Here is a 57,671-nt window from a genome sequence, read left to right on the forward strand (position 1 = left end):
GAATTAGAGAGGTATCTAAACAACTGATATTCTGAATCTATCGATAAATATTCCGCAGAAATATTTATTGCAATGAGCTCTAAATCAGATAATTTTGGTTTAATTGGTTTGAAATAAAAATTTTCTTTGATGGTTAATTTTCTTAATTCCTTTAAAATAAAATCGTAAATTGCATCTAGGTTATTCATAACGTATTAGATTGATAGTCAATACAATATACGAAATTTTCGTATTATGAGTAACCTTTTTTATAATGCACTACGGGTTAAAAATATAAATTCTAATATCTAAAGTCTAGCTTCTATCCTACATATAAGCCTCTATTGGCTCGCAGGTACAGATTAGGTTTCTGTCGCCGTACGCTTCATCTATTCTCGCCACGGTTGCAAAGAATTTGTGCGTTCTTACCCACTCCAGTGGATACGCTGCTTTTTCTCTACCGTATGGTTTGTCCCAGGAATCTGAGATAACCAATTGCTCTGTGTGAGGCGCGTTTTTCAGAACATTATTATCTCTGTCTGCATCGCCGTTTGCAATCTCGTCAATTTCTTTTTTGATGCTGATCAGCGCTTCAGCAAATCTGTCGATCTCGTCCTTATTTTCGGACTCGGTTGGTTCTATCATCAGTGTTCCAGCGACAGGGAAACTCACTGTAGGTGCGTGGAAACCATAATCCATCAATCGTTTTGCAATATCAGCTACCTCTATTCCCAAAATTTTGAACTGACGGAAGTCTACGATACATTCGTGCGCTACTCTGCCTTTCTCATTCGCATAAAGGATTGGAAAATGCTCAGCCAAGATCTCTTTCAGATAATTAGCATTCAGTATGGCGTGTTCTGTCGCTTTCTTAAGACCAGAAGTTCCCAGCATTTTGATATAAGCGTAAGAGATGTTCAGGATCAAACCAGAACCGTACGGTGCTGCAGAAATCCCTTCGATCGCTTCTTTACCTCCAATCTGGATGTTTGCATTGGTTGGCAAGAATGGAACCAAATGTTCTGCCACACAGATCGGGCCAACACCAGGACCACCACCACCGTGAGGGATCGCAAAGGTCTTGTGAAGATTCAGGTGACAGACGTCTGCCCCGATATTCCCAGGACTTGTGAAACCAACCTGCGCATTCATATTGGCGCCGTCCATATAAACCTGACCGCCGTGATCGTGTGTTAGTTTTGTAATTTCTTTGATATTCGCATCGAAGAATCCGTAAGTAGATGGATACGTGATCATCACCGCTGACAAATTCTGAGAATGCGCCTCTGTTTTCGCTTTGAAATCTTCAAAATCAATTTCGCCGCTTTCCAGATTCTTCACCACTACGATTTTCATTCCGGCCATCGCAGCAGATGCAGGATTGGTTCCGTGTGCAGACTGAGGGATCAGAACAATGTCTCTGTGGCCTTGGCCGCGGTTTTTGTGGTATTCTCTGATGACCATTAGTCCTGCATATTCGCCTTGTGCACCAGAGTTTGGCTGTAGAGACGTTCCGGCAAAACCTGTGATCTCAGCAAGGTCTTTCTCCAATTCTTTGATCATTTCCTGATAACCGCCAGCTTGTTCTGTTGGTACAAATGGGTGAACACTTCCCCATTCTCCCCAAGATAAAGGGATCATCTGAGTGGCAGCGTTCAATTTCATTGTACAAGATCCAAGCGAAATCATAGAATGTGTCAATGATAGATCTTTTCTTTCCAGACGCTTGATGTATCTCATCAATTCTGTCTCCGTATGGTATTTATTGAATACTTCTTCTTTTAAGATCTGATCTTCTCTCAGCAATTCAGTTGGAATTGAATATTCTTCTTTCAAAGTCACTTTGTAGCCTTGTTTCCCTTTGAACTGAGCGAATGCTTCGATCAATTGGTTCAGTTTGTCAACAGTCGTTGTTTCGTTGATGGAAATACTCACGATGCCTTGAGAGAAATAATTAAGATTAATCTTCTGATCTCTCATTTTCATTCTTAAAGAAGATTTTTCCTCCTCGTGCAATCTGAATTTCACGGTGTCAAAAACTGGCTCGTCTACAATATCATAACCTAAAACTTTCAGCGCATCGCCCAAAGCATTTGTTTTGAAATGGATTTGATCCGCGATAAACTCCAGCCCTTTAGGACCGTGATAAACAGCATACATACCTGCCATTACCGCAAGAAGCACTTGAGCTGTACAGATGTTAGACGTTGCTCTTTCTCTTTTGATGTGTTGCTCTCTGGTTTGTAGCGCCATTCTTAGTGCACGCTTACCGTACATATCCTGAGACACCCCGATAATTCTACCAGGAATATCTCTTTTATAGCCTTCCTTACAAGTGAAGAATGCGGCGTGAGGACCACCGTAACCCATTGGGATCCCAAATCGTTGTGAAGTTCCAACAGCGCAGTCTGCGCCCATATCAGCTGGAGATTTCAGCTTTACCAAAGCCATCGGGTCACAAGCTACAACTACCTGAAGATTGAATTCTTTGTAATAAGTAATGTTTTCCGTATAGTCCAGAACGATTCCGTTTTTCCCTGGATATTGCAATAAAACCCCGAAGTATGAATCATTGAATTGGTGATTCACATGATTACCTACAATCACATCAATACCAAGACCTTCCGCTTTAGTTTTGAGAACAGAAACGGTCTGTGGCAATACGAGATCTGAGATGAAAAACTTGGTTGAATTAGCTTTCTTCTGATCCTTGGTTCTGTTGTTAAAGAACATATGCATTGCTTCTGCTGCAGCGGTCGATTCATCCAGAAGAGAGGCATTGGCCAAAGGAAAACCTGTCAGGTCAGACATTACAGTCTGGTAATTGAGCAAAGCTTCCAATCTCCCTTGTGCAATCTCAGCCTGGTAAGGCGTGTAAGCCGTGTACCAGCTTGGGTTTTCCAGAATGTTTCTCTGGATCGGAGAAGGCAAAATAGTGTTGTGGTATCCAAAACCGATGTAGTTATCGAAATTCAGATTCTTGGATGCCAGTTCCTTGGAATGCAATAGCATCTCATACTCCGAAAGTGGCTCCGAAATATCCAGATCCTTCTCCAGCCTGATGGCATCCGGAATGGTTTGTGAGATGAGTTCTTCAATACTCGCTGCTCCTACTTTCTTCAGCATTTCCGCTTTATCAGACTCATTAAGGCTGATGTGACGATTTACGAATTGTTGTGTATTCATTTATAAAACTTCAAATTAGATTCTTATTATAAGGCTTGTAAATTTAATCAATTTTCGAAATATTGCTAGGCCTAAAATTTGATAAAAACTATCGTTCCAATATCATTTTTTATAGCAGATTGATATGGTCATGTTATTTGTTATAAATCAAATTGATTTTGTCCGCATATTTTTCGAGAACGATATTCCGTTTAATTTTTAAAGTTGGTGTGATCTCGCCGCTTTGGATCTCAAAATCCGCTGGCATCAAGATAAATTTCTTAATCTTCTCAAAGCCAGAAAGATTCACCTGAATGTCATCAATCAGCTGATGATAGAATGCGTGGATCTTTTCGTTATCCACGATCTCTTTCCAGTTGGTAAAGGGAATATTCATTGTTTTTAATTTTTCCTCCAGCGTTTCAAAATTAGGAACAATCAGGGCAGAAACAAATGGTTTATCATCCGCTATCAGCAAAATATGATTGATATAACTGTTGTTGGAAAACATATTTTCAATTGGCTGAGGCGCAATATACTTGCCGTTGGAGGTTTTCATCAGATCTTTGATTCTGTCTGTAATCGTCAGGTGTCCTTCTGCATCAATCACGCCTGCATCGCCGGTTTTCATCCAGCCATCTTCTGTAAAGATCTTGGCCGTTTCTTGCGGATTTTTATAATAGCCTTTCATCACGCCGCTACCTTTCACGAGGATCTCATCATTCTCTCCGATCTTGATCTCAGAATCACCCAAGAGTTTTCCTGCCGTTCCGTATTTGTATTTTGTAAAAGGAAAAGCCGTAACTGTTGCAGTGGTTTCTGTCATCCCGTACCCTACTGTGATATGGATTCCCATGGCATCAAAAAACGCCGTCACTTCTGATGAGATAGATGCACCGCCACAAGGCATAAACCAAAGTCTTTCGCCTAATTTGGCTTTGATTTTATTAAAAACCAACGCATTTGCGACCTTGTATTTTTGATTTAGCAGAAAAGGGACAGTCTGTTGATTTCGTTTTCTTTCCGAAACCTGAGTTCCTGTTTCAATAGCCCAGGCAAAGATCTTTTTTTTGGTTGGAGAGGCAGTAGCCAGCATTTCATTGATGCCTGCATATATCTTTTGATAGAATCTGGGAACAGAACACATCGTCGTAGGCTTCACTTCCTGTAAGGCGCTCGCAATGAGTTTTGGATTTTCCAGAAAGCTGACTTTGGCGCCCAAAGAAAAACAGAACAAGGTCCAACATCTTTCGAAAACGTGACTTAATGGTAAAAAGGCCAAGGACTGCTCTTTCTCAAAATCTTTGAAATCAAAAAAGTCAACGTGGGCATCAAATACTTTTTGGAAGTTCCCGTGGGTCAACATCACACCTTTTGGGATTCCGGAGGTTCCCGAGGTGTAAATAATGGTCGCCAAATCTTCATCAGACCTTTCAACAATCTGAAATTTGTCAGAAGCTTGCTCAATAAAATCCGCTAAAAAGAAAGACCGATCCTTTAAAGTAAAATTTTTCTTCGCCGCTATAACAACCTCTATACCAGATGTTTGATCCAACAGACTGTGGCAGATTTCATACTGTTCTTGATCACCCGTGAGTATGATTTTCGGCTCCGCGTGATTGATGATGTACTCTACCTGATCTGTACCATTCGTAGAATAGATAGGAACCGTCACAGCGCCAATGGCAAGCGTTGCAACATCCATAATGATCCATTCCGGAGAATTGTCTGCATAGATGGCTACTCTGTCATTTTCTTTGACACCAGCGTCTACCAATGCATTAGCAGTCCGGAAAACCATCTGCTTGAATCGCATCCAAGTCAGCTCCTTCCATTCATTATCTTTTTTGAATCCTACAGCAGCTTTCTGTGGAAATCGTTTGGTGTTCTTATTCAGAAATTCCGAAATGTTCATTAATTAGATTTTATAATGCTCTTAGCATAATTTTTTAGGTGAAAATCTACACTTTTATCGATTGGAATGAAAGTATAATTCAGAGTTTCACGGATTTTTTTATTGGTAATTTTTGAGTCAGATTTGATCGTTTCTACATTGGTTCTATTTCCAAGCTTCAGGATCGGGATGCACCAGCCCAAGATGGCAGAGAAAAACGGAAGCAGATCCAATACTGAATTCGGTATCAGTTTCGCAGGTTTTTTATTAAAAGTCTGGCGAACTTTATCCGCCAACTGTTTGTATTTTACATTCTCAGAGCTTAGGATAAAGCGCTGTCCAAAGATGGATTTTTCCATTAATTCGATAGCGATTTGGGCAACATCTCTTACATCTACATAAGCTGTAGAACCAGGAAAAGTAAAGCCATTGGACATTTCCTTGAAAAGTTTGCCGCTGCTGTGTTGCCAGTTTCCGGAACCTATGATCAAACCAGGATTGATGATCACGGTATTAAGGCCTTCATATTGAGAACGCCAGACTTCCATCTCGGAAAGATATTTGGAAATGGCATAGTTCGAATGATCCAGTTTTTCATTAAAATCAGAATTCTCATCCATTTCACCAGCTTCATTCAATCCATCCAAGACGGCGATGGAACTGACGAAAAGAAACTTTTTAACCTGTAAGGGATCGATGGCGAAGAGCAATTTCTCTGTGGCTTCGGAATTATTTTTGTACAATTCTTTTTCCGCTTTTGGATTGAAACTGACTTTTGCAGCGCAATGATAAACTTCATCCACACCTTGCAAAGCGGTTTCTATAGAGGTCAAATCTTCAAAATCGATATCTACCCACTGTATTTGATCAAAATAACAGTCAGCTTCATCCGTGTAAAACTGGTAAGATTCTTTAACTTCCTGAAGATTGCTGGACTGTCGTTTTGTGGCCCGGACTTTTTTTCCTTTCTTAAGGAGTTCCAGTGCGATCACGCGTCCTAAAATACCTGTAGCTCCTGTAATCAATATCATTCTGCGGCAGATATTTGGGGTTGAATCTCAGAATTATTTTTAAAAATCTGGATTAATAAAATAGAATTAACTGTAGAATATGCGGAAATAATAGCCACAAAAAACCAGAAGCTTTTGCCTTCTAAAACATAATCTCCTTCTCCGGAAAAAGAGTCTCTAAGCACAAGAAACAAGAGTCCTATCAAAAAAAGATTGATAAGCGCTGAAAAATACAAAATGAACTTGTATATAGTCTCCTGATATTTTTTCATTGAAGATTTTTACAAAGATAATTTAATTCGGTAAAAAATCCCGCATTCAGGCATTGAAATCTATCAGGAAATTAAGGCGTGTTTTGTTGCATCAATTCCAAATTTTTATCTAATCTATGGCTTTTCCCAATCACAAGACAACAGAAAATGGTGTCCTGAGATGAGAATAGCGCCCCACTAAAAATCAGAAGAACTAATATGATCCTTTTCACAAAATAAAATCCTTCACAGCCGCATTGAAATCGACCGGATTATTGGCCTGAACCCAATGTTCTGCATTGGCAATCTTGATCACTTTTGAGTCCGGAAATTGTTGTCTGATAAGTAATTCGTCCTGTGGTAATATGTAATTGGAATTGGCGCCGGCAATAAACAAAGTAGGTCCTTTGAACACCCCAAATCTGATGGCATTGGACACAAACTCCGTGTATTTCTCTGCTAAAGTATTGAGATTGAATCTCCACGCTAGCTTCTTATCATCTGTCCAATATAGATTTTTCATCAGGAATTGGATCACAAATATCTCATGAATATATTCGCCCAAAACTTTCTCAACATCTTGCCTTGAAGTGACAGTTTCAAAATCGACAGTCTGAAGCGCCTTGATAATCCCCTGATGATGTGGCGGATAGGCTTTTGGCGAAATATCTACAACGATCAGTTTATTCAGTTTTTCCGGGAAATTGATGGCGAACTGCATCACGGCTTTTCCGCCAAGCGAATGGCCGAGCAGATTGGCCTTTTCTATGTTATGGTAGGTCATATAATTCAGAATATCATGAGCCAGGTCATCGTGAGACATCGACTCTGAATGAAAACTTCGCCCGTGATTCCTGAGGTCTATCAGGTGCGTTGGCATCAGTTCTCCAAATTCTTTCCCGAAACTGCCCCAATTGTCCAGCATCCCGAACAAGCCGTGGAATACCAGCAGTGGCGTTTCTGTTCTTTCTTCTCCGTATATTTTTGAGTGTAGGATTTCCATTAATTTTAATTTATTTTTACCATTTCGCCAATCTCTTCAAATAAGCCTGCACCGTATTTTCCAGACCAAGATAAAGCGCTTCTGAGATCAAAGCATGACCGATGGAAACTTCCAAAAGATTCGGGATATTGTCCGAGAAATATTTTAGATTATCCAAGCTTAGATCGTGCCCAGCATTGATCCCTAAACCAAATTTTTCGGCTTCAACAGCTGTTTCTACGTAAGATTTGATCGCCTGTTCTTTATCTTTTCGATAATTGGTAGCGTAAGCTTCTGTATAAAGTTCGATCCTGTCTGTTCCCGTTTCGGCAGCAAATTTTACCATTTCAGGATTTGGATCCAGGAAAATAGACGTTCTGATTCCTGCATTTTTGAATTCGGAAATCACAGCTTTCAGGAAGTCCAGATGCTTTTCGCAATCCCAGCCAGCGTTGGATGTGATGGCATCGTCGGCGTCCGGAACCAAAGTCACCTGCTCAGGCTTCACTTCCAAAACCATATCTATGAAAGGTCTGTGTGGATTACCTTCAATATTGAATTCGGTTTTTACCAACGGTTTCAGGTCGTAAACATCTTTTCTTGTGATATGTCTCTCGTCCGGCCTTGGATGGATCGTGATGCCCTGCGCTCCAAATCTTTCCAGATCTACCGCCACCTGAGTGACACTTGGCACATCGCCTCCTCTGGCATTTCTAATGGTCGCGATCTTATTAATATTGACACTTAGTTTTGTCATAACTTTTTATAATTGGTAATTGATGTATAAGGCTATTTTTGTCTGTAACGCTTAAATTGTCTTAGGCTTTCTGAACAATATCAAGTTCAAACTCTTTAGCAGCCGACAACAGATGATCAAAGATATCGGACTGTATATTTTCATATTTTTCTGTATCGGCTTCGGTGGCGAAACAGTAGATTTCCAGCGGCAAACCTTCCGGCATACTTTGAAGCTGTCTTACAAGGATGATTTCGTTTTGGTCGATCTGGTTATTATGATTAAGATAATTCTGAACATATTTCCGGAAAACCCCGATATTGGTCAATTGGGTTCCATTGATAATTTCATCGGGATTTTCTAATGAGTTTTTCTCTTCACTGATCTCTTTTTCTTTAAGATTAAGATACGTTTTTATGAGATTGATCTTCTTCAAACGCTCCATGAGATCGTCATCGACAAACTTCAAGGATTTCATATTGAACATAATCGATTTCTTGATTCTTCGGGTGTTCTCGTCAGAAATGACTTGGTAATTTTTAATTTCAGTTGTGAGCAAATCATAGGTCGGAATCGTGGAAATGGTTTTGTCAAAGTTTTTAATTTTTGTGGTCAAAAGGTCTATGCCTTCTATGTTTCCTTCTATGTTATATTTGGGGATCGCCACCCAGTCGCCTGGTTTCAAATTCTTGGACGTTGCCACGTGGATCCCGGTTACAAAACCTAAAATTGTATCGCGGAAAATCAAAACAATGACTGCTGTAATAGCTCCCAAACTACCTAAAACAGTGCTACTTGCGATCCCAAATACCACACAAATCGCGATGACCGCAAAAATGAATGTCCCAAAAATCTTGATGGTCTGGGAAATGGAATTGATGGCAAGAATTTTATAATAATCTTTCTTGATCTCATAATACGTCTGCAAAACCCGGATAAACTTAAAGGCCATATTCGCGATCGTCAAAACAATCAGAAAATCCACCAGCCTTTCCAGAAAAACGAAACTTTTTGGATGTCTGTAAAATATGGAAAACAAAGCATAATTTCCAAAAGCCAAAGCCAGGATGTTCGCGACGGAACTGGTAACCCGGGCTTTATAAATGGACTTCATCACAGGAAATTTCTCCTTGTCAAAAAAGAATCGGAAAACAAAATTGATCAGATTTTTTAAAAGAAAAGCCAGAAGGAGGATGAGTCCTATAAAAAAAAAGAATTTCGAAAAGATCTGACCAAAAAGAACCAGATCATCGGGCAGAAAATCTCTGCAAAAGAAATGGATCTCATCACTTATCTGCTGTAGAAAATCTTTGTAATCTATAAGTTCATCTTTCATTTGAAGTTATTATTTTGTTTTACGGGTCAAATATAATCGTCGGATCAAAAGATTTTAAAATTTGATCGGCGTCAATTTTGTATTCTGGAATAACAATCAACAAATTTAAGGATAATAAATTTTTGCTTTACTTTGAAAATTGTATTTTTAATAAAATTATAAACTTGGATCCAACCTTAATCAACATTATTGCCTTAGCACTCCTTTTCATAGGACTTTTAGGAACATTTTTACCTGTTTTGCCAGGATTATTACTCAGCATCTGTGGCGTTCTGATCTTCAAATTCGGGACGGAAAATGATATGCCGATGATCTATGTGTGGATTTTTGTCCTGCTTACGATTGTTTCTACCGTCATTAATTATGTCATACCAGCCAAAACCAACAAGAAATACGGCGGCACGCGCTACGGAAGTATCGGCTCTTTTGTAGGAACATTACTCGGCTTATTTTTCATTCCAATTCCATTCGGATTTCTGATTGGAATGCTTTTGGGTGTTTTCGTGGGTGAATTACTTCACGATGTAAGCGACACAAAAAAAGCCTTGAACTCTATGAAAGGTGCTTTCATTGGCTTCATTTACGGAACCGGTTTCAACCTGATGGTTGGATTGGCTATGTTTTTGGTAGTTGGTTACTATATTTTCTTTTAAAAAATCCAGATCATGAACATCAAACTAATTTTTTGCTTTCCTCTATTATTACTAATGACCAATTGCAAAACCCAGACCTCTCAATCAGAAACATCGGCTGTCGCTGGTCATATCGCTACAGTCGGTTTGGAAAAACAGGTAAAAATACCGAATTCCAAAGTAAACCTTCTGTTCAAAGAAGTTTTAGAGGACAGCCGTTGTCCTGTGGGCGTGACCTGCGTTTGGGAAGGTATTGCTATCATTAAGATAGAAGGTATTTCCGGAAACGAGAAAACCAGTTTCCAAGTTGCAACGCGAGATTTTACAGCGAAGAATGTGAAAAAATCTTTCAATTTTTCTGGTTATAGATTTACCTTAGTTGAACTGAAACCACAACCTGGCGGAAATGAACAACCAACTACAGTTAGTTTTAAATACGAAAAAGAAAATTAAATCTATCCTAAAACGCGCCGAAAACGCAAGCCAATCAGCCCCAAACAAGAGGATCTGTACCTGTCTTCAACAGATACTTATTGATCTTCGAAAAAGGCTTGCTTCCGTAAAAGCCTCTGTACACAGAGAACGGAGAAGGATGCGCAGAACGGATGATCATGTGCCTGGTCTCATCTATCAGTGAGGCCTTTTTTTGTGCAAATGCACCCCACAATACAAATACGACATTCTCTTTCTCTTCAGAGATCTGTTTGATGATGTAATCTGTAAAAACTTCCCAGCCTAGCTTCTTATGAGAATTTGGTTCGTGTGCGCGCACCGTCAAAGTAGCATTCACTAGGAGAACACCTTGTTTTGCCCAATCCTCTAAGTCCTTGTTATTTCTATCAATGCCTACATCATCATTTAGTTCTGTAAAGATATTTTTCAGAGAAGGCGGCGTTTTTACGTCTTCTGACACAGAAAAGCAAAGACCATTGGCTTGTCCCTCATTATGGTAAGGATCCTGGCCAATAATCACGACTTTGACATCATCAAATTCCGTGAGTTCCAATGCCCGGAAAATCTCGTCTTTTGGCGGAAAACATTTGGTAGAATCGTATTCTACTTGTACCTTTTCCCAAAGGTCTTTAAAATAATCACTTTCTTTAATCGGTTTCAAAACTTGGTTCCAGGTCATTGCATGATTTTTGACAAAATTAAATTTACAGATCCATTAAAACAAATTTGAAGACTTTTCGAGTGAAATAAAGTTAATTTATCACAAATATCGTTTGGCTTAATTTTATATATGATAAATTCGCACAAAATATACACTTTCCCATTAATTTTTAGAATGAAGATCTGGAGCGCATTTATCTTTTCAATACTTTTTATGACCCACTCATCAGCACAAAACACCATCATCGTAGGAACTTATACCAATAGTGATAAGTGCAAAAGCGGTGGTATTCATATTTTTGATTTTGATGAAAATACTTACAAATACAATCTCAAATTCCACACAGACAATATTGTCAATCCCAGTTTTATAAGCCTTAGTCCAGACAAGAATTTTCTTTTTTCTGTGAATGAAAACGGAGAAAACAGTACGGTAACTTCTTTTTCTATGGACGAGGCAGACGGAAGACTGATCAAAAAAGATGAGAGAAAAACACAGGGCGAAGATCCTTGTTTTCTGATCTCTGACGACCAAAACGTCATCACAGCCAATTACTCTGGCGGCAGCATCAATGTGTTCAAACGTTATGCAGACGGCAAATTGTCTGATGTTTTTCAGAATATCAAGTTTGAAGGTGTTGGCGTGAATCCCAAACGTCAGGAAAAGTCACACATCCATCAGGTTCAGTTTTCTCCGGACCATCAATATGTTTTGGCGACTGATCTTGGTTTAGATCAAATATATGTTTTTAAATACCACAAAACAGGCGATTTGGTTCTGGAGAAAATCGGAGCATATGCTGCGAAAAAAGGTTCTGGTCCTAGACATATTGAATTTGATAAAACTGGAAAACTGATCTATCTCGTTCAGGAACTCAGCGGTGATTTGTCAGTTTTAGGTTTTAACGAAGGTCACATTGAACTGATCCAGGAAGAAACATTACTCTCCAGAAAAGTAAGATTTAATTTCCGTGCCGCAGACATTCATCTTTCTAATAACGAACGGTTTGTTTACGTGACGAATCGAGACGATGCAGATGATATCACAGTTTTCAAAAGAAAAAAAAATGGAACAGTAAAGAAAATCCAACAGACCAAAACCATTGGCAGAAATCCACGAAATTTCACAATAAGTCCCAACAACAAATTGGTTTTGATTGCCAATCAGGATACGAACCGGATCAATATTTTCACCCGTGATCTCAAGAACGGATTCCTCACAACAACAGGAAAATCAATCCCGGTCTGCAGTCCAGTGAATGTCCTGTTTTATGAGAAAGGTAAATAATGTTACACCACCACAATATTTAAAATTAAACACAGTTATTAATAGTTAATGCTAGATGAAATCAATGCTTGATAAAAAATTTATTCTCTCTTTTTTCCTCATTTTCGTGACCAGTTTGGTCTTCTCACAGACAGAAAAAGAAAACGAAATTGAAAACGTCGTGATACAAGGCGTAAAAAAATACAAAAACAAAAAAGAAAATCCAGCTTACGCCATTATGCGTGAGGTTTGGAAAAAGAAAAAATCCAACGGATTGCTTCTGCACAAAGATTACAAATACAAAACCTACGAGAAAATAGATTTCCGTCTGGACAATATAGACAGTTCTTTTACCAAAAAGAAGGCTTTCCGAGGGATGGACTCTATTCTTTTTAAGTATAATGATTCTTCCGAAATCGCGGGGAAAGCTGTTTTGCCAGTCTTTATTACAGAAAGTATTTTTGAAACCTACGGAAAAAATAACCCTAAAAAAGAACGTAAAGATCTCTTGGCGACCAGACTTTCTGGACTCAAGAATAATCAAATCGTAACCAAAACGGTACAGAACATGTACAGTGATATCAATATTTATGATAATACCATCAATTATCTTAATATAGGCTTCGTAAGCCCAGTTTCTACCGAGGGTTTTGGCGTTTTTGACTATAACATTACCGATACGATAGAGATCAACACTGTAAAAAGTTACGAAATCAGATTTACACCCAAAAATCCGGAAGCATTGGCTCTCAAAGGCAGACTTTATATTTCCATGGAAAAATATAATGTCATGAAGGTGGAGATGGAAACCAACAAAAAGATCAACATCAATTTTGTAAAGAAAATTGCTACAGATCTGGAGTTTGATAATCCGGACGACTCCACATTCATCCCAACGCGAAATGAAACGACGATCAATCTTGTCACCAATGACAAAGAGAAAGCCAAATCTATCATAGCAAGACGTACAGCCAATTATTCTGACTACGAATTTGACAAAGGCATCACCGATGAGTTTCTAAACAAGATCGTCATCGCAGAAGATGAAATGGTGGCAAAAGACGAAAATTATTGGCAAGCCAACAGAACCGAAATCCTCACAGAAAGCGACCGAAATATCTATAAAATGTACGACGAATTACAAGACAATCCGAAGTACAAGAAGATCGTCAAAATCGTGGAAATAGGTAACTCTGGTTATTTCCATCTTGGAAAAGGCATCGATATTGGAAATATATTCCAGTCATTTGGTTACAATGATATCGAAGGCGTCAGACTAAGAGGCGGCTTCAGAACCTATCGTGGCAAAAATGATATGTGGCGAATCCAGGCTTATACAGCGTATGGTTTCCGTGATCAGCAGTGGAAATATGGTGGCGAGGCAAAGTATATGTTCAACAAAGAAAACCGGTTTATGATAGGTGCCGGTTATAGAAAAGATGTGCTTCAGCTTGGTGTTCAACTAACAACCGATGAAGGTATTATGACCAGATCATTTGCATCCTCTTCTGTTCTGAATAGTGGCTCTACAACATCAATGAGTTCTGTAAACCAAACCAATATCTTCACCAGTATAGAACCTTGGAAAAACTTCCAGATAAGATTAGACGCTACGACTCAGAATATCAAATCTGCAGATTCTAACTTGTTCAATATCAATTACTACAGACAGGGTGTTTTAAGAAACGATCTCAATGACACCAGATTCACCGCAACCATTATTGCAAGACCCGGAATCAAATTCTCGACTTACGGTGTAGACCGCTACGAGATGACCGCGTTAGCAACCAATCCTTCTTTTATTCTGAAATATACCAAAGGTGTAGGCGGTGTTTTCAATTCAGATTATAATTACAACAAATTGCAGTTTTATTACTATCAGCCCGTTCTTTTAGGAAATTGGGGAAGACTTTTCGCCAATGTAGAGGTTGGGAAAAACTTTGATGCGCTCCCACTCGCTTTGCAGAATGTAATGCCTGCCAACCAATCTTACGGTCTGGTAAGAGGTGTATTTTCTTTGATGAATTACTATGAATTTGTGGCAGATTCTTATGCCGTTATGTTTTTGGAACACCACTTTAATGGTAAGATCTTGTCTCAGATTCCATTAATCAAAAAACTAAAATTGCGTGAAGTTGCCTTTTTCCGTTCAGGTGTGGGAAGTCTGAGAGCCGAATCTGTCAGCATGAATGCGGGTAATATACCTTTAACAGCTCCGGGAAAACCTTATTACGAGTACGGTTTCGGAATCGAGAATATTGGTTGGGGAAATTTCAGATTGTTACGGTTGGACTTCAACTGGAGAGGTAATTACCTCAATCACACGACGCCTAATTCTGATGTAAGAAAATTTGGCGTTCAGTTTGGTTTCCAGGCCAATTTTTAGGACATCTGTTGACAATCAGCTACTAAAAGAGATAATACGTGTCAAGTGATCTAAAATCCTTTTCAATGCGCATTCAGAAAATTACGCTGTTCCTCAGTTTATTAGTTGCTACAACGCTGTATTCGCAAAGAGAATTTGTATTTTTCGGTTCTTACAATTGGGAAAAAGGCTCCGAGGCTGTTTATGTTTATGAACTGAATACAGAAACAGGAAAACTTACCCAATTTGCATCCTCCAGAGAGGTGATCAATCCCGGTTACATCACAATTTCCGATGACGGAAAATACGTGTACGCATCGTCTGACGCCAAAACGCCCAATGATGGCAGTGTAAGTGCTTTCGCTTTTGATATCGGTAAAAAATCTTTGACTTTTCTGAATCAGCAAAAAACCGGTGGCGAAAATCCGGTGTATGTGAGCGTAGATAAAAGTGGAAAATGGCTCATCAATGCAACATACAATATTCCAACTATTTCTGTTTTCCCCATCTCAGAAGATGGAAAAATAAATCCAATGGTTCAGCATTTTGAATTCACCGAAGGCAGTGGCATAAACCCAAAAAGACAGGAGAAAGCGCACACACATTCTGTGGTTTTCTCGCCGGATTTCAAATCCTTGCTTTCCGCAGATTTGGGTGCAGATATCATCAGACAATATGCTTTTGATGAAAATCTGAATCAACCATTAATAGAAACTAAAAACCCAGTCCGTACAAAACCAGGAAGCGGGCCAAGACATATCACTTTCAGCGCCGATGGAAAGTTAGCTTACTGCATTGAGGAGTTAGCGGGAATGGTTTCTGTCTATAATTTTTCTGAAAATCTGTTGAAGCAAATCCAGAGAATCGCAACGCATCCGGAGCGAATCAAGGAAGGTTTTGAAAGTTCCGATGTTCATATTTCGCCGGACGGAAAATTCCTGTATGCTAGTAACAGAGGGAAAGAAAACAATATTGCCATTTTCAAAATCAATGCAGATGGAACTTTGGAATCTAAAGGTTACCAATCCGTCAAAGGAAAACATCCAAGAACTTTCGCGATAGACGAAACTGGGAAATTCATTATTGTGACGAATGTCAATTCTGAAAATGTAACCGTCTTCAAAAGGAATGCGCAAACAGGAATGTTAAAAAAAGTTGGAAAACCAGTTCACCTTAAAAATGTAACTTGTGTGAAAACGAAGATGTATTAATGAGCTTTTGGCGATTGGCTTTTTGCAATTGGCTTTGATAAAATATAAAAGTCGCAAAGGAAAATTTTGCGACTTCTTTTTTCGCCGTTATGAACTAATCTTGCGCCTTTGCGTTAAATATAATTCTATCTTTGCAAAATGGACGTTAGAGCAAAAAAACACCTCGGTCAGCATTTTCTTACAGACCAGAATATCGCACGTGACATTGTAGATTCGCTTTCGTTGGAAGGCTACAAAAAAGTTTTGGAAGTAGGTCCAGGAATGGGCGTTCTTACAAAATTCCTTCTGGAAAAAAACGTTGAAACCTACGTTGCAGAGATTGATCACGAATCCATCGATTATCTCAAAAAACACTATCCAAAATTAGAAGAACAACACTTCACAGGTGATTTTCTCAAGACTGATATTCCTACGGTTTTTGCTGAAGAGCAACTGGCTGTGATTGGCAATTTCCCTTACAATATCTCATCTCAGATTTTATTTAAAATCATTGATAATTTTCAATATGTTCCGGAAATGAGCGGAATGTTCCAGAAGGAAGTGGCCGAAAGGACCTCCGGCGTTCCACGAACGAAGGAATATGGCATCTTGTCGGTTTTGGTTCAGGCTTATTATGATGTGGAATATCTTTTCACGGTTCACGAAAATGTGTTCAATCCGCCACCGAAAGTGAAATCAGGCGTCATCCGAATGACCCGAAATCTGAAACCTGGATTGGAAGGAAATGAATTGCTCTTCAAGCAAATCGTAAAAGCTGGATTTGGACAAAGACGCAAAAAAATGAGCAATTCTTTGAAAGTTCTTGGTATTCCTGAAGCTATGAGTGCGCATCGTTTCCTTGATATCCGTGCGGAGGAATTGTCTGTGGCAGATTTTATTGATTTTACGAAGGAATGGAAGAATAGTTTGTAGGTTTTTAAATCTCTTCAGTTTAATTGATTCACCAGATTATTTCTAAATTTTAAGACTATCCGCTACTTCTCATCTTGTTCAAATTAACGCAAGGTCAAACCAAATAATTTTACTGACAAACGTTTTGAGATAAGCAAAGGCGTGAACAAAACCAAGAAATATAAAGTTTATCCTCTGGATGACAGATTACGGACAAGCACCTATAATTGAGTAGATTAACATTTTAAATAAAGTTTGTCATTCCCTCGGAATCTCGACCATTAAGTTTCGACTCGTACAGAATGACAAATCGGATGTTTCAGACAAAATTTCAATTGATTTACAAGTCCCATAGCCCCGATTGCAACGGCATCCTTTTTCTTTTCCGTTGGCTGAGCGTAGCCGAAGCCAACGGAAAAGAAAAAGATATAGTGGAAAGCGGGAAACAGCTCCTAATTAAATTATAAAAAACACGCTTCGAAGTTGTCATTTTGCTCCCTAAATTTATTTTAAAATCCTTATTTTTGTGGTATGGAAAAAGTGGTATTGGTAAATCCAAACGATGAAGTTTTGGGGCAAATGGACAAAATGCAGGCACACGAGAATGGGCTTTTGCACCGTGCATTTTCTGTCTTTCTGTTCAATGACCAAGGCGAAATGCTTTTGCAGAAAAGGGCCAGCGAAAAATACCACTCGCCCAACCAATGGACCAACGCGTGCTGCTCGCATCCACGCCTGAATGAATCCTATCTGGAAGGTGCTATAAGACGCACGAAAGAGGAATTGGGAATCGATTGTGAGCTGACGGAGAAATTCCGTTTTATCTATAAAGCGGACGTTGGAAATGGCCTTTGGGAACACGAGTTGGATTATGTTTTCGTTGGAAATTTCTCAGGAGAATTTGATTTGAATTTGGATGAAGTTTCCGAAATCCGCTATGTCTCCATCGCTGATCTGCAAAAGGAAATCACGGCCAATCCTGAGCATTTTACCGCTTGGTTTAAGATCATTTGGGCAGAATATCGCAGTCAGCTGAATTAATCCCGAAAATATTGCGTAACTTTATTATCAAATCTCAAAATTATGAAGGCTTTGGTAATTGGTGCAACTGGCGCAACGGGGAAAGATCTTGTAGATCAGCTTTCTCAAGATCCTGAATTTGAGCAAATTGATATTTTCGTGAGACGCCGTTCTGATTTTCACAATGATAAGATCACGGCACACATCGTCGATTTTGAACGACCGGAAGAATGGAAGCATCTGGTGACAGGTGACGTGGCGTTTGCGTGCCTGGGAACAACACTGAAAACAGCAGGAAGCAAGGACAACCAGTGGAAAATAGATTACGATTATCAATATAATTTTGCGAAAGCAGCGAAAGAAAATCAGGTGGATGATTTCATTTTGGTGTCTGCGTATGGCGCCAATCCTGATTCTAAAATCTTCTATTCCCGGATGAAAGGCGAACTGGAGCAGGCAATCAAAAATCTGAAATTCGAAAAAACAACCTTCTTCCAACCAGGAATGCTGGAAAGGAAAAACTCAGACAGGAGCAGCGAGATTTTTGGGCTCAAAGCCATCAAATTTGTTAACAAGCTCGGTCTTTTTAAAAGCCAGCAGCCTTTGCCGACAGCCGTGTTAGCAAAAGCAATGATCAACGCTTCGAAGATCAAATCCAAAAGTTTTTCTGAGGTTAAACTACACAGTATTTTCAGTTTTGCGGAGAAATTCAAATAAAAAAAACCAATCGGGTTTGATTGGTTCTGATTCTATTAATTTACTCTTTCTTTAAGATATTTTTGCCATTCCCAAGTGGTTCTGAGTGATTCTTCCAGGGAGGTTTCGGATTTCCAACCGAGTTCTTTTTCAGCTTTGTCAGCGTTGGCGTAAGCAACAGTGATATCACCTTCTCTTCTTGGGCAGATCTGATAAGGAACAGCCACGTTATTCGCTAATTCAAAAGCTTTTACGACTTCTAAAACAGATGAGCCTTTTCCTGTTCCCAGATTATAAATATCCAGAACCGTTTCTTCCTCGGAATTCAGCAACTTTTTAAGCGCTGCCACGTGTGCTTTTGCAAGATCTACCACGTAGATATAATCACGTACAGCTGTTCCGTCTACCGTTGGATAATCACCGCCCCAGATACTCAGTTTCTCTCTTATTCCGGCAGCAGTTTGAGTGACATAAGGCACCAAGTTATTGGGAATCCCGGAAGGTAACTCTCCCAATAAAGCTGATGGATGCGCACCAATGGGATTGAAATATCTCAGTAACGACACTCTTTTCTGGTAAGCTCTTGAGAAATCTTTTAAAATATCCTCACCCATTTGCTTGGTTTTTCCGTAAGAAGATTCTGCCTCTTTCAGCGGTGCATTCTCGTCAATTGGCATTTCACCCGCCTGACCATAAACTGTGCAGGACGAACTGAAAATGACATTGGAAAGATTCCTCTTTCTCAGCTCCTGAAGAACATTGATCAAAGAGAACAAATTGTTCTCATAATAGTCCAAAGGTTCTACCATACTCTCTCCTACGGCCTTGGAAGCTGCAAAATTGATACAACCTGTGATATCGTGAGCCTCAAAAACCTGCGCTAATAATTCTTTTCTTCTAAGATCGAATGGATAAAAAATCGGACGCTTGCCCGTAATTTCCTCAATATTATTAAGAATGAATTTTTCTGAGTTTGAAAGATCATCCACAATGATGACTTCAAAATTATTATGAATGAGTTCCACAACTGTATGTGAACCGATGTAGCCTAGGCCTCCTGTTACGAGTATTGACATTTATTTAAGTTCGTATTTTCTACTTAGTGAAAAACTCCAAAACAGAATCTGTAATATACTTCAGTTGCTCTTCATCCAATTCTGTGTGCATTGGCAAGGAAATTACCTGATCCAATAATTGATCAGTATTCACAAAATCTGCAGGATCACTTTCCTGAAAATAGGCTTTTTGTTTTCTAAGTGCGACAGGATAATAGATCATCGCAGGAATTTCTTTTTCAGTCAAATATTGCTGCAATTCATTACGTTTTCCGTTTGTGATTCTCAAAGTATATTGATGAAAAACGTGTGTGGAATAGTCTGCTCTTTTTGGCGTCAGGATATTTTCGTTTCCTGCAAACGCTTCATCATAATAATCGGCTGCTTTTCTTCTGGCTTCATTATAGGAATCTAGGTTTGGTAATTTCTTTCTCAAAATGGCTGCTTGGATGCTGTCCAATCTGGAGTTGACGCCCACTTCATCGTGGTAATAACGCTCATACATTCCGTGGTTGACGATGCCTCTCAATCTGTGCGCCAATTCATCATCATTGGTAAAAATGGCACCGCCGTCCCCGTAGCATCCCAAATTTTTGGAAGGAAAAAATGACGTGGTTCCTATGGTTCCCATTGTTCCGGATTTCTTTTCAGTTCCGTCTGCGAAAATAAAATCAGAGCCAATGGCCTGTGCGTTATCTTCTACAACGTACAAATTGTGTTCTTTGGCAATTTTCAGAATTTCTTCCATATTACTACACTGTCCAAAAATATGAACCGGAATAATTACTTTGGTTTTCGGGGTGATTGCTTTTTTGATCGCTTCTGTGTCTATGGTGTAGGTATCATAATCTACATCTACCAAAACTGATTTCAATTTTAATAGATGGATCACCTCTACGGTTGCCGCAAAAGTAAAATCTGCAGTAATGACCTCGTCACCTTCCTGAAGATCCAAAGCCATCAAAGCGATTTGCAATGCATCTGTCCCATTGGCACAAGGGATCACGTGTTTGACATCCAAATAGCTTTCCAGATCTGTTTGGAAAGATTTGACTTCCGGACCGTTTATAAAAGCCGCAGAATCCATCACATTGAGAACTGCATTGTCAACTTCACTTTTAATTTTATAGTACTGGCTTTGTAAATCAACCATCTGGATTTTCTTCATAATCAAATATTTATTATTAAAGGCATTTGAAATCGTATGTCAATAATGGTCTAGATATTTTTTAGAGCGATTTCAAATGCAAAAACATTATTTTGTAAATTTACATTTATTTATCAGTTTAAAAAATCCAAATTACCAAAACGTGAGAAAAATCTTTACAATTTTGTCGCTTAGCTTTTCTTTGATAGCAACGGCTCAAACCGAATTAGTTTTTGTTTTCTTCAAAGATAAACCGAACAAAGCAGCTTTCTATTCCAACCCATTATCAGAGCTTAGTCAGAAATCTTTGGATAGGAGAAGCAACCTTGGAATAGCACTTGTAGATCAGGATGCGCCTATTGAGCCTAGTTATATTACCAATGTCCAAAATCTTGGATTCGAGGTCACCGATTATTCCAAATGGCTGAACGGTGTTGCCGTCAATGCAACAGCTGCGGAGATCCAAATATTGTCTCAACAGAGCTATGTGGATCACGTAGAAAGTTTTGTGAGAAATCCAAATGGTAAAAAGCGAACAGAAAAAATTGACAAATTCAAAGTATGTAATCAACAGTTTGCAAACCGGGACATTTTAACGACGTTCAACTACGGAAATGGATTAGCTCAGATCAATCAGGTCAATATCCGAGCGCTTCATGTGGCAGGTTTTACCGGAGCAGGAATGACGATTGCTGTGATCGATACCGGATTTCCATCTGTCAATACAGGCAATGCCTACAAAAGGCTTCGAGATAATGGCCGGATCAAAGGTGGCTATAACTTCATTAGCAAAAATACAGACATCTACAACACATCACTCAATACGCACGGATCCATTTGTCTTGGAACCATTGGTGGCTATCTGGATAATCAATTTGTAGGCACAGCGCCAGATGCCGATTTCTACCTCTATGCCTCGGAAGATGGCGCTAATGAGATCCCGGAAGAACAGCTCTATTGGATAGAAGCTGCTGAGGAAGCAGACAGAAAAGGTGTAGATGTGATCACAACGTCTTTGGGTTACACTACTTTTGATGACAGCAGATATGACTACACTTATAATGATATGAACGGCTCTACCACATTCATCGCGAGAGGTGCTCAAATAGCTGCTGAAAAAGGAATATTCCTGACTGTTGCGGCGGGAAATGATGGTAATAACACGTGGCACTATGTTGCAACACCGGCAGATAACGCAAAGGTTTTCACCATTGGTGCAGTCACTTCACAAGGTAGCAGTTCTTCTTTTTCGTCTTACGGACCCAATTCTGCTGCCGTTGTGAAACCGGATGGGAGTGCAAGAGGAACAGATACGTACACCGTTTTCGGAAGCCAGGTCACACAGGCATCAGGAACATCCCTTGCCAATCCTTTGGCCGCTGGTGGTGTTGCGTGTCTTCTGCAATCCTTGCCCAAAACGATTTCCAGAGAAGAGATCAAGTCAAAATTGAGACAAAATGCCTCACTTTATCCCAATCCGTCGGCACAGATGGGTTACGGAATTCTTAATTTCTACAAAACGTATCAGTCTTATCTTGGTGTAGATGAGCTCAAAAAAATGAAAGTCAACATCTACCCAAATCCAGCGAAAAGCACAATCCATATCTCCTCTGACAAACCAATACAATCCATCGCAATCTATGATATGCTGGGAAGACTCATCAGAACTGAAACCCAAAATACCATCAACGTGTCGCCACTTGCAAAAGGAAATTATCTCCTGAAAATTAAGATTGGCGATCAGGACTTGGTAGAGAAATTCATCAAGGAATAGATGATAATTTTTTATTTATTAGAGCCTATTTAAAAAAATAAAAACGTACAATTTTCTAGACATTTTTGCTTTACCCAACCCGAAAGCGAATAAAAACACCATGAAAATTTCGTCAAAATGATGCCCTTTAACATCGGGGAATTAATTTTGCTGAAAATTATCAAATGTCCTTGATAAAATTAAAAACCTTATTTTACAGCGGGCACCGTAGTTTTAGGTGTCATTATTAATAAAAAAGTGCCTCACAGTCTGGAAAAATATGGAGACCAAGGGAAAACGCTATCACTTCCAAAGCCTACAACAAACGGTACGGACATGCGCAGGCAGAAAGGATTGTGAAAGACTTTATTCTGCCAGCAATATTGAGATAAGAAAATCTTCCTGATTTATACAGCCCTCGCTTCAAATCTTTGGAGCGGCGGTTTTTATGAAAAATGAAATTGGAAGGAACAGTTAATTCATTTATATTTACACAACAAAAATATCAAGCTAAAGGTTGAATGGATAATTTATTAAGCAATGTAACGGTCATCTCGTTATTCATTTCATTTTTTCTTGCATTTTTTCTGCTGACAGTCAAGACGCAACACCAACTCAGCAATCAACTTTTTGCTCTATTCCTCATCATCAATGCGATTGACATGAGCGAACCGCTGATCCGTCAATTTACAGATAGCCCGTCCAATCTTGGTCTACTGAGGACTACGATTGCTTTTCTACAAATTCCTGTTTTTTACCTCTACGTTTTGTCGGTTTGTTATTCAGATTTTAGACTGAAGCCCGCGTATCTCTTTCATCTGATGCCTTTTGTGGTGGCAAACCTTCTTTTTGTGCCTCGATTTTATGCGGTCGACTTGGATTCTAAGATGGAGTTCATCGCTCATCATCAAAATATGATCGAGTTAAAAATCAATCACGGGTTGATTCATTTTCAGATATTAATCTATTTTACGGCGGTTTTTCTCTTGTTGAGAAAAGCAAAAAAGCTTTACCTCGAAAATAATTCGGGTGGCAGTCTTAATTCCTACAATTGGCTTTTTCAGTTGACGAGTGTTCTCGCGGTGATTTATCTGATTGTGATTCTGAAAAATATGTTCAAATTTTCCGACTATTCCTACGTTTCAGATTGGATCAAAATTGGGATTCTCGTCTTGCAGCCCTTCATCATTTGTTGGTATTTGTACAAAGCACTTCATGATCCCGGACTTTTCAGAAATATAGATTCCAGATTAAAACTTGTTTCGGACATTATTTCTGACGCACAAAAAATTGAGCCAGAGATCCTGAATGAAGATCTGGTAAAGCTGAAAAAATATATGATTGATGAAAAACCATTTCTCGATCCAGCTTTGACAATTCAGGATATTTCCAAGAAAATGAATGTTCCGGTCCGGGAGTTATCGGTTTTAATTAACCATCAGTTGAGACAACATTTTTACGATTTTGTCAATACCTATCGGATCGAAAATGCGATGACCATTCTCAAAGATCCCGCAAAGTCGAAAGTAACCATTCTGGAAATCCTGTACGAAGTTGGTTTCAATTCAAAATCTTCCTTCAATACTGCGTTTAAAAAACACACCGGAACTACGCCTACCGAATTTCGCAAAACACTACAAAACAAGACGTTGTAATTACTCGTACGCTTGTAATCAACGATTCATACCTTTTTTCTTTGTTTCAATGCGATCGAGAGCATTGATTCGGTCGCACAGGACTTTCCACTTCCACATCTTTGTATCGACATATTGATTAACCATCCAACAACGATACAATGAAAACAATTCACTTTTTAGCAGCGCTGCTATTCATCAGCAACTTCTCTTTGGGACAGAACTATTCTCAAAAGATTGATTCTATTATTAAAGCCAATTACGAGAAAAATCCAGATGTGGGCATTAGCGTGGGTTTCATCCACAACAATCAGGAATTTTTCACCTCTTATGGTAAATTGAGTAAGGAAAGTAAAAAGGATATCGATAAAAATTCGATCTTCGAAATCGCTTCTATTACAAAGATCCTGACTGCAAATATGATCGCACAGGCGGCCAATGAAAAGAAACTGAACGTGAATGATTTTATAGACAGTTATCTTCCGCAACGATATATTTTACAGAAAAACCTACAGAACAGGATCAGAATCTCAGATCTGGCTTCCCACCAATCCGGCTTACCAGATTTTGATTTTTTGAAACTGATGGAGCTCAACCCGCAACAGCCTATGATTGGAATGACAGAACAATCAGTGCAAGCAATGATCAACAGCTGCACAAATCTTTCCGAATATGGAAAATTTAAATATTCCAACATCAATTACACGCTTCTGGGACAGATTTTAGAAAAAATATATGGTAAGAGTTATGATGAGATCATCAGGAAAAAAATCCTGAAGCCTGCAAAAATGTCCAGAACTTTAACCAAAGATTTCAATGTCAAAAATATCACAACAGGCTACAATTCCGAAGGTGGTACTCAGGAATTTTTCCTTTGGAATGTGACCGCACCTGCAGGTTTGGTAAAATCAAACACGCTTGATATGACCCAATATATGAAAGTCCTTTTAAGCAAAGGAAACCCAATATCCGAAGCAGCAGTACTGATGGAAAAGATCTACTTCAAAGACGAAAAGCGGGAAATGGGATTGGCGCTTAACATCAGTACGGAAGAAGGCGACACCATCTATCTCAAGTCCGGAGATTCTTTGGGACAGTCTTCCATTATTTGCTACAACAGATCAAAAAATTGGGGAATCATCATTCTATTAAACAAGAGAGATTCTAAAATGAGACAGAATCTTCTGAATACGATTTATGACAAAGTCTTGAAATAAGATCTTCGCCATATCAATTTGAAAAACCAAAAACAATGATAGAGAGCCCATATTTTCCCTTTGAAACCAAAAGACCACATTCATTATTATTTTCAAAAAAAACAACAAAGTATAATGTGATTTTAACATTTATATTAAATTATTATGCAATAGGTTGTAAATAATTTGAATTACAGCAATAATTTGTCGATTTACACTTTTTTTAGCGTTTCGTTTTTTATAGCTTTGCAAAACAAATTTACACATGAACTATTCGCTTGAGCTAAACGTACAGGATGCAGGCTCTAACATCGTTTTCAACACCATTTTCTTGAACAGCTTTAAAATAAACATTGTTGAGAGATATACCGTAAAAGTCGGTAAAAATCAAAAATTATGTGAAGTGTTGTTCAAAGTGAGGACTTTGGACGACCAGCTTATCAAAAAGAAAGATGGGAATATTAATTTGTACTTCAGAGGAGATGACTTTTTTAAATACCAAAAATTAAAAAATATATTTTCCTCGTACCATTACAGAAAGAAGCTGATCAACAGAAAAGAAGCTGAACAGGATTATGTTCATTTCATTTTAAGCCTGGCTGTAATGAATTATGAACTCAATTAATAACTAAAAACAAAAATCTCCGGCAGCGGAGATTTTTTTTATGTTTCAGACAGCAGTAGCAAACGCAAATAGACCAAAAAAAATTCCGGGAGAATTAGCGACCACGATTGGCCAATCTCTCTTCGGCTTTTTCATAAAACCGTAAGTCACCCATAGGCTGCAGTTGACTGCCGCCACCAGAGGCTGTAGCCAGTCGCCTTTGTCGCCTTCCAGGTTACGGGAGATTTGCGGGATGTAGGAGAAGTACATCGCTATCGCTGTTACCGTGGCTACCCATCCCAATACTTGCATAAACTTGTCGTTCATTATCTTCTATTTTTACAGTTGGGCTCAAAACCTGAAATTATCATACCAGCCCGCCAACAATGACAATATGGAAGCACTTTCGGCAAATCCCCTTGCTAGATCGCCTAGCGGGCCGGCATGATATCGCGAAGGCCTATACAGGAAATCATTAGATTTTGACATCTTTCCCCAATAGTTATTTTTCCGATGACGGATTTCCGTAAAATAATGAGGATACTAACTAGTCATTTTGTTTTATTAAAATCATTTTTATCGGATCATCATACTTTTAACCGACATCGCGAGCGTTCCGCTGGTGCTCCCTCTTGAACAAATGTAACGATCCAAACACTTGCACAATACTCTTAACCAGTAACACAATTTATGACTTATCATATGAATAGATTTAAAAAAGCACAAAAAAATACGATAGAATGATAGTCTGTCATCTATCCGTCTATTATCTTCCAGTCTACCTTAAGCTGAATTTCTACTCGCATTAATATTACCGAACAAAGATCGCATCACGAGTTTCTCATAACTCTCTCTGTTTCCTTCTCCTTTCTGGATCTTGATCAGGGCATATTGCTGGATACTGAGTAGCGGCAGCACGATCTTCTCACGGATCTTGATAGACTTTCTATTCAGAGGTTCATCCTGCATCAGGATCTTATAGTCTGTTAGTTGCAGCATCATCTCCTTGGAAAGAGAGAACTCAGCGAACAGGATATTCCAAAACTCTCCAAATTTTGGATTATTCCGCATATAATAAGTCAATGGGAAGTAGGTCTTGTTCATACTCATCATAGAGTTCAGCACCAGAGTCTTGAAAAAATCCGAGCCTTTATAAAGATCTTTGACTTCCTCAAATCGGCCCTCATCCATCAGGGTTTTCAGCGCAAAGCCAAAGCCGAAGAATCCAGGTACATTCTGTTTTAGTTGTGCCCAAGATCCAACGAATGGAATTGCTCTCAGATCCTCAAATTTAAGTTCAGATCCTGCACCCCTTTTGCTAGGTCGGCTTCCGATATTCGTTTTGCCGTAATACTCTAGTGTACTCATCTCCTGCAGATAAGGCACAAACATAGGGTGCGCCTTGAGGTCAGAATATTTCTGGTAACTGATATCTGCCAATTCTGCGATCAATGTCCGTTCTTTATCATTCAGGTCTTTCTTTTCTGTATTGAAAACATCATTCTCGATCCCCGCAGTCAATAGCTGTTCGAAGTTGAACTTCGCCTGATCCTTGTTACCAAATACACTGGTAATCGTTTGCCCTTGTATCGTAAGTTCGATTTGGTTGTTGGCAATGGTTTTCCCTTGCGACGCGTAGAAATCATGGGTTTTCCCTCCACCTCTTGCTGGCGGTCCTCCTCTACCGTCAAAGAATACAACCTTCATCCCGTTGTCCTCAGAGATCTTGGTCAGTTTCTCTTTGGAAGTATAGATCTGCCAGTTGGCCTTCAGGTATCCACCATCTTTGGTTCCGTCTGAGAAACCCAGCATGATGATCTGTTTGTTATTTCTTCTTGCAAGATGCTTCTTGTAAAGCGGATGGTTGTAAAGAACCTTCATCACATTTTCCGATCTTTCCAAACCTTCCATCGTTTCGAATAACGGAACGATATCAATATGAATATCTTCATCAGCATAGCCACAAAGCTTCATCATAGCATAGACGTTCATGACATCTTTTACTTCATCAGAATTAGAGATGATGTAGCGGTGCATCCCACGTTCGCCATTATTTTTTTGAATGGTTTTGATATTATAAACACTTTTCAGCGTTTCGCAAGTCATCTCATCTTCGAAATCTTCTGGATTCAGAACAATGCCGGATGCTATCAGAAGCTCAATTTTCTCATCATCCGTTCTGGAATCTACATCCCCATCAATGATTTCCTTAAAAATAACATCCATCACATTTTGATGAATCCTACTGTCCTGGCGGATATCAAGCGTGGCAAAATGGGTCCCGAAGATCTTGACCCTATCTCTGAAATCATCCAGAATATGAAGGAACAATCCGTTGTGCTCTTCTACCAGAATCTTTTCCGCCTGATCCAGTTCCGTAATGATTTCCTGTGCAGAGATCCTCACCTGTTCCTGGAAAATAGAGTCGTATATTCTTTGACTCACCGCTTGCAGTATGTCAGAAACCCCACGGAAGCTGAGTCTTCTTCTTACAGTCTTGAGATGTCCGTAATAATCTTTCAGGATGGAGATTCGCAGCTCTTCCGCCACTTTCATTGTAATATCTGCTGTGACGAAAGGATTACCGTCTCTGTCACCACCTGGCCAAAATCCCAATTGGATGATATCCGGACTGGGTGTGAAGTTGGAAGTTCCGTAAACCTGTTTTATCTTTCTGTACAGTTCCCCGATACTTTGGTAATACACATATCTCAAGTAATAGATGATGCTCATCGCTTCATCCAATGGCGTTGGTCTTTCCTTGTTGACGAATGGTGTTTTCCCCAACTGCTGTAGCAGCGTATCAATCTGTGTTACAGAATCATTGATGATTGCATCCCGTAAATCGTGGATTATTCTTTGGACTGCATTAGGATAAAACTGCGTTGGGTGCGCAGTAAATACGATCTTGATGGCAAAGTCGTCCATCTTCTTTCTGATGGCAGTCAGGTGATGATCCTGGGTGGCACGGTCATACATATTCATCACCGTTCCAGAGTCCGTTTCTGAGTGCAATTGCTGGAAAGCGGCGTCTTCGATACTGTCAAACAGGACCACTTGTCTTTCTATATACTGGATGATCTTGAAAAGGAGTTCCAGTTTCTGGTCTTCCGTTTCCAGCTCTGTGTGTTTCTGGAAAAACTCTTCCACTATTTCTTCCGGAGATTTCCCTTGCTGGTAACCTTCCCTGCTTTCTTCGGCAAGGAAAGGGAGCAACATCCCGATGTTCGTCATTTTATCGTAAGGCAGACTCATAAAGAGTGAGTTGTAGATTTGAAATTTATTTTCTACAATCTGCCGGAATTTTTCAATTTTCTGATCGTTTAGCATTTAACAAAAATAAAATATAAAATATGAAATCGATGGTCGCAAATGTTATTTTTATCTTAATATCTGTATAAAAATCATTTTTCTTCATGCATTTCAACTGTAGAGCTTGGGAACTTTTATTTTATTGCAAATATGATGTTAGGAGTGTGTTTAAAAACAGGGTTTAAAAAAAAAATTTTCAAGACATTTTTCTATTCCCCAACCCTAAAGAGCGGAAAAATGTCTTGGAAATTTCGTCAAAATCATGCCCCTTAGAGCCGTGGAAATGATTAATTGATTATTTGGCTCCTAAAAGAACCACCTCTTCTATTCTGATTTCGGTCATAAAGCGTTTGCTTCCGTCTTTGTCATCGTAGGATCTGTAAGTAATCTTTCCCTCCACAGCAATTTCTTTTCCTTTCGGAACATACTTTTCCAGAATATCAACTGTTTTTCCATAGGCAACCAGATGGTGCCATTGGGTCTCTTCCACCTTCTCGCCATTGGCATTTGTATAATAGTCATTGGTTGCGAGCGTCAGTGTTGCTCTTTTGGTTCCGTTTTCGAAGTTGAAAATTTCTACTTCTTTTCCTGTGTGACCAATTAATGTCACTTTGTTTCTTAACGACATAATAATATATTTTTTTTGATTAAACTTTTAAAACCAGAACTTGTTATCGTGTTTCCTGATTTTCTTACTGCAAATTTTCATCAAAAAGAAACCCCGAAACGGTAGAAAAGTATTTATATCCGTTTGTAATCGTTTGCAAATGGAAAAGTTTTTATAATTTTAATTTAAAAATGCAAAGGTTTTTAAAACTGAAGCAGAAAAATTTTCAAAAGAATATCCCAATTATGAAATGTCAGTCCATACAAAGGAAGACAAAAATTGGAATGCATATCTTGATCTTTATCCAAATGAAATTGACTTTCAAAGCATTTCAAATAGAAGTGTTTTGGAAAATCTGGAAAGAAACGGAGATAACTTGTCCATAGCTAGAGAAGTTTTTCATTGGATTTATTTTAAGAATGAAATTGAAAGAAAAAAATACAGCGATAAAGTTAGGAAAGAAAACTTTGAAGTGGTTGAAGAAACTTATGATCAAAACATTGAACTTCCCTTCGGTCTTAAGATAAAAAGATTGGACCACGTTGACTATAATCACATTGATGAATACACTTTATACTTATGGCAGTTAGCTAAAAACCACAATGCGGATTACGATGGGTGGGAAACATCTGTAGAAAAAGATTAAAAATAAAACACACATATGGAAACACAAACCTGCCCAGAATGCGGCGACAAAATCATTGGCAGATCCGACAAGAAATTCTGCTCCGATGCCTGCCGAAATGCCTTCAATAATAAGCAAAATAAAACATCTACCAATTATATGCGGAATGTGAACAACAGACTCCGCAAAAATTACCGAATCCTGTCTGAAAATAATTTTGAAGGAAAATCAAAAGTCAATCGTCTTAAATTACAGAACGCCGGTTTTGATTTCGATTTTGTGACGCAAATCGTGACTTATAAAAACGGCTCTCAGTATTTTTTCGTTTACGATCAAGGGTATAAAATCCTTGACAGCGACTGGGTACTCATTGTAAAAAAGACCGATTAAACTATGATTTTTATTTTTCTCATCCTGCTATCTGCCTTCGTGATTTACCTTTACAAACTTCCTGTTTTTGGAGGAGAATTCTCTGGCAAACGACTGGTGCGCATGAAGCAATCCCCGAATTACAAGAATGGTACGTTCCAGAACCTAAGCTTTACACCAGCCGTAGCAGAAGGTTATACGATGAGAAAAGTGTTGTGGGAATTCCTGACTGATAAAACGGAAAACAAAATCCCGAAAAAACCCTTACCAACCCAGAAAATAGATTTGAAAAACCAACCCATTACGGATCATTTTCTGGTTTGGATGGGACATTCTTCCTACTATTTCCAACTAGACGGGAAACGGTTTCTGGTAGATCCTGTTTTCAGCGGGAATGCATCGCCGATTCCTGGGACAACAAAGGCATTTGCAGGCACAGACATCTATGCTACAGAAGACTTCCCTGAGATCGATTTTCTGATCATCTCACACGACCATTACGATCATTTGGATTACAAAACGGTGAAAAGTCTGAAACCAAAAATTGGCCAGGTCATCTGTGGCCTCGGCGTAGGCGCCCACTTTGAGAAATGGGGATTTGATGAGAATCAAATGACTGAACTGGATTGGTATGAAGACCAAGACATATCCCGAGGCTTCAGGATCACGGCTACACCAGCGCGCCATTTTTCCGGAAGAAAATTCAGGAGAAACAATACGCTCTGGTCATCTTATGTTCTGCAAACGCCTAGCAAAACAATCTTCCTTGGCGGTGACAGCGGTTATGATTTTCATTTTAAAGAGATTGGAGAGAAGTTTGGTCCATTTGACTGGGCTATTTTAGAAAATGGACAGTATAATGAAAAGTGGCGTTATATTCATACTTTACCAGAAGAATTTATCCAAGTTGCGGAAGATCTCAATGTGAAAAAAGTATTGCCTGTGCATTCTGCAAAATTCTCTTTGGCACAACACGCCTGGAACGAACCTTTGCAGAAAGTTTCTGAAAACTGCCGCGGAAAAAGCTTCACAATCTCCACACCAGTTATTGGCTCCAAACTAAATCTAGATGATGATTATCAAACTTTTACGGAATGGTGGAAATCTTAAAATTCTGTTAAAATAAATATTATCTTTGCGGAAAGCTATCACCGCAAAATGAGTAAAATCTATTCTTTCATTTTAATATTACTCTCATTCCACTGTTTTGCTCAGAAGAAAAATAATGATTATTCTTTCTACGAGAACAAAGGCCAGATCGTAGATCAGAATGGGAAAGCAAATCCTGATGTAAAATACCTTCTCAATTCTCCCGGTCTTAATGTTCAGATTAGAGAAAATGGTTTTTCTTATGATGTTTATGAAACTGAAATCCAAGAGAAAAAAAAAAAGAAAGCTAAAGAGAATACATTCTCAGATCAGAGAATAAATGCATCTGACAAAGTAGTTCAATATAAGTATCACAGGATTGACATTGACTTAATTGATTCCAAAAAGAATCCGGAAATTATTGCGGAAGGAAAATCGGAAGATTATGAAAATTACTACAATCTTCCGGATAAGAAAGAAGGTGTACGTTTTGTTCACCGTTACAAAAAAGTTACTTATAAAAATATTTATGATAAAGTAGATCTTGTTTTCTTCAAGCCAGAGGATTCTACAAAACCTGTGGAGTATCATTTCCTCATTCATCCTGGCGCAAGAGTGTCTGACATTAAAATGAAATTTGATGGAGCCAAAACCAAATTGAAAGATGGCAAGCTTTGTATGGCTCTAAGATTTGGTGAAATGCAGGAAAATATCCCGAATTCTTGGATTGAGGATGATAAAAAACAAAATATAGCTGTAAATTTTAAAGATCTTGGAAATCACACATTCGGATTTGAGTCTTCTGTAAATAATTCTGATAAAACAATTGTGATAGATCCAGTTCCTACGAGGATTTGGGCATCATATTATTGGGGTAATTCTTATAATGAAAAGGTGAAAAATATCCGAACCGACAATAAGGATAATACATATATTTCAACTCAAATTTCAGTACCTCAAACGCCAAATCTTACAACAAGCGGTGCATTTCAAACAAATATTGGTAGTATCTATGACGAGTATTCTCTTTTGTCAAAATTCAATTCTTCTGGTCAGCGACTATGGAGTACTTTCATAGGGAACTTTTCTTTTTATTCAAACGGAGGGTTTATGAATTCCATCAATGATTTTAAGATTGATAAATCCAATGATATAATAGTTGTAGGAAAAGCTATTGAACAGAAAAACGGTTATTCAAGCAATATTACAACTCCGGGTTCACATAAAGAGTTTGCAACGGGCTATGGTGTTGAAGGATTGATAATGAAATTCAACGAATTAGGACAACGACTTTGGGGTACCTATTTTGGAGGAGATGATTTTGATGAAATTCTTTCTTTGTCATTAGACAGTAATGATGATTTAATCATTTCTGGCAGAACATATAGTAATTCTGGGATCGCTACTGGTAATGCGTATTCTCAGTACTTTAAATATAACTATTGGATTGGTTTTTTTGCTAAATTTTCGTCCAATGGGGTACAATTATATGGAAGTTATTTACCAGAAATTATTTATGAAAATGCAGTAGATATTCAGGACAATTATATTTTTTCTGCATATAGTTATGACCCAAGTTTCCCAAATCAAGCTACATTAGGAACTCATCAAGAAGTAATTATTGGTTCTGCAAACTCCTTAATTTTAAAATTTGATAAGAATTTTAATAAGCTTTGGGGAACATACTATGGAGGAGATTTACTTTTTCCACAGAGTGGACAAAATGTAAAAAATAATTTCATATATGGATTAGGAACAGATTCATCAGGTAACATTTATATTGCCGGAAATACAACAGCGGATCAGGATATTGCAACACCAGGATCTCACAAATCAAGTTTTGGCGGAACGGATTCGGATGTTTTTTTAGCAAAATTAGACCCTTTCGGAAAAAGAATTTGGGGAACATATTATGGTGCTGATACAAACATAGAGGATCTTGTATATGATATGTTTGTAAATAAAGATGGAAACATTTTCATAGCAGGAGGCTCAAGAAATGACAGTGGTCTTGTGACGGCAAACGGGTATATTTCTAATTATAACGGTAGTTACACCCATCGTTCTGGTTATATTTCAAAATTTAATAGTAATGGAAATCAAATTTGGGGAACTTACTATCCTGAATCATTTAGTATTTTCAATAGTAATAACTATGTTTACACGTATGGAATAGGAATTCCTAATTTTGGTACTTCAGGTACATTTATGGGAACAAATCCTTATTGGGGATTTTATTTAGTGTCGAAATTCAAAGACTGCCAAAACAATGTTCAAATTTCCGCTGCACCATCTACTTGCCCTGGAAATGACATAAAACTATCCGCTTCTGGCGGTACAAATTATTCCTGGACTGGTCCAAATGGATTTTCTTCTACACAACAAAATCCTACAATTCTGAGTGCAACAACAGCTCACAGTGGGACATATTCTTGCCTAATTACAGGATCTGGAGACTGCGACGGAACTTTCACGACGAATGTTTTTGTAGGCGACACGACAAAACCAATTCCAGACAATCCAACTCTCACAAAAACAACTGGCGATTGTAAAACTACAATCACAACAATTCCAACAGCTAGCGACAATTGTAAAGGAAAAATAATTGCTACAACTTCAGACCCGTTATCTTACTCATTCCCTGGAAATTATACAATTACTTGGAAATACGATGACGGAAATGGGAATACTTCAACACAAACCCAGCAAGTTGAAATCACGCCGCAACCTTTGCCAATTGCAAATCCAACTCAAACTTTCTGCAAAATTGATCAGAAAAAAATATCGGATATTGTGGTGACAGCAACCAATGCAAAATGGTATGATAAAAACGGAACCCAAATTACAGATCTCTCTACGGTATTAACGGATCATACAAAATATTATGTTTCTCAGAATATGAATGGCTGCGAAAGTGATAAGCTGGATATACTGATCAATCTGTCCGATCCTAATCCACCAACTGGTGTTCCAACTCAGAATTTTTGCTCAGCTACAAATCCTACTCTGAAAGAAATAGCTGTCACCGGTACGGCTGTTAATTGGTACAACCATCTGGGAATCCAACTACCAGTAACAACCCTGCTGCAAAACGGAACAACTTACTATGCTTCTCAAATTGTAAATGGTTGCGAAAGCACAATGAAACTTGCCGTAAAAGTGAATGTGGTGACCAATTTTCTTTCTGCAAAAGACTATTCCGAAACCTTATGTAACGATACAACAGAAAATTTCAAAACAATCAATGTAGATGATTATAAAATAAAGCTCATTACCAATCCTCAGGATTACAGCTTCATATTTACGAAAAGCAATGGCGAAATCGCTACCGGGAATACAGATCTTAATATCGGCCCTAATATCTTCGATGTAAAAATAAGCTCTGCTCTGGGTTGTTATGAGTCTGTAAAATTAAGTCTGACCCTCAATGCTAAACCAAAAATAAGTCTGCAGAACGATGCCGAGTTTTGCGATGATGTGGTAGGTGTGATTTTGGATGCTGGCTACGGTGTGGGCTATCAATATGAATGGAACACCGGTGAAAAAACACAAATTATCAGAGCAGACAAAGAACAGACCTATACTGTAAAAGTGACGACCACTACGACACCAATTTGTGAAAATACAGCAAGTGCCAACGTAAGAAAAGCAAAATTAGCAGAGATCCAGAATATCTTGATCAGCAACAGCAACGTCATCATTCGCATGTCTTTTGCGGGTGATTACCTCTATTCTTTGGATCAGCTTAATTGGCAGATTTCTAATCAATTTGAAAATCTGAAAAATGGCAGTTATACCGTTTTTGTAAAAACAAAGTTAGGTTGTGCCCTCGGCTCAAAATCGTTCAGCATCTTTTCATTGAGCAACATCTTTACGCCTAATAATGATGGTGTAAATGATACCTGGAAAATATCCGGCATAGAAAACTATCCCAATTCCGAAATTAGAATTATTGATAGAAATGGAACAATGCTTGTCAACACCACTACAAAAGGTGAAGCTTTTGAATGGAATGGCGAATCCAACGGACGCAAACTACCAACGGATAACTACTGGTACCAAATTAAGTTAAGCGACGGCAGAATCATGGAAGGTTATGTGGTCATCCAAAACAGAAATTAATTATGAAAGAACTAAACGAACTAGAACTTATCCTCTTAGAAGGTTTGACCTCAAAATACCCACAGCTGAGATCTCATATTTCTCATTTGAAAGTTACTGAGCGGAAATTGACACCTATGGGATTGGATGTAAACACGGAATATATCGATTTTCATGATGAACTGGATGACACCAATGCTTTATTCAGTACTGGTGCAAATATCCAAATCAAAGGTCTGAAAGAAGGCTTGAGTTACGTGATTGATGTGACAATGGGACAAATTACCGCCATCGAGTTCTCGACCTATAATGAAAAGTGGAATGGTAAATTTACCGATTTTAAGATCTTGGAGAAAGACTAAGTAGAGAAAAGAAAATAGATAAAAGATGAAAGACTTACAATCGGTAGGGTGCTTTCATAGAACAGATGTTCAATTTCTTTTCATGACCTCAATCAGACTTTCATAGCACAAAAAAAGGATGAGCGTTCTGCTCATCCTTTTTAATATGCTGTTATGACAAATTATTTAGTTGTCACAACGCTGCTTTTCAGCCAGTTGCTGTGGAATTTGCATTCCTTGTATTTGTTATCCAAAGAGATGAAGATAGAAGGGATTTTTGCATTTACCCATTTCTCAACGATTTCATTTTTCTTTTTATTAAGTGCCATTTCTTTGATTCTTTCGTAGTCGGTGGATAGCTCCAATTGGTGTGCATCAATGACCTCATTGACCTGAATAATGCTCAACATCTTTCTTTTCTGCTGATCTTCCTGCTGGAAAGGCTCTGTAATATCATTCTTTTTAAGACCTGCGATCTGATACGATACCGTTGGATCCAGACCTAGTTTTTCCAATTTGTCAGAACCATCTTGGGTATTGGTCATAATTCCCGCAGAGAATTTGTTGCTCTTGTCATCCGAGAATTTGTATGCCGCATCCTTAAAAGTCAATTTCTTGTCCATAATTAATGTTCTGATGCTGTCTATCACCTTCCTTGTAGAAGCAATCTCTTCCGCGTTTGGTGTACTTTTGATAAGGATGTGTCTTGCATCATATTTCTTACCATTTCTTTTGACGAGTGTAATCAAGTGGTAACCATATTCGGACTCCACAGGATCTGAGATCTCACCTTCTTGTAAATTAAGTGCGGCGGCTTCAAAAGGTTTTACCATTTGACCCATATTAATATTTTTGTAAAGTCCTCCCATTGCAGCAGATCCCTCGTCCTCAGAATAGATTCTTGCCTGGCTTTCAAAACTGTCACCTTTCTTAATATCTTCTTTGATTTTATTAAGCTTATCAACAATCTCCTTTTTGTGAGCAGCAGAAATCTTTGGGAACATACTGATCTTCGAAAGTGAAACTTCGTCCTTTACATTAGGCAATTGGAATTTGAACTGGTTATAAAAATCTGTAACTTCATTGGGCGTTACATCAGCTTTCTCTGTGATTCTTCCGTACTTTGCCTGGCCGTAGTAGTTATCCGCATCAATTTTCTCGATGGCTGTTTTCATCTCGTAGGAAGTACGGAATTTGTAAGCTGCTAACATCGCTTTCTCGTCCGGAAACTGAGAAAGGATCTGTGAATATTTTGTACCCGCCATTTCTTTGATAGCGGCAGATCTATTTTCTACCAATGTATCTTTCTTTGCTTCGTATATCAGCAATTTATTATTCAGGATACTCTCCATAAAATCACATTTATCTCCCACATTAGCGCCTTGCTGTTTAGCATAATTAGCTTGATCCTCTATGTCAGACTCCAGTACAATCTCATCGCCTATTACGGCTGCAATCCCATCTATGAGCTGACCTTTTTTTACTTGAGCAGAAAAAGTTCCGCTACCTAGAAACAGAATCATTGAAAGTAAAAAAAGACATTTAGCGTATTTCAACATTATTTTTATTTATTAAGGTGCAAAATTAAGATTATCAGCCAATTCTGCTCCATGTTTTGTTATAATTATTTCTTAAAATTTCTCTTTAGTTCTGCCATAAAAGCCGGCTGAATTTCAACCTTGGTTTTTGCACGCTGTTCGGCGATGGTTTTCTGCAGTAATTTCTCTGTTACTGCATCTTCCATTTCTGGCTCTGCCTCTGCTTGTGTCATCTGTTGCTCGGGCAAAAGAGCATCTATCGCGACGACAACATCCCTGTCAGAAATTTTGGTTGTGAACGTTCCTTTTTTAAAAGGGACATTATGTTTTTTGAAAATATCACCAGATTCCTGGATCTTACCTTCTTCGAAATGAACCAAAACCTGGTTTTTAGCATTCACTTGGTTTTTGTACTTTTCTTTAAGTGCATCCCATTTCTGAGGATCTGTGATTTCCTTTTCTACATCCTTCAGTAGTTTAGGATCAGAAATGACAGCGGCTCTGGACACTGCCCTTTTCTCCCAAACAAATTTAGATTTGTTCTCGTTGTAATAATCAGTGTAAAGTTTGGGGTTATTTTTCACCTGATCTTTCAGATATTCAGAAAAGATATATTCAGAAAACAAATTTTTTCTAAGCTCCTCTACCTCTGGTTTTACTTCAGGAAGTGTCGCGAAATTTTTAGCATACACACCTACCAAATACTGTTGTGCCTGATAATTCACCAACTCAGACCATTGACTGGTTGGGATCAGCTCCAGGCTTTTGTACTGTGCATCTATTGCCTTTTTAAAATCTTCATAACGCACCTCATTTTTTCCATAAGAAAAAAGTACCGCTTTTGGATTTTTAGGATTAAGATAGTTCTGATAAGATTTTTTGATCTCAACAAAATCTGGTGTTTCCGTAAATTTGTCCTGAGTTTTCAGCCAATCTACAAGTTTTGCAGTGACTTCTTCGCCGTAGCTAGTGGCCAGCATTTCTTTCTGGAAAAACTTTCTGTTGTCCTCTGTAAGGACATAAGGTTGGATGTTATAAATATTAAAGATAAAATATTTATCTCCAAACAGAATAGGCTGCTTCGTGTAAAACTCTTTGGGCTGACCTTTAAAAAGATTGTACACTTCGTCCGGTAAAATGGGCGATCCCATCACGGCACCTCCGGAGTTTTTCTCTTCCTCTGTTGCACCAAATTCTTTTACAACCGTCTGGAATTTTTTTCCAGATTCCAATTCTTTGTAGATTTTTGCTTTATTCGCTTCGTAGTTGGCATCATTTGGAAGCGTTAAAACGCCAAAAATCACATAACCCAAACTAGGTCTTGTGCCCACAATTTTTGCAAAACCAAGCACATTGGGTTTGTCTATGAATGTGGTGTAAGAATTGACTGGCGCATTTTTCACCTGCTGGTATAAGTCATAATCCAACATTCCCGGCTTTACATAAAAAGCTTTTCCAGCATCCGCATCCGCATTTTTGGCCAGAAAATCCTCCATCTTCATTTTTCCGGATTTTACTTCATTATAAAGTGATTTATAATCTGTTTTATCATCTGCTTTTTTCTCTTTGATGAAAAGCAAAATCTGAGTTTCTGTTTTGTTAGAATTCACAAAATCCTGAAGGATAGGATCTATGATCGGTTTTGGATAAAACTTCTGCTCTCTCAGTTCCGTCATTCTCTGATTCATAGAATTAACGAAAAAATTAAGCGTATCGGCTTTTTTCTCTTTTGCCAACTGCTGTAAAAGCAAAAATTCTACAGTAGAATTGACCGACTTGTCTGGTCCGTTGTTCTCCAGACCATATTTATTTTCTTTGATATAATCCTTTACGGAGATGCTGTCTTTGCCAACGATCAAATATTGTGAATAAGCCATCTGAGAAACCAGTGCCAATACAGCCGGAAAAAAAATCTTCTTCATTTGATATATTTTGTAACCACCCTTTTTGAGTGGTAAATTTGTGTAAAGTTAAAACTTAAATCGCAGATTCAAACGTCGTTAATTCTTTGAAAAGGTGAATTCTCTCGCTCAGTTCTTCTTTCGTCACATTTCCGATCCTTTCTGTCCCGAATTTTTCTACTGTGAAGGATGCCATTGCACTGCCTACGATAATCGCTGTTTTCATACTTTCAAAACTGAAATCACCTTTCTTCGTGAGATACGATGCAAAACCACCTGCGAAAGTATCACCAGCTCCAGTTGGATCAAAAACTTCTTCCAGGGGCAAAGCAGGAATTGCAAAAATCTTCCCATCGTGGAAAAGCAATGCGCCGTGTTCTCCTTTTTTGATGATCACATATTTCGGTCCCATTGTATGGATTTTTTTGGCCGCTTTTACTAATGAATATTCTCCTGAAAGCTGCCTCGCTTCCTCATCATTGATGGAGATCACATCTGTCTTCGCAATCACTTTCATCAAGTTGTCCCAAGCAATATCCATCCAGAAATTCATCGTATCCAGGATCACCAGTTTGGGTTGCTTTTTCATTCTTTCCAAAACAGAAAGTTGGACTACCGGATCCAGATTCCCCAACAGAAGCACTTCTGCCTCAGCAGAATGCTCAGGAACCTTTGGGTCAAAATCTGCCAAGACATTGAGTTCTGTGACCAAAGTATCTCTGGTGTTCAGATCGTTATGGTATTTTCCGCTCCAGAAAAAGGTTTTCCCCTCTTTGACCATTTCTACACCATCGACATTGATGTTTTTGGAAGTCATCATATCCAGATATTCCTGAGGAAAATCGCCGCCGATTACAGAAACCAAACTCACGTCTGTGTCAAGAGCTGCTGCTGTCAATCCAATATAAGTCGCTGCTCCGCCGAGGATTTTATCCGTTTTCCCAAAAGGGGTTTCGATGGCATCAAATGCTACAGTTCCTACTACTAGTAATTTCATATGTTAAGTTTTTTAGTCGGAAGCGGCAAGACCGATGTCCGAAGTTTTTTTATATTATGTTATAATTTTTCAGTTGTTGTTTTATTTTAAAGTCTTCTAACTTCCTGAGTCCGATTATTTTTCCCACTCAAAGGAATCAATCAAATGCAAAAGATCTTTTTTGATATAATCTACAGCCGGCGCCAAAGAGTCCGGACGCGGACGGGAATTGAAATACAAATTGCCCGTCACAAAGTGTCTTGTACTGTCTGTCACAAAAAACTGAATGTTTGAAGCGGTTTGCCCTTTTAATTCATAAAAATTACCATAGACCTTCTTCTCTGGATAAGCAAAGAATTTGGTATCAATTGCGCTGGCTTTTATGGTATGCTCGTAAACCATTTTTTCTACTTCTTTAACGTGAAGCTGAAAATCATTCTTGATTGGAAAATAAGTCATAAAAACATTGGCCTTCATCCCGGGATACGACAGATTGTACCAGCAGGCCTGTTTTGCATCTTTGATCTTTGCAAAATCCGAATAATCGAAGGAATAATGGCAAGGTGCAGAAAAATTCAGATATTTCGGGGCTGGATATTCCAAACGCAGATCTCCTTTCGGTTTTGGAACCGGTTCTTCGGCACAGGAGAAAAGTGATAAGCCTATGAAAACTCTGATCAGATTTTTAAACATTTGGCAAAAATAACAATTAGAATCGATACAGAGAATTTTGAATACTTAATTTTTGTTAAGAATAATTGATTTACAGATAAATAGTTTGGATATAAGATGAGAAACTTAATTCATCTCACGCAGACTTCGCAAATTTTGCGGATTGTTTCCATTGTTTTAAGATTGATAAAAGTTTTCGGCTCCGCTTAGACTGATACTTTTAGACTTTGCAAATTGACGGTTTGGCTTATCACACTGAGCGGAGTTGAAGTGTTCTACCTCATATGAGAATGACCAAAGAATGTGTTTTGTGGACCGTTGTTTTTATGCAGCATCTGCAGCCCGACTTGAGTGGAGCTCTTTTTTTGTTATTGCGATTGCAGAATAGTTCTATCAATTACCACAGCTCATTGGCAATGACAAAAAAAAGCGGGAACGGAAGGCGGAAATAGCTGCCATAAAAAAATATAAATAGCTATTCGACAAAGTCAAAAGCTGCCCAAATGATCTTAATCTTTAAAAATAAGCGTTAAAATTGAAGATTAATCTGGTGAAAATAAAATATTTGTAACCTTTTTGGGTTTCTGATCGTATAATATAATGCAACCTAAAGAATGAGGTTTTTATATGAGACAATTAAAAATTACAAAACAGGTTACCAACAGGGAAACCGCATCACTAGACAAGTATCTGCAGGAAATCGGGAAAGTGGAATTGATCACGGCTGATGAAGAGGTAGATTTAGCTCAAAGAATCCGCGCTGGCGACAGAGCGGCGTTGGAGAAATTGATCAAAGCTAACTTACGTTTCGTGGTTTCTGTGTCCAAGCAGTACCAGAATCAGGGACTTTCTCTTCCCGATCTGATCAACGAAGGTAATCTTGGTCTAATGAAAGCGGCGAAAAGATATGATGAGACGAGAGGGTTCAAATTTATCTCCTATGCTGTTTGGTGGATTCGTCAGTCGATTTTGCAGGCTTTGGCCGAGCAGTCGAGAATTGTAAGATTGCCATTGAACAAAATTGGTTCTATCAACAAGATCAACAAAGCTTATGCTCACCTGGAGCAAGAGAACGAGAGACCACCTTCTCCGGAAGAGTTGGCAGAAGTTCTGGATATGAGCGAGGAAGACATCAAGGAATCTATGAAAAACAGTGGCCGTCACCTATCGATGGATGCGCCGCTTGTGGAGGGTGAAGACTCCAATCTTTATGACGTTTTGCGTTCTGGTGAATCTCCAAGTCCGGATAAGGATCTGATGTTGGAATCTCTACAGATCGAGATTGAAAGAGCGCTTCAGACTTTGACGCCAAGAGAGGCTGACTTAGTAAGATTGTATTTCGGATTGAACGGAAAGCATCCAATGACGCTTGAAGAAATTGGTGAAACTTTTGACCTTACGAGAGAAAGAGTTCGCCAGATCAAAGAAAAAGCGATCAAAAGATTGAAACACAACTCCAGAAGTAAGATCTTGAAATCTTACCTTGGAAAATAAAAATTCCTTTTTAGGAATGTAATTGAAGCAAGACTTTTTGGTCTTGCTTTTTTTATTTTAAAAATTAACTTTGTTAAAAGCTATATTAACTATGAAAAAAACTTTCTTATTTCTTTCTCTTACTTTGGCAGTTTATTCTTGTAAAGAAAATAATTCTGATAAGAATAAAATTGTTGAAAAGGCTGCAGAAAATACAGAATCCAGTTTTCCAATCAAAAGAATGAGCAAAAGTCAAGACATTTTAAATGGAATCTATTCGGAATTACTAAAGAATGATAAAGAGCTTCAAAAACTTGATGAAAAAATTAATTCAATACAAAAAGATGGTAAAATAATAAAGAATATTTATAGTGATGTTGTCAGTAATTCTGATGATTACTACTTACTAGCTAAGAATAGTTCAAAATCAATTCAAGATTCTATTTTGAGAAAAGAAATTCTCGGACTTGTAGAAAATAGTTCCGATAAGTTTAATGTAAAGAAAAACAAACTCGAGGAACTGAAAAAACAAGTCAGACTTAACAACAATAGAATATTTAGCTTTTATCAAGCTTTGAAAATCAGAAGAACACTTCCAGAAATCGAGAAATATCAAAAAGCTAATCCATTAAAATCTGATAGTTTATCACTATTTATCAACAAGCAAAATCAATTGTTGTCAGAATTAAAAAATATAAAATAAAAACAATGAGCATATCAATCATCGGTGGCGGAATTGGCGGTTTGACTTTGGGAAATGTTCTGAAGCAACATAATATTGATTTCAGAATCTATGAAAGTGCGCCGGAAATAAAACCAGTTGGAGCCGGCATCGCCATGGCTGGAAATGCAATGCAGATCTTCGATAGACTTGGTTTAAGAGAGAAAATCGAGAATGCGGGAACAAAAATGAACGCCTTAATTATCACTGATGAAAGTTTAAAAACGATTTCTAAAACTGATGTTCTGAAACTTGAAAGCAAATCCAATGTTTGCAACATCGCGATTCACCGAGCGGAACTTCAAAAAGTGTTGAGTGAGGATATTTCAGAAAATATCATTCTTAATAAGCGTCTTTCGACAATTGAGAAAAAAGAAAACTATCATTTGACTTTTGAAGACAAAACAGAAATCGAAAGCGAAATCATCTTCGGAGCTGATGGCGTGAAATCTCTGGTTCGAAATCAAATTCTTAAATCCGGCGAAATCCGAAGTGCGAAACAAAAATGCTGGCGCGGCATCCTGACCACAGAAATTCCTGAAAAATATTCGCACAATGCCTACGAAATGTGGGGAAAAGGAAAACGTTTCGGTTTTGTGAAGATTAAAGAAAATACATTGTATTGGTATGCTTTGGTGAATGAGAAATTCTATTCTGAGGATATTAACCTAATTGAGATCTTCAAGAAATTCCATCCTGATGTTTTGGACATGATCACTAAAACTTCAAAAGAAAGTATCATTCTGAATAACATCATTGATTTAAAACCAATGGAAAAATGGACTGCTGAAAACCTCTGTTTGATTGGTGACGCAGCGCACGCCACGACGCCAAATATGGGACAAGGCGGCTGCCAAGCGGTGGAAGATGCTTACATCATTGGCAAATTATTAGAAACCGAAAGAGATTGGAATAAGGTTTTTCATCTATTTGAAAAAATCAGAAAGTCCAAAGTCAATCATATTGTAAAGACCAGCTGGACGCTTGGAAAAGTGGCGCAGTGGGAGAATTTCACAGGACTTCGGAATTTTGTTTTTAGGAATATGCCAGAAAGTGTGAATCAACGACAAATGGAAAAAATCATGAAATTGGAATTGTAGTTTTTATTGGTCTTCGAGAGCCTCAGACTGACAAATTTAAATACTCTTCTAGAACCTCAGAATGACCGTCAACTAATCTTCTTTTTTCAGACTTTCAATCAGATTTTCTAGTTCTTTTATTTTGTCTTTCAGGTTTTTGATATCGTTTTTGTTATTGGACACTTTACTTTTCAGCATGACGGTTCTGGCGCGCTCGCTGTGATCATCGTCTTCATCATCCTCATTGATTTCTTCTACATCTTCCTGTATCTCATCAATGTCTTCCTGAATCTCTTCTACATCTTCCTGGATTTCCTCGATATCTTCCTGAATTTCATCAATATCCTCCTGGATCTCGTTGACATCTTCTTTCAAATCCTCGATGTGTTCTGTACTTTTATTGACTGACATCTGAATAAAAATCGCTAAATAAATAGCTTCCAGGGAAACTACCGTTGTGAGAACCAACAACATATGTTCAAACTCTACAATCTTGAAAATCGGTAATGCAAAACAGACAATAAAGAAAACCGTATGGAAAATGAGTGACGGAATAGAACCTACCCACCAGATGATGCCGTTGGCTATTTTCTCTAAAACGGTCATTCTTTCCTGATTTTCCTCTGTAAACTTCATTGATAAATTTTGATAAAAGTAAGGATTTTAAAAGCGATTTGCAAAAAGTCGTTAATTGATCACATCACGCAGTGCTGCATCCAGATTGTTATACATAAATTTGAAACCAGAGTTTTCAATTTTTGCTGGGGAAATACGGCTTCCGTCCAATGCCAAAGTGGACATTTCGCCCAAAGCTAATTTGATGACAAACGCAGGCATATTTGGCAGCCATATTTTTTTACCGAGATGAGAAGCTATCTTATCTGTGAGTGTTTTATTATCCACAAAATCAGGAGCAGAGGCATTGTAAGAACCATTGATAGAAACATCTTCTACCGCTTTGAAATAGATGTTGACCAGATCATCCAGATGGATCCAAGAGAAATACTGATGGCCAGTTCCTAAAGCGGCGCCCAAATTGAGTTCGATTGGTTTCTTAAGAACTTCCAGTGCGCCACCTTTTTCTGACAACACAGTAGCCGTCCTAATACAGACCACTCTACTTCCAAGATTTTTGAATTGATAGGCTTTCTGTTCCCAGTCTTTGCACACCGTGCCAAGAAAGTCATCCGCTGGTGCATCTTCTTCAGAAAACATGTTAACAGAGGTTTGTTGGCCATAGATCCCGACGGCAGATGAAGAAATCACAGCTTCCGGATGGATATTTCTCTTCTGCATCTCCTCAAATATAAACTGAGCAGAGTCCACACGGCTTTTGTAAATCTCTTCTTTATAGGATTTTGTCCAGCGATTGCTTATAGAAGCACCTGCAAGATGTATAAAAATATACGTATTATCCAATGCACCATCTTCCAAAAAGCCATTTTGGTAATCCCAAACATAGGATTTGAAATCTGATTTTTGTGGTTTGGAACGGACAAGGATTTCTACCTGATAACCTCTTTCGTATAATTTCCTTGCTAGTTTTTTACCTACAAGTCCTGTTGCGCCGCTGATAAGAATTTTTTTCATTGAAGAATTTGCTTTCAGAGATCAAAAACGAGTCCAAGTAAAACCAGATTCATATTAAATTTCATAAAAATGAGTAACAAAGCGCTGTATATTCAATACAACTAGATCAATTTTATTCTGTCGTCCGAAATTTCAATGATCTTATCTTTGTACAGACTTCCAATGGCTTTTTTGAAGTTTTTTTTGCTCATCTGCAATTCATCTTTGATCTCGTCCGGTGATGATTTATCAGAAAGGTAAAGCAATCCGTAATTGTCATTCAGTTTGTCAAGAATCGCCTGTTTGAATTCATCGACATTCTCAAAACCTTGTGGCTGTAGGGTGACATCTATTTTTCCATCTTCACGGATTGTTTTGATATAGCCCGTTTCTTCGGAAAGCGGATACAATTTTTTGAACACATCAGAAGCGTAGATCAATCCTAGATATTCTTTGTTGATCACCACATTCCATCCCAATTCTGATTCATTCATCATAATGAGGTCTACTTTTTCTCCCGTTCGAAAAGGAACATCCTCGTACTGTGGATTACGTTTGAATTTGGTAGTTCCTGTGGTCAGACCAGTGACATCATCGGTATAAACATAAACCAAATAACGCTTGGCTTCCAAGATTTTCGACTTCTGTTGTTTGTACGGGACAAAAAGATCCTTGATAATGCCCCAATCCATAAAAGCACCCGTTGGAAGACTCTGCACACAAGTCATTACCGCAAACTGTCCTTCTTCTGCATTGGCTTTTTCTGTGGTCGCTTTCAAAGCGCCATCATCTTGATAGACAAAAACTTCCACCTCGCTGCCTACTTCCCAGGATTCATCTGCAAAAATTTTTTGGATGAATGCTTTTTCGCCGTCTTCATCTTTTAGAATAAAGCCAGAAGAGATCTGTTCTGCGATTGTTAAAGTTTGGAGTTGACCGGGTTTCATAGAATTGATTTGCTGCAAAAATAGACAAACTTTTTCTAATGTGATCTTTTACGGAATATTCCGTCACCAAAACACATTCTCAATGCAAACAAAATGATGTTTGCCAATTTTAACAATAGTAAATTTTTGAACTTAAGCATAATGATTATTGAACTTTAAAACTGCAATTTCTGCAGAAATACCCTTACATGGATTAGATTGATACCTACTATTTGCTGCCATACATGGTTCAAATGGCTCGTCAGTCGATCGTTGGCATCTTCACTATATCCTTTAATTACACTTGACCCGTAATTCTTTCATTCGACTGTAATACGCTCACGGTGATTGATTTTTAATCACGAGTTAAAGAGCAGATCACATAACACCACCCCAAAAAATTCTGATCATTTGAGGCTAGCGTTATAGTGAATTGAATGAATGTTTATTAGTTTATATGTTTACCAGCTTGTACCATCTCTTACTGGTGGATCTGGATCTACTTCTTTATGAGCAACCTTTACAGAATCCGTCTTTACAGGTATTGCAACTTTTTCACCAGCGACTTTTTCCTGTGTTGTATTGTTGTTGAAATCTGTTGTTTCGTCATCCTGACGGCATGATACAAAATTGAGAGATACAACTGCAATTGTAACGATAGTAATTAATTTTTTCATGATGAAAATTGTTATATGTTATATGTTATTTTTAAAAATGTTGTGCTGTAATTATTGTACGAAACTAGAAGTAAAAACCCAGTTTAAGAAACTTATGTGGTCTCTATTGGGAAATTTTGACGTCCTAATTCGTAAATTACTACATATCAAATAATTTGATTTTCAAATATTTACATTTATTATTTTAGGTTTTCAAACCATAACCTTTTTTCGTTAAATAATTCTTAATTTTATTTCATAATTCCGTACTTTTGGCAAATAAACAGCAAGGTGTAATAGTTCAATGAAGCAATTTTTATTTATCATATTGGCCCTGTCTTGTAGTCTTGTTTATTCTAATGACAAGACCCCGAATAGCTATGAGAATTACCGAAAAAAGTACGAACTGTACCCAGAAAACGACGGACGGGCATTTTCTCACATCAATATATATCTGAACAAAGCTAAAAAAGAAAAAAAATACGCCGAACTGTTTCAGGTTTATAGGGACGCCGTTTTCTTCTCAAAATCTAATGATAAAAAACTCCAGTACGCAGACAGTTGCTTAGATGCCGCATACAAATCTGCCAGCGACGACAGGATTTCTACCGCGTATGTCTTGAAAGGCAGTATCTATTACGCAAAACTAAAAAAATATAAACCGGCATTGGATGAATATCTGATGGCCTACAAATATTCCAAAAACACAGGTGATGTCTATCTAAAATATAAAGTGGCCTATCATCTCGGCGTTGTAAAAAATTATCTGGGTTACCACGAAGAAGCTTTAGAACTTTTTAAAGATTGTTTGTCCTACTTTGAAGCCGGCGCAAAGGACCAAAGCCTTCACGTGAATCAGATTTTCAATAATGAAAAAGGATATCTGAACAGCCTTCATCAGACGATTGTTTGCTACAGATATCTCAATGATCTGAAAAAATCCGACTCACTGACAGAGATTGGATTGCTCAAGACCTTTAACAATTCAGATTTTTTGCAGGAAAGAAGTTACTTCCTGAAATCCAAAGGTGTCCTGGAGTACAGCAACAGCAGATACAGCGCCGCCATCGATTTTTTAAAGCAATCTCTAAGCTTGATACGGGATGATTTTGCGTGGACCTCTGTTGATTATTTTTACATTGGCAAAAGTTATATGGCACTGGGAAAGCAAGATGCCGCCATTTCAAATTTTAAAAAAATTGATTCCATATTCATCAAGCATAGTTTTATACTGCCAGAACTGAGGGAAAATTATGAAATCCTGATCAACCATTACAAGAGACAGAGAGATCCGGAAAAACAGCTTTATTACACCACTCAATTGCTGAAGGCGGACAGTATCATCGCCCGGGATTTCGCCTATCTTTCCCTGAAGATCCACAGAGAATATGACACCAATGCCCTGATGGACGAAAAAGGAAGACTGGAAAAAGCCAACACCTGGAGTGGTATTCTGATTGCCTGCCTTGGTGTTACCGCAGTCGCCCTGTCTGTAGTATTACTCAAAAGAAAGAAAAGGGAAAAAGAAAAACTGGACAATTATCTTTTACTAGAAGAGAAATTGCGGACCAATAACTATTTACAGTCCCAGCCAGCTACCATTTCTACTCCCAACATCTTGGAGGATAAGAAAAATATGGTGACCTATACCATCACCAAAGACCTCCTGATAAAGCTGAAACGTTTCGAAGAGAAAAAACAGTTTACACAAAAGGGTCTGACCATTCAGAAATTGGCTGTTCAGTTTGAAACAAACTCAAACTACCTTTCACACGTGATCAACGAGCAGAAAGGTATGAATTTTAACAAATATCTTGGAGAATTGAGAATCAGACATATTACGTGTCTGCTCTTCGAGAAAAATATTTATCTCAATTATACCATAGAAACTTTGGCAAGAGAATGTGGGATTGCATCCCGCCAAAATTTCTCCGATCTGTTCTACGAGATCAACGGCATTAGACCGACTGATTTTATCAGAAAAAGAAAAAAAGAAATCGAAAATATGGAATATTCTAAATTAGAAAACATTCCAAGTTTGATATCTGACCGTTAATTAAATTATTTTAAAAACGATTCTATCGCCACAGTCTCCTGCTCCCCAGAAATCAGATTTTTAATGGTCACGGTTTGATCTTTGATCTCCTGCTCACCAAGAAAAACCAAATGCTCTATGCCTTTTTTCTCAGCATAAGTAAACTGTTTTTTCAGTTTGGCTGCATCAGGATAAAGTTCTGCAGAAATGTTCCGTTCTCTCAGTTTTGAGATCACTTTTAGCGCTTCTATAGATTCTGATTCGCCATAATTGGCAAAAAGGTAATTGACTTTGACGTCCGAATCTTCCGGGAAAATCCCCAATTCTTCCATCACCAGATAGATCCTGTCCAATCCAAAAGAAATCCCGATGCCGGGAACATCTTTGACCCCGAAAACCTCTGTCAGATTATCATACCTTCCACCACCGCCGATGGATCCCATCGCGACATCTTTCGCTTTTACCTCAAAGATAGCGCCTGTATAATAATCCAGGCCTCTGGCCAGTGTAATATCAAAAACCAAATCTTGAGCAGCAATACCAAGCTGCAATGCTTTGGTGATCACAAATTCTAACTCTTCTACACCCTTGGATCCGGTTTCGTTGCCTTGGAATTTGTCTTTCAGGTTGGCGAGATTTTCCAGCGCATTATCAGATTGTGTAAAAAGGAAATCCAATTTGGAAATGGCTTCTTCCGAGATTCCTTTTTCAATCATTTCTTTCGTCACGCCGTCTTTCCCCACTTTGTCCAGTTTATCAAGCGCAACGGTAAAATCGATCAATTGATCCGCAATCCCTGCATATGCTGCAATTCCGGAAAGAATTTTCCTGTTATTGATGTGAACGGAAACAGATAGATTCAAGGTACTGAATGATTTAAAATACAATTGCAGCAACTCTACTTCCTGCCAAAGGCTGGTGCTTCCTACGACATCTGCATCACATTGGTAAAACTCTCGGAATCTCCCTTTCTGAGGACGATCTGCTCTCCAAACCGGTTGGATCTGATAACGTTTGTAAGGAAAAGCCAACTGACCTTGGTTCATCGCCACGAAACGTGCAAATGGAACAGTAAGGTCATAGCGAAGTGCTTTTTCGGAAATCTGAGAAATCAGTTTTTGAGAATTTTTATTCCCCCAATCTTCGTCATTTGTTTTTGAAGCATAATCACCGGAGTTTAAGATTTTGAAAATCAATCGGTCACCTTCTTCTCCATATTTGCCAGTCAAGGTAGATAGGTTTTCAAAACTTGGCGTCTCCAAAGGCTGGAATCCAAACAATTCGAAATTATGCTGTAAAATATTGATGATGTATTTTCTTCTGGAAACTTCTTTTGCTGTAAAATCTCTTGTTCCCTTTGCTAAGCTTGGCTTCATTATATAATTGATCAATGAGGTTTGGTAAATCGTAAATCGACTGCAAAAATAAGAATTATAAGCGGAATAAGAATTTTAAAACCAGAGCTAATCATGATTAACTCATGATTAATGATAGAAATTAAAAGTCAGACAACATTTAAATTCGTGTTAAAAACCCATTCATTCACCATTGGAAAAGGGATAATAATTAACTTTGCTAAAATTTCTGAAATGCCAAAAAAAAACAGAAAAAAAGAAGAATTCTATAACGTCATCACCCACGCGACAGGCGCAGGTCTTTCTGTGGTCGCCTTGGTTCTGATGACTTATGTGTCAATCCTCAGCAAGAGTAGCATTGCGATTGCTTCTTCTTTGGTTTTTGGCATCAGTCTCATCCTACTATACTCAGCATCCACAGTTTACCACGCCGTTTATAAGCTGAAATGGAAAAAGATCTGCCAAAGGATAGACCATCTCAGCATCTACCTTCTCATTGCCGGAACCTACACGCCCATTGCGCTGCTGGGACTGAAGGGTGCCTGGGGATGGACGATGTTCGGCATCATCTGGGGCATTGCCCTGATAGGCTTTATCTTCAAATTTTCGCCCCTCAGACAAAACGAAAAAATATCGCTTTCACTTTATGCCATTATGGGCTGGAGTGCCATCATTGCCATCAAACCAATGACCGAGAATCTTTCGTCAGGCGCTTTGACTTTTATTATTTTGGGCGGACTGTGCTACACTTTTGGGATCTATTTCTACGCCAAAGACAGAAAACCGTTTTACCACCCGATTTGGCATCTCTTCGTCTTGGGCGGCAGCATCATGCATTTTTGCGCCATTTTCTTCTTCATCCTTCCCTAAAATATGGGGGCAGCTTCTCCGTCTTCCACTCCCGCTTTTTTGCTCCACTTCGCTGCACAAAAAGAGCTCCGTTCAAGCCGGGCTGCAAGCAGTAGACGTTGAGTAACATAGATTTTATTATTAAAAATCAACACTTTAAGCTAAAATCAAAACCACCATCCGATGATATGAAACCACATCCCCGTGGTCAAAAACCCCAGAAGAATACTCACACCAATGGTCAGATTCACCAGCTTTGTATTCAAACGGAATTGTTCCGCAATAATACTCGCCGTAACCACAGTAGGCATCGCTGCTTCAAAAATGCTGATCTTCGCAATATCGCCCTTGATCCCAAAAACAAGTGCTAATATCAAAATCATCATGGGCGCAAGGATCAATTTGTAAAGCAAGGTTGTAGAGATCTGAGGCATCAGAGTCCGCCAGCCACTGAATTTCAGCTGCAGTCCAACCGAAAACAAAGCCAACGGCACCACTGTTGCCGCCAGTTTGTCAAACAACGGCGCTGCAAAATCCAGGTCTACAAATTCACACAAAATCAAAGCGCTGATACATCCCAAAAACGGGGGAAATGTGAACAGACGCTTAAGGATTAAGGTGGCACTCACTTTTCCGGATCGGCTTCCACCCTTCACTGCAGCCATTATACCCATTGTAGAAAGCATAAAAAACATCGTCTGATCGCAGATGATCGCAATACTCAGATACTGTTCTCCATAGAATGCAGCGATCAACGGGAATCCGATGAAAGAAGTATTGCTGTAGCCACTCGCCAGCTCCAAACTGCTTCTGGACCTTGCCGAATAGCTTTTTGACCGGCTGTAGATCCTCATGAAAATCCAGCTTCCAAAAGCGATGAGCACCATACTGAGAACCGGAAAAAGCATTTCCAGAGACCACTCTACTTTCGGCAGGTACTTGAAAGAGACAGCAGGCAAACCCAAATAGATGATCCAGGTATTGATGCCTTTATGCGCATCGGGATGAATGGACTTCGTCGATTTCAAAATCATGCCAGCGGCAATACATACGATGATCAGGACAAAATTTATCATGTCATAAAATTATAAATTCCAATTCGATTAAAAAATAAAAAAAAACCTTCCAAATGAATGAAAGGTTTTAAGAATGGTATTTTAATAAATATTATTTCTTGATGAATTTGTGAGAAGTAGATCCTGCTTCAGTATTAACTCTCAACACGTAAGTTCCATTTTTAAGATCCTTTACGTTTACTTTGTTGTCAGCAGATACCGTTACGTTTCTTACCAATTTACCGGAAAAATCATAGATATCAGCAGAGTTGATTTTAGAATTAACATTCACATTTAATATTTCTGTTGTTGGGTTTGGATAGATTGAAACAGATTTTTTAGCAACATCAGAAATCGCTAAAAGACTTGTAGCTTTTACCGTTACATCATCGATAGAAATAAAATCTTGATCTGTACAGTCAAAATGTCTAAAAGCAATATAAATTTGTGGCTGACCGATGAATGAAGTTAAATCTAAAGTATGATTTACAGGCGTTCCTGCATTTGTACCTTGACCTAAAGTTTCAGTAAGTTTAACCGGTGAAGCTAATAATGCAGCCTGATCTGGCGATGTAGAAACAAAAACGCTGTATTTTTCTAAATCCCACGCTGCCGCAGCAACTTGTGTAATCCAGCTAAGTGTTAAATTACCTTGTGCCTTAGAAATATCAATAGCTGGGGAAACCGCCCAGTTGTCAGGAGTTAATGGATCACTTTGCCAAGATCTGGAAATTAGCGAAACAGGTGTTACTGGGTTGCCTGCTGTATTATTAATTTGGAAAATATCGCCCCACATCAAACCGTCTTCGTCGTCGTCATACAATGTCCAAGTGGAAATATCCTCGTCATTGAAGTCTGCTTTCCAAACTTCAACCTGTGCGCTATAGTTGTTTAAAGCAAATGCTAAAACCCCTATAGAAAGTAATTTTTTGATCATTTTTTTCAAATTTATTTGTTAATCCTTCAAAAATAGTAAATGTTTTCCAAAATATATTTATAATCCAATTATTTTAACATTATTATTTTGGGTGATGAATCAATAAAAATCGAGTCGTAATGACCATTGCAGGAAATCGCTGTCCCCAAAGCTTGCGTTTTGATGATTTTTTTTATCAGTATTTTTTTTTTCGGGAAAGGTAACGGTCAGATTTTTATTGTTGGATAAGTTGTATTTTGAATTGGTTGAGCGCTTCAATAGATGGAACTCATCTTTCTCGAATATCACTTTTAGACAATCGCCACTATCAGTTGCAGTGCCAGCACATATATAATCCATTGTTTCGCACGCGATGATTCAACCATTTAGAAACCAGCACCATCGTTTTAAATCTTTTTCCTCCTTGATCACTAAAAAACTTTAATTCGCAGAGACAGATCGTTATGGTAGACAAAAGCACCATAGGCGCTGTCAGCAACATCCGTTGATTCGGAACAAATCAGTAGAAAATCTCGGGGACAGTAGTAAGATGCGCGTGAACCAATTTTTCCACAACATCAATTTTGTTTATTGAATTTTTTAAAAATTGCAATCACATCAAATCGATTTTAAAGCTGATTTAATTTCAGCATTATTATTTTTGGTTGTAAATTTGTGAAAATTAAAAATTAAATTTATGTCTAAAGCCATTTCTCAAGTGCCTTTTGCACAAAACGAACCCGTAAATTCTTATGTTCCTGGTTCTGACGAGGTAAAAAGCCTGATTGCCACCTATAAAAAAATGTGGAAAGAAAAAACCGAAATCCCTATGGTAATCGGTGGAAAAGATATTAAAACTGATAAAAAAATAAAACTGAGCTCTCCTCAGGATCATCAGCATGATTTCGGATTCTATTACGAGGGCGATATGTCTCACGTCGATGAGGCAATCGAAACTGCATTAGCCGCTAAAAGCAAATGGAACGCTTTGGGTTGGGAACACAGAGCTGCGATTTTCTTAAAAGCAGCTGATCTTTTGGCAGGACCATACAGAGATGTGATCAATGCTGCAACGATGATCGGGCAATCCAAAAATGTGCACCAGGCAGAGATAGACGCCGCGTGCGAGTTTATAGATTTCTTGCGTTTCAACGTAGAGTTTATGACAGATCTATATTCTGAGCAGCCCGTTTCTGATGCCGGAATCTGGAACCGTGTGGAGTACAGACCTTTGGAAGGTTTCTGTTTTGCAGTGACGCCGTTCAACTTTACTGCCATCGCCGGAAACCTGCCAGCTTGTATGGCGATGATGGGAAATGTGGTCGTTTGGAAACCATCTGACAAGCAGATCTACTCTGCGAAAGTAATTATGGATGTTTTGAAAGAAGCGGGACTTCCGGACGGCGTTATTAATATGATCTTTACAGACGGAAAAGAAACAGCTGAGAAGGTGTTGGCTCATCCAGAATTTGCAGGACTGCATTTCACAGGTTCTACAAAAGTTTTCCAGGGTATGTGGAAAATGATCGGTGACAATATTCACAACTACAAATCTTACCCGAGAATCGTAGGGGAAACTGGCGGAAAAGACTTTGTGATGGTTCACCCTTCTGCAAATATCGAAGCGGTTGCAACTGGTTTGGTAAGAGGTTCTTTTGAGTATCAAGGTCAAAAATGTTCTGCAGCTTCCAGAGCATACGTTCCAAAATCGCTTTGGAATCAGGTAAAAGCAGTGATGGAAGCGCAAATGAAAACCATCAAAGTAGGTTCTCCGGAAGACCCTTCAAATTTTGTGAATGCGGTTATCGACAAGAATTCTTTCGAAAAATGCAAGGGCTATATCGACAGAGCCGAAGCGGCCAATGATGCAACAGTGGTTATCGGTGGAAAATATGATGATAAAAAAGGCTGGTTTGTACATCCTACCGTCATAGAAACCATCAATCCTTATTACGAAAGTATTATAGAAGAAATCTTTGGACCTATTCTTACCGTTTTTGTGTATGAAGACGAAAACTGGGCAGACACTTTGAAACTGGTGGACACTTCTACGCAGTATTCTTTGACTGGATCTATCTTTTCACAGGACAGATACGCGATAGACGAGGCTTACAAAGCTTTGGAAAATGCTTCCGGAAATTTCTATATCAATGACAAACCTACAGGTGCCGTTGTTGGTCAGCAGCCATTCGGAGGATCCAGAGCTTCCGGAACCAATGACAAAGCAGGATCTAAGATGAACCTGACGCGTTGGGTTTCTGTAAGAAGTATCAAGGAAACTTTTGTATCTCCAAAAGATTATAAATATCCATATTTGGGATAATTTTCAAATAAAAGAAGTCAAATTGTCATTCCGCAGGGATCTAAACGCTAATTTCATCATTGGCAGGATTCTTTCAGAATGGCAATTTGTATTTTATAACAATCGCTAAAAAAATTAATTACCAGATGAAAAAAGCATTAATTATAGTGGACGTTCAGAATGATTTCTGCGAAGGTGGCGCTTTGGCAGTGCCCAATGCAGATGATATCATCCCATACATCAATGGTCTTATGGCAGAAAATCAATACGATGAAATCGTTCTAACCCAAGACTGGCATCCCGCGCAACATAAAAGTTTCGCTTCTACAAACGGAAAAAACGTTGGCGAAACGATTAATCTGAATGGCATTTCGCAGTTTATGTGGCCGGACCATTGTGTGCAGGGAACTTTCGGGGCAGAGTTTCATCCGGATTTGAATCGTGACCAAGTAACGCACGTCATCCAGAAAGGAAAAAACGTGGAGATCGACAGCTACAGCGGCTTCCAAGACAACAACCATTTTATGAAAACCGGCTTGGAAGATTATCTGAAATACCACGACATCCAATTGGTAGAGATTGTGGGTCTGGCTTTGGATTATTGCGTGAAGTTTACTGCTATTGATGCCTTCAATGCGGGATTTATCACTTGTCTGCACTTCAATGGGACAAAAGCAGTGAATGTAAAACCAGACAGTGCAAAGAACACGATTTATGATTTGGTTGAAAAAGGAATTACGATTTTAGCTTAGGAACCAACTGTTACAACATCTTCGACTCCGCTCAGAGCGACCATTTTTAAAACCGTCACACTGAGCGGAGCCGAAGTGTTTTCACACCATCCTTGAACTCGAGATCTTCTCATTTTTCAAGGCTTGAATTTCCTTTTGACTCTCGTCTTATGTCTGGAATAATGTGTCTGGTTGCTATTTTTATCAATCGACACCACGCTGATATTGCCATCTACTTCCAGTATCGCCAGCTTCACTTCCGCAACTGTTTCGATGCCGTGCTCGTGGACAGATTCTTCTAATTCGTCTTCCGAGATCTGAACTTTCTTCAAAACATCCTGGAAAATTTTTCCGTCTTTGACCAAAATATAAGGACGGTCTTCTATCAATTCTTTGACAAAGTTGCTTTTGAAGATGAATTTCTTCACGATAAAATTGGCGACAAACAGAACCAAAGCCGCTACAATCCCGCCAAGCAAAGTATTATTGGGTCCAACCATCGCATTCTGCACCGCATTACTGATTAATAATAGCAG

49 protein-coding genes and 1 pseudogene (1 of these 50 running past the window's edge) are annotated in these 57,671 nt (G+C 38.5%); 24 read left to right on the forward strand and 26 right to left on the reverse strand.

What is annotated here, in order from left to right; translation table 11 throughout:
• The 8 genes and pseudogenes from F564_RS18670 to F564_RS0104135 all read right to left on the reverse strand — a co-directional run.
• Positions 1–188, reverse strand: a pseudogene (locus F564_RS18670) (IS982 family transposase); the annotation flags it as partial.
• A gap of 118 nt (positions 189–306) precedes the next feature.
• Positions 307–3,165 carry an aminomethyl-transferring glycine dehydrogenase gene (gene gcvP, locus F564_RS0104105; RefSeq protein ID WP_028121496.1) on the reverse strand — a complete coding sequence of 953 codons (2,859 nt, stop codon included), beginning with the start codon at positions 3,163–3,165 and terminating at the stop codon, positions 307–309.
• Positions 3,166–3,298: 133 nt separating this feature from the next.
• Positions 3,299–5,059 carry an AMP-dependent synthetase/ligase gene (locus F564_RS0104110; protein ID WP_028121497.1) on the reverse strand — a complete coding sequence of 587 codons (1,761 nt, stop codon included), beginning with the start codon at positions 5,057–5,059 and terminating at the stop codon, positions 3,299–3,301.
• On the reverse strand, positions 5,059–6,069 hold the full coding sequence (locus F564_RS0104115; protein ID WP_028121498.1) for an NAD-dependent epimerase/dehydratase family protein: 1,011 nt from the start codon (positions 6,067–6,069) through the stop codon (positions 5,059–5,061). The genes F564_RS0104110 and F564_RS0104115 overlap by 1 nt, the downstream gene beginning before the upstream one ends.
• A complete protein-coding gene (locus F564_RS0104120; protein WP_028121499.1) occupies positions 6,066–6,320 on the reverse strand; it encodes a hypothetical protein in 255 nt (84 codons plus the stop codon). The genes F564_RS0104115 and F564_RS0104120 overlap by 4 nt, the downstream gene beginning before the upstream one ends.
• Before the next feature lie 208 nt (positions 6,321–6,528).
• Positions 6,529–7,302, reverse strand: a complete 774-nt coding sequence (locus F564_RS0104125) for an alpha/beta fold hydrolase (RefSeq protein WP_028121500.1) — start codon at positions 7,300–7,302, stop codon at positions 6,529–6,531.
• Positions 7,303–7,318: 16 nt separating this feature from the next.
• Positions 7,319–8,038, reverse strand: coding sequence for a pyridoxine 5'-phosphate synthase (locus tag F564_RS0104130; protein WP_028121501.1), 720 nt, complete (start codon positions 8,036–8,038; stop codon positions 7,319–7,321).
• Between the two features lie 61 nt (positions 8,039–8,099).
• Entirely contained in the window at positions 8,100–9,353 is a 1,254-nt protein-coding gene (locus F564_RS0104135; RefSeq protein ID WP_028121502.1) for a mechanosensitive ion channel family protein, read from the reverse strand.
• A 164-nt stretch (positions 9,354–9,517) separates the two neighbouring features.
• Here F564_RS0104135 and F564_RS0104140 point away from each other — a divergent pair, with 164 nt between their 5' ends.
• Both F564_RS0104140 and F564_RS0104145 read left to right on the forward strand, forming a co-directional pair.
• On the forward strand, positions 9,518–10,006 hold the full coding sequence (locus F564_RS0104140; RefSeq protein ID WP_028121503.1) for a DUF456 domain-containing protein: 489 nt from the start codon (positions 9,518–9,520) through the stop codon (positions 10,004–10,006).
• Between the two features lie 12 nt (positions 10,007–10,018).
• A complete protein-coding gene (locus F564_RS0104145) occupies positions 10,019–10,438 on the forward strand; it encodes a hypothetical protein (RefSeq protein ID WP_154656803.1) in 420 nt (139 codons plus the stop codon).
• A gap of 34 nt (positions 10,439–10,472) precedes the next feature.
• On the opposite strand, the gene F564_RS0104150 is transcribed toward F564_RS0104145, so the two are convergent.
• Positions 10,473–11,117, reverse strand: coding sequence for a uracil-DNA glycosylase (locus F564_RS0104150; RefSeq protein ID WP_028121505.1), 645 nt, complete (start codon positions 11,115–11,117; stop codon positions 10,473–10,475).
• Between the two features lie 156 nt (positions 11,118–11,273).
• On the opposite strand from F564_RS0104150, the gene F564_RS0104155 reads away from it, so the two are divergent.
• The 6 genes from F564_RS0104155 to F564_RS0104185 all read left to right on the forward strand — a co-directional run bounded on the left by F564_RS0104155 (position 11,274) and on the right by F564_RS0104185 (position 18,569).
• Entirely contained in the window at positions 11,274–12,386 is a 1,113-nt protein-coding gene (locus F564_RS0104155; protein ID WP_028121506.1) for a lactonase family protein, read from the forward strand.
• A gap of 64 nt (positions 12,387–12,450) precedes the next feature.
• Positions 12,451–14,751: a DUF5686 family protein gene (locus F564_RS0104160; RefSeq protein WP_034980742.1), complete on the forward strand. Its 2,301-nt coding sequence runs from the start codon at positions 12,451–12,453 to the stop codon at positions 14,749–14,751.
• Between the two features lie 65 nt (positions 14,752–14,816).
• Positions 14,817–15,941 (forward strand): lactonase family protein, encoded by a 1,125-nt coding sequence (locus tag F564_RS0104165; RefSeq protein WP_028121508.1) that lies wholly within the window; start codon positions 14,817–14,819, stop codon positions 15,939–15,941.
• A 138-nt stretch (positions 15,942–16,079) separates the two neighbouring features.
• Complete coding sequence (gene rsmA, locus F564_RS0104170; protein WP_028121509.1) at positions 16,080–16,853, forward strand: 16S rRNA (adenine(1518)-N(6)/adenine(1519)-N(6))-dimethyltransferase RsmA; 774 nt, start codon at positions 16,080–16,082, stop codon at positions 16,851–16,853.
• Between the two features lie 510 nt (positions 16,854–17,363).
• Positions 17,364–17,873 carry an isopentenyl-diphosphate Delta-isomerase gene (gene idi / locus F564_RS0104180; RefSeq protein ID WP_028121510.1) on the forward strand — a complete coding sequence of 170 codons (510 nt, stop codon included), beginning with the start codon at positions 17,364–17,366 and terminating at the stop codon, positions 17,871–17,873.
• A gap of 42 nt (positions 17,874–17,915) precedes the next feature.
• Positions 17,916–18,569 (forward strand): NAD(P)H-binding protein, encoded by a 654-nt coding sequence (locus F564_RS0104185; protein WP_028121511.1) that lies wholly within the window; start codon positions 17,916–17,918, stop codon positions 18,567–18,569.
• Positions 18,570–18,604: 35 nt separating this feature from the next.
• Here the strand turns inward: F564_RS0104185 and galE are convergent, their stop codons facing one another.
• Both galE and F564_RS0104195 read right to left on the reverse strand, forming a co-directional pair.
• On the reverse strand, positions 18,605–19,624 hold the full coding sequence (gene galE / locus F564_RS0104190) for a UDP-glucose 4-epimerase GalE (protein ID WP_028121512.1): 1,020 nt from the start codon (positions 19,622–19,624) through the stop codon (positions 18,605–18,607).
• A gap of 19 nt (positions 19,625–19,643) precedes the next feature.
• Positions 19,644–20,771, reverse strand: a complete 1,128-nt coding sequence (locus F564_RS0104195; RefSeq protein WP_028121513.1) for a DegT/DnrJ/EryC1/StrS family aminotransferase — start codon at positions 20,769–20,771, stop codon at positions 19,644–19,646.
• A gap of 142 nt (positions 20,772–20,913) precedes the next feature.
• On the opposite strand from F564_RS0104195, the gene F564_RS0104200 reads away from it, so the two are divergent.
• The 4 genes from F564_RS0104200 to F564_RS0104220 all read left to right on the forward strand — a co-directional run bounded on the left by F564_RS0104200 (position 20,914) and on the right by F564_RS0104220 (position 25,958).
• On the forward strand, positions 20,914–22,524 hold the full coding sequence (locus tag F564_RS0104200; RefSeq protein WP_028121514.1) for a S8/S53 family peptidase: 1,611 nt from the start codon (positions 20,914–20,916) through the stop codon (positions 22,522–22,524).
• Positions 22,525–23,024: 500 nt separating this feature from the next.
• Positions 23,025–24,158, forward strand: coding sequence for a helix-turn-helix domain-containing protein (locus tag F564_RS0104205; RefSeq protein ID WP_028121515.1), 1,134 nt, complete (start codon positions 23,025–23,027; stop codon positions 24,156–24,158).
• A gap of 140 nt (positions 24,159–24,298) precedes the next feature.
• Positions 24,299–25,354 carry a serine hydrolase domain-containing protein gene (locus tag F564_RS0104215; RefSeq protein ID WP_028121516.1) on the forward strand — a complete coding sequence of 352 codons (1,056 nt, stop codon included), beginning with the start codon at positions 24,299–24,301 and terminating at the stop codon, positions 25,352–25,354.
• Between the two features lie 244 nt (positions 25,355–25,598).
• A complete protein-coding gene (locus F564_RS0104220; RefSeq protein WP_028121517.1) occupies positions 25,599–25,958 on the forward strand; it encodes a hypothetical protein in 360 nt (119 codons plus the stop codon).
• A 45-nt stretch (positions 25,959–26,003) separates the two neighbouring features.
• Here the strand turns inward: F564_RS0104220 and F564_RS0104225 are convergent, their stop codons facing one another.
• The 3 genes from F564_RS0104225 to F564_RS0104235 form a co-directional block, all read right to left on the reverse strand.
• Positions 26,004–26,249: an SWEET family sugar transporter gene (locus F564_RS0104225; protein ID WP_262493669.1), complete on the reverse strand. Its 246-nt coding sequence runs from the start codon at positions 26,247–26,249 to the stop codon at positions 26,004–26,006.
• Positions 26,250–26,720: 471 nt separating this feature from the next.
• Entirely contained in the window at positions 26,721–29,267 is a 2,547-nt protein-coding gene (locus F564_RS0104230; RefSeq protein ID WP_028121519.1) for a phosphoenolpyruvate carboxylase, read from the reverse strand.
• Between the two features lie 277 nt (positions 29,268–29,544).
• Positions 29,545–29,877 (reverse strand): single-stranded DNA-binding protein, encoded by a 333-nt coding sequence (locus F564_RS0104235; protein ID WP_028121520.1) that lies wholly within the window; start codon positions 29,875–29,877, stop codon positions 29,545–29,547.
• Positions 29,878–30,106: 229 nt separating this feature from the next.
• On the opposite strand from F564_RS0104235, the gene F564_RS18675 reads away from it, so the two are divergent.
• The 5 genes from F564_RS18675 to F564_RS18680 are packed head-to-tail and all read left to right on the forward strand — an operon-like array spanning position 30,107 to position 36,402.
• Positions 30,107–30,502 carry a ribonuclease E inhibitor RraB gene (locus F564_RS18675; protein WP_051259558.1) on the forward strand — a complete coding sequence of 132 codons (396 nt, stop codon included), beginning with the start codon at positions 30,107–30,109 and terminating at the stop codon, positions 30,500–30,502.
• A gap of 15 nt (positions 30,503–30,517) precedes the next feature.
• Positions 30,518–30,871, forward strand: a complete 354-nt coding sequence (locus tag F564_RS20535) for a DUF2116 family Zn-ribbon domain-containing protein (RefSeq protein ID WP_028121521.1) — start codon at positions 30,518–30,520, stop codon at positions 30,869–30,871.
• A 3-nt stretch (positions 30,872–30,874) separates the two neighbouring features.
• Entirely contained in the window at positions 30,875–31,960 is a 1,086-nt protein-coding gene (locus tag F564_RS0104250) for an MBL fold metallo-hydrolase (protein ID WP_028121522.1), read from the forward strand.
• A 48-nt stretch (positions 31,961–32,008) separates the two neighbouring features.
• A complete protein-coding gene (locus F564_RS0104255) occupies positions 32,009–36,061 on the forward strand; it encodes a DUF7948 domain-containing protein (protein ID WP_028121523.1) in 4,053 nt (1,350 codons plus the stop codon).
• Positions 36,062–36,063: 2 nt separating this feature from the next.
• Positions 36,064–36,402, forward strand: coding sequence for a hypothetical protein (locus F564_RS18680; protein ID WP_034980706.1), 339 nt, complete (start codon positions 36,064–36,066; stop codon positions 36,400–36,402).
• Positions 36,403–36,563: 161 nt separating this feature from the next.
• Here the strand turns inward: F564_RS18680 and F564_RS0104265 are convergent, their stop codons facing one another.
• The 4 genes from F564_RS0104265 to gldD form a co-directional block, all read right to left on the reverse strand.
• The gene (locus tag F564_RS0104265) at positions 36,564–37,940 is read right to left on the reverse strand and encodes a peptidylprolyl isomerase (protein WP_028121525.1); all 1,377 of its coding nucleotides are present in this window, start codon (positions 37,938–37,940) and stop codon (positions 36,564–36,566) included.
• Between the two features lie 65 nt (positions 37,941–38,005).
• A complete protein-coding gene (locus tag F564_RS0104270; RefSeq protein ID WP_028121526.1) occupies positions 38,006–39,841 on the reverse strand; it encodes a hypothetical protein in 1,836 nt (611 codons plus the stop codon).
• A gap of 55 nt (positions 39,842–39,896) precedes the next feature.
• Complete coding sequence (locus F564_RS0104275; protein WP_028121527.1) at positions 39,897–40,817, reverse strand: PfkB family carbohydrate kinase; 921 nt, start codon at positions 40,815–40,817, stop codon at positions 39,897–39,899.
• A gap of 114 nt (positions 40,818–40,931) precedes the next feature.
• Complete coding sequence (gldD, locus tag F564_RS0104280; RefSeq protein ID WP_028121528.1) at positions 40,932–41,489, reverse strand: gliding motility lipoprotein GldD; 558 nt, start codon at positions 41,487–41,489, stop codon at positions 40,932–40,934.
• Between the two features lie 606 nt (positions 41,490–42,095).
• Between gldD and F564_RS0104290 the strand changes: the two genes are divergently transcribed.
• The 3 genes from F564_RS0104290 to F564_RS0104300 all read left to right on the forward strand — a co-directional run bounded on the left by F564_RS0104290 (position 42,096) and on the right by F564_RS0104300 (position 44,762).
• Entirely contained in the window at positions 42,096–42,962 is an 867-nt protein-coding gene (locus F564_RS0104290; RefSeq protein WP_028121529.1) for a sigma-70 family RNA polymerase sigma factor, read from the forward strand.
• 91 nt (positions 42,963–43,053) lie between these two features.
• Positions 43,054–43,644 (forward strand): hypothetical protein, encoded by a 591-nt coding sequence (locus F564_RS0104295; protein WP_028121530.1) that lies wholly within the window; start codon positions 43,054–43,056, stop codon positions 43,642–43,644.
• Between the two features lie 5 nt (positions 43,645–43,649).
• The gene (locus F564_RS0104300) at positions 43,650–44,762 is read left to right on the forward strand and encodes an FAD-dependent monooxygenase (protein WP_028121531.1); all 1,113 of its coding nucleotides are present in this window, start codon (positions 43,650–43,652) and stop codon (positions 44,760–44,762) included.
• A 72-nt stretch (positions 44,763–44,834) separates the two neighbouring features.
• Here F564_RS0104300 and F564_RS0104305 read toward each other — a convergent pair whose 3' ends face one another.
• The 4 genes from F564_RS0104305 to F564_RS0104320 all read right to left on the reverse strand — a co-directional run bounded on the left by F564_RS0104305 (position 44,835) and on the right by F564_RS0104320 (position 47,913).
• Positions 44,835–45,377: a DUF1003 domain-containing protein gene (locus F564_RS0104305; protein ID WP_028121532.1), complete on the reverse strand. Its 543-nt coding sequence runs from the start codon at positions 45,375–45,377 to the stop codon at positions 44,835–44,837.
• Between the two features lie 51 nt (positions 45,378–45,428).
• On the reverse strand, positions 45,429–46,331 hold the full coding sequence (locus F564_RS0104310) for a TIGR01777 family oxidoreductase (RefSeq protein WP_028121533.1): 903 nt from the start codon (positions 46,329–46,331) through the stop codon (positions 45,429–45,431).
• A gap of 101 nt (positions 46,332–46,432) precedes the next feature.
• On the reverse strand, positions 46,433–47,257 hold the full coding sequence (locus F564_RS0104315; RefSeq protein ID WP_028121534.1) for a CvfB family protein: 825 nt from the start codon (positions 47,255–47,257) through the stop codon (positions 46,433–46,435).
• Positions 47,258–47,697: 440 nt separating this feature from the next.
• Positions 47,698–47,913 carry a hypothetical protein gene (locus F564_RS0104320; protein WP_028121535.1) on the reverse strand — a complete coding sequence of 72 codons (216 nt, stop codon included), beginning with the start codon at positions 47,911–47,913 and terminating at the stop codon, positions 47,698–47,700.
• 283 nt (positions 47,914–48,196) lie between these two features.
• Here F564_RS0104320 and F564_RS18685 point away from each other — a divergent pair, with 283 nt between their 5' ends.
• The gene (locus F564_RS18685) at positions 48,197–49,948 is read left to right on the forward strand and encodes a helix-turn-helix domain-containing protein (protein WP_051259559.1); all 1,752 of its coding nucleotides are present in this window, start codon (positions 48,197–48,199) and stop codon (positions 49,946–49,948) included.
• Positions 49,949–49,953: 5 nt separating this feature from the next.
• Here the strand turns inward: F564_RS18685 and hisS are convergent, their stop codons facing one another.
• Complete coding sequence (gene hisS / locus F564_RS0104330) at positions 49,954–51,303, reverse strand: histidine--tRNA ligase (protein ID WP_028121536.1); 1,350 nt, start codon at positions 51,301–51,303, stop codon at positions 49,954–49,956.
• Between the two features lie 213 nt (positions 51,304–51,516).
• On the opposite strand from hisS, the gene trhA reads away from it, so the two are divergent.
• A complete protein-coding gene (gene trhA / locus F564_RS0104335) occupies positions 51,517–52,152 on the forward strand; it encodes a PAQR family membrane homeostasis protein TrhA (protein WP_028121537.1) in 636 nt (211 codons plus the stop codon).
• 146 nt (positions 52,153–52,298) lie between these two features.
• On the opposite strand, the gene F564_RS0104345 is transcribed toward trhA, so the two are convergent.
• Both F564_RS0104345 and F564_RS0104350 read right to left on the reverse strand, forming a co-directional pair.
• Positions 52,299–53,207: an AEC family transporter gene (locus F564_RS0104345; RefSeq protein ID WP_028121538.1), complete on the reverse strand. Its 909-nt coding sequence runs from the start codon at positions 53,205–53,207 to the stop codon at positions 52,299–52,301.
• 91 nt (positions 53,208–53,298) lie between these two features.
• Positions 53,299–54,123, reverse strand: coding sequence for a T9SS-dependent choice-of-anchor J family protein (locus F564_RS0104350; RefSeq protein ID WP_028121539.1), 825 nt, complete (start codon positions 54,121–54,123; stop codon positions 53,299–53,301).
• A gap of 676 nt (positions 54,124–54,799) precedes the next feature.
• Here F564_RS0104350 and pruA point away from each other — a divergent pair.
• Together pruA and pncA are read left to right on the forward strand one after the other, a co-directional pair.
• Entirely contained in the window at positions 54,800–56,425 is a 1,626-nt protein-coding gene (gene pruA / locus F564_RS0104365) for an L-glutamate gamma-semialdehyde dehydrogenase (protein WP_028121540.1), read from the forward strand.
• Positions 56,426–56,550: 125 nt separating this feature from the next.
• On the forward strand, positions 56,551–57,156 hold the full coding sequence (pncA, locus tag F564_RS0104370) for a bifunctional nicotinamidase/pyrazinamidase (protein WP_028121541.1): 606 nt from the start codon (positions 56,551–56,553) through the stop codon (positions 57,154–57,156).
• Positions 57,157–57,272: 116 nt separating this feature from the next.
• Here the strand turns inward: pncA and F564_RS0104375 are convergent, their stop codons facing one another.
• A protein-coding gene (locus F564_RS0104375) for a DUF421 domain-containing protein (protein WP_028121542.1) crosses the window boundary here: on the reverse strand, positions 57,273–57,671 show its 3' portion. It continues 117 nt past the right edge of the window; the window shows 399 of its 516 coding nt (coding positions 118–516); its start codon lies off the right edge, out of view — the gene reads right to left on this strand; the stop codon is at positions 57,273–57,275.

The organism is Epilithonimonas tenax DSM 16811 (assembly GCF_000428485.1).
In the GTDB taxonomy this organism is placed as follows: Bacteria; Bacteroidota; Bacteroidia; order Flavobacteriales; family Weeksellaceae; genus Epilithonimonas; species Epilithonimonas tenax.

Bases quoted from the DNA above. Each gene is read 5' to 3' on its own strand.
- F564_RS18675 (WP_051259558.1), top strand. From the start codon at position 30,107: ATGTCAGTCCATACAAAGGAAGACAAAAATTGGAATGCATATCTTGAT.
- F564_RS0104345 (WP_028121538.1), bottom strand. From the start codon at position 53,207: ATGATAAATTTTGTCCTGATCATCGTATGTATTGCCGCTGGCATGATT.
- F564_RS0104205 (WP_028121515.1), top strand. From the start codon at position 23,025: ATGGATAATTTATTAAGCAATGTAACGGTCATCTCGTTATTCATTTCA.
- F564_RS0104150 (WP_028121505.1), bottom strand. From the start codon at position 11,117: ATGACCTGGAACCAAGTTTTGAAACCGATTAAAGAAAGTGATTATTTT.
- hisS (WP_028121536.1), bottom strand. From the start codon at position 51,303: ATGAAGCCAAGCTTAGCAAAGGGAACAAGAGATTTTACAGCAAAAGAA.
- F564_RS0104270 (WP_028121526.1), bottom strand. From the start codon at position 39,841: ATGAAGAAGATTTTTTTTCCGGCTGTATTGGCACTGGTTTCTCAGATG.
- F564_RS0104185 (WP_028121511.1), top strand. From the start codon at position 17,916: ATGAAGGCTTTGGTAATTGGTGCAACTGGCGCAACGGGGAAAGATCTT.
- F564_RS0104305 (WP_028121532.1), bottom strand. From the start codon at position 45,377: ATGAAGTTTACAGAGGAAAATCAGGAAAGAATGACCGTTTTAGAGAAA.
- F564_RS0104195 (WP_028121513.1), bottom strand. From the start codon at position 20,771: ATGAAGAAAATCCAGATGGTTGATTTACAAAGCCAGTACTATAAAATT.
- F564_RS0104110 (WP_028121497.1), bottom strand. From the start codon at position 5,059: ATGAACATTTCGGAATTTCTGAATAAGAACACCAAACGATTTCCACAG.
- F564_RS0104125 (WP_028121500.1), bottom strand. From the start codon at position 7,302: ATGGAAATCCTACACTCAAAAATATACGGAGAAGAAAGAACAGAAACG.
- F564_RS0104310 (WP_028121533.1), bottom strand. From the start codon at position 46,331: ATGAAAAAAATTCTTATCAGCGGCGCAACAGGACTTGTAGGTAAAAAA.
- galE (WP_028121512.1), bottom strand. From the start codon at position 19,624: ATGTCAATACTCGTAACAGGAGGCCTAGGCTACATCGGTTCACATACA.
- F564_RS0104295 (WP_028121530.1), top strand. From the start codon at position 43,054: ATGAAAAAAACTTTCTTATTTCTTTCTCTTACTTTGGCAGTTTATTCT.
- F564_RS0104250 (WP_028121522.1), top strand. From the start codon at position 30,875: ATGATTTTTATTTTTCTCATCCTGCTATCTGCCTTCGTGATTTACCTT.
- F564_RS0104120 (WP_028121499.1), bottom strand. From the start codon at position 6,320: ATGAAAAAATATCAGGAGACTATATACAAGTTCATTTTGTATTTTTCA.
- F564_RS0104235 (WP_028121520.1), bottom strand. From the start codon at position 29,877: ATGTCGTTAAGAAACAAAGTGACATTAATTGGTCACACAGGAAAAGAA.
- gcvP (WP_028121496.1), bottom strand. From the start codon at position 3,165: ATGAATACACAACAATTCGTAAATCGTCACATCAGCCTTAATGAGTCT.
- F564_RS0104165 (WP_028121508.1), top strand. From the start codon at position 14,817: ATGCGCATTCAGAAAATTACGCTGTTCCTCAGTTTATTAGTTGCTACA.
- F564_RS20535 (WP_028121521.1), top strand. From the start codon at position 30,518: ATGGAAACACAAACCTGCCCAGAATGCGGCGACAAAATCATTGGCAGA.
- F564_RS0104320 (WP_028121535.1), bottom strand. From the start codon at position 47,913: ATGAAAAAATTAATTACTATCGTTACAATTGCAGTTGTATCTCTCAAT.
- F564_RS0104315 (WP_028121534.1), bottom strand. From the start codon at position 47,257: ATGAAACCCGGTCAACTCCAAACTTTAACAATCGCAGAACAGATCTCT.
- pruA (WP_028121540.1), top strand. From the start codon at position 54,800: ATGTCTAAAGCCATTTCTCAAGTGCCTTTTGCACAAAACGAACCCGTA.
- F564_RS0104350 (WP_028121539.1), bottom strand. From the start codon at position 54,123: ATGATCAAAAAATTACTTTCTATAGGGGTTTTAGCATTTGCTTTAAAC.
- F564_RS0104145 (WP_154656803.1), top strand. From the start codon at position 10,019: ATGAACATCAAACTAATTTTTTGCTTTCCTCTATTATTACTAATGACC.
- F564_RS0104220 (WP_028121517.1), top strand. From the start codon at position 25,599: ATGAACTATTCGCTTGAGCTAAACGTACAGGATGCAGGCTCTAACATC.
- trhA (WP_028121537.1), top strand. From the start codon at position 51,517: ATGCCAAAAAAAAACAGAAAAAAAGAAGAATTCTATAACGTCATCACC.
- F564_RS0104160 (WP_034980742.1), top strand. From the start codon at position 12,451: ATGCTTGATAAAAAATTTATTCTCTCTTTTTTCCTCATTTTCGTGACC.
- F564_RS0104230 (WP_028121519.1), bottom strand. From the start codon at position 29,267: ATGCTAAACGATCAGAAAATTGAAAAATTCCGGCAGATTGTAGAAAAT.
- F564_RS0104135 (WP_028121502.1), bottom strand. From the start codon at position 9,353: ATGAAAGATGAACTTATAGATTACAAAGATTTTCTACAGCAGATAAGT.
- F564_RS0104275 (WP_028121527.1), bottom strand. From the start codon at position 40,817: ATGAAATTACTAGTAGTAGGAACTGTAGCATTTGATGCCATCGAAACC.
- F564_RS0104255 (WP_028121523.1), top strand. From the start codon at position 32,009: ATGAGTAAAATCTATTCTTTCATTTTAATATTACTCTCATTCCACTGT.
- F564_RS0104130 (WP_028121501.1), bottom strand. From the start codon at position 8,038: ATGACAAAACTAAGTGTCAATATTAATAAGATCGCGACCATTAGAAAT.
- F564_RS0104290 (WP_028121529.1), top strand. From the start codon at position 42,096: ATGAGACAATTAAAAATTACAAAACAGGTTACCAACAGGGAAACCGCA.
- gldD (WP_028121528.1), bottom strand. From the start codon at position 41,489: ATGTTTAAAAATCTGATCAGAGTTTTCATAGGCTTATCACTTTTCTCC.
- F564_RS18685 (WP_051259559.1), top strand. From the start codon at position 48,197: ATGAAGCAATTTTTATTTATCATATTGGCCCTGTCTTGTAGTCTTGTT.
- F564_RS0104155 (WP_028121506.1), top strand. From the start codon at position 11,274: ATGAAGATCTGGAGCGCATTTATCTTTTCAATACTTTTTATGACCCAC.
- F564_RS0104265 (WP_028121525.1), bottom strand. From the start codon at position 37,940: ATGTTGAAATACGCTAAATGTCTTTTTTTACTTTCAATGATTCTGTTT.
- F564_RS18680 (WP_034980706.1), top strand. From the start codon at position 36,064: ATGAAAGAACTAAACGAACTAGAACTTATCCTCTTAGAAGGTTTGACC.
- F564_RS0104300 (WP_028121531.1), top strand. From the start codon at position 43,650: ATGAGCATATCAATCATCGGTGGCGGAATTGGCGGTTTGACTTTGGGA.
- pncA (WP_028121541.1), top strand. From the start codon at position 56,551: ATGAAAAAAGCATTAATTATAGTGGACGTTCAGAATGATTTCTGCGAA.
- rsmA (WP_028121509.1), top strand. From the start codon at position 16,080: ATGGACGTTAGAGCAAAAAAACACCTCGGTCAGCATTTTCTTACAGAC.
- F564_RS0104115 (WP_028121498.1), bottom strand. From the start codon at position 6,069: ATGATATTGATTACAGGAGCTACAGGTATTTTAGGACGCGTGATCGCA.
- idi (WP_028121510.1), top strand. From the start codon at position 17,364: ATGGAAAAAGTGGTATTGGTAAATCCAAACGATGAAGTTTTGGGGCAA.
- F564_RS0104225 (WP_262493669.1), bottom strand. From the start codon at position 26,249: ATGCAAGTATTGGGATGGGTAGCCACGGTAACAGCGATAGCGATGTAC.
- F564_RS0104215 (WP_028121516.1), top strand. From the start codon at position 24,299: ATGAAAACAATTCACTTTTTAGCAGCGCTGCTATTCATCAGCAACTTC.